Annotated in this window: 40 protein-coding genes; 10 read left to right on the top strand and 30 right to left on the bottom strand. The window is 47.2% G+C overall.

All coding sequences use genetic code 11. The annotated features are described in order from the left end of the window. Positions 1–353 precede the first annotated feature (353 nt). From J7K63_08460 to J7K63_08485, 6 genes are all read right to left on the bottom strand, one after another. Positions 354–944 (bottom strand): hypothetical protein, encoded by a 591-nt coding sequence (locus J7K63_08460; GenBank protein MCD6235050.1) that lies wholly within the window; start codon positions 942–944, stop codon positions 354–356. A gap of 8 nt (positions 945–952) precedes the next feature. Then, on the bottom strand, positions 953–10,279 hold the full coding sequence (locus J7K63_08465) for a hypothetical protein (GenBank protein MCD6235051.1): 9,327 nt from the start codon (positions 10,277–10,279) through the stop codon (positions 953–955). A 13-nt stretch (positions 10,280–10,292) separates the two neighbouring features. Next, positions 10,293–11,033, bottom strand: coding sequence for a hypothetical protein (locus tag J7K63_08470; protein ID MCD6235052.1), 741 nt, complete (start codon positions 11,031–11,033; stop codon positions 10,293–10,295). 134 nt (positions 11,034–11,167) lie between these two features. Then, positions 11,168–12,646 carry a hypothetical protein gene (locus J7K63_08475; protein MCD6235053.1) on the bottom strand — a complete coding sequence of 493 codons (1,479 nt, stop codon included), beginning with the start codon at positions 12,644–12,646 and terminating at the stop codon, positions 11,168–11,170. Between the two features lie 8 nt (positions 12,647–12,654). After that, entirely contained in the window at positions 12,655–13,230 is a 576-nt protein-coding gene (locus tag J7K63_08480; protein ID MCD6235054.1) for a hypothetical protein, read from the bottom strand. Next, positions 13,220–14,191, bottom strand: a complete 972-nt coding sequence (locus J7K63_08485) for an HD domain-containing protein (GenBank protein ID MCD6235055.1) — start codon at positions 14,189–14,191, stop codon at positions 13,220–13,222. The genes J7K63_08480 and J7K63_08485 overlap by 11 nt, the downstream gene beginning before the upstream one ends. A 240-nt stretch (positions 14,192–14,431) precedes the next feature. On the opposite strand from J7K63_08485, the gene rsxC reads away from it, so the two are divergent. The 9 genes from rsxC (at position 14,432) to J7K63_08530 (ending at position 20,663) form a co-directional block, all read left to right on the top strand. Then, positions 14,432–15,766, top strand: a complete 1,335-nt coding sequence (rsxC, locus tag J7K63_08490) for an electron transport complex subunit RsxC (protein MCD6235056.1) — start codon at positions 14,432–14,434, stop codon at positions 15,764–15,766. A gap of 14 nt (positions 15,767–15,780) precedes the next feature. After that, positions 15,781–16,860: an RnfABCDGE type electron transport complex subunit D gene (locus J7K63_08495; GenBank protein ID MCD6235057.1), complete on the top strand. Its 1,080-nt coding sequence runs from the start codon at positions 15,781–15,783 to the stop codon at positions 16,858–16,860. Then, positions 16,857–17,438 (top strand): FMN-binding protein, encoded by a 582-nt coding sequence (locus J7K63_08500; protein MCD6235058.1) that lies wholly within the window; start codon positions 16,857–16,859, stop codon positions 17,436–17,438. Before J7K63_08495 ends, J7K63_08500 begins: the two co-directional genes overlap by 4 nt. A 7-nt stretch (positions 17,439–17,445) precedes the next feature. Then, positions 17,446–18,054 (top strand): electron transport complex subunit E, encoded by a 609-nt coding sequence (locus J7K63_08505; protein MCD6235059.1) that lies wholly within the window; start codon positions 17,446–17,448, stop codon positions 18,052–18,054. Next, complete coding sequence (rsxA, locus tag J7K63_08510; GenBank protein ID MCD6235060.1) at positions 18,054–18,626, top strand: electron transport complex subunit RsxA; 573 nt, start codon at positions 18,054–18,056, stop codon at positions 18,624–18,626. The genes J7K63_08505 and rsxA overlap by 1 nt, the downstream gene beginning before the upstream one ends. Before the next feature lie 48 nt (positions 18,627–18,674). Next, the gene (locus J7K63_08515; GenBank protein ID MCD6235061.1) at positions 18,675–18,887 is read left to right on the top strand and encodes a hypothetical protein; all 213 of its coding nucleotides are present in this window, start codon (positions 18,675–18,677) and stop codon (positions 18,885–18,887) included. A 2-nt stretch (positions 18,888–18,889) separates the two neighbouring features. Further along, on the top strand, positions 18,890–19,711 hold the full coding sequence (locus tag J7K63_08520; GenBank protein MCD6235062.1) for an RnfABCDGE type electron transport complex subunit B: 822 nt from the start codon (positions 18,890–18,892) through the stop codon (positions 19,709–19,711). Further along, on the top strand, positions 19,711–20,157 hold the full coding sequence (locus tag J7K63_08525; GenBank protein MCD6235063.1) for a SoxR reducing system RseC family protein: 447 nt from the start codon (positions 19,711–19,713) through the stop codon (positions 20,155–20,157). The genes J7K63_08520 and J7K63_08525 overlap by 1 nt, the downstream gene beginning before the upstream one ends. 98 nt (positions 20,158–20,255) lie before the next feature. Continuing rightward, complete coding sequence (locus J7K63_08530; GenBank protein ID MCD6235064.1) at positions 20,256–20,663, top strand: transposase; 408 nt, start codon at positions 20,256–20,258, stop codon at positions 20,661–20,663. 109 nt (positions 20,664–20,772) lie between these two features. Here the strand turns inward: J7K63_08530 and J7K63_08535 are convergent, their stop codons facing one another. From J7K63_08535 to J7K63_08565, 7 genes are all read right to left on the bottom strand, one after another. Then, positions 20,773–21,804 carry a CDP-glycerol glycerophosphotransferase family protein gene (locus tag J7K63_08535; GenBank protein MCD6235065.1) on the bottom strand — a complete coding sequence of 344 codons (1,032 nt, stop codon included), beginning with the start codon at positions 21,802–21,804 and terminating at the stop codon, positions 20,773–20,775. Beyond that, positions 21,804–22,853, bottom strand: coding sequence for a hypothetical protein (locus J7K63_08540; protein ID MCD6235066.1), 1,050 nt, complete (start codon positions 22,851–22,853; stop codon positions 21,804–21,806). The genes J7K63_08535 and J7K63_08540 overlap by 1 nt, the downstream gene beginning before the upstream one ends. After that, complete coding sequence (locus J7K63_08545) at positions 22,837–23,883, bottom strand: glycosyltransferase family 9 protein (protein MCD6235067.1); 1,047 nt, start codon at positions 23,881–23,883, stop codon at positions 22,837–22,839. The genes J7K63_08540 and J7K63_08545 overlap by 17 nt, the downstream gene beginning before the upstream one ends. Next, positions 23,858–24,961 carry a glycosyltransferase family 4 protein gene (locus J7K63_08550; protein MCD6235068.1) on the bottom strand — a complete coding sequence of 368 codons (1,104 nt, stop codon included), beginning with the start codon at positions 24,959–24,961 and terminating at the stop codon, positions 23,858–23,860. The genes J7K63_08545 and J7K63_08550 overlap by 26 nt, the downstream gene beginning before the upstream one ends. After that, positions 24,958–25,686: a glycosyltransferase family 2 protein gene (locus tag J7K63_08555; protein MCD6235069.1), complete on the bottom strand. Its 729-nt coding sequence runs from the start codon at positions 25,684–25,686 to the stop codon at positions 24,958–24,960. Before J7K63_08555 ends, J7K63_08550 begins: the two co-directional genes overlap by 4 nt. Before the next feature lie 34 nt (positions 25,687–25,720). Beyond that, positions 25,721–26,656 (bottom strand): glycosyltransferase family 2 protein, encoded by a 936-nt coding sequence (locus J7K63_08560; GenBank protein MCD6235070.1) that lies wholly within the window; start codon positions 26,654–26,656, stop codon positions 25,721–25,723. A gap of 149 nt (positions 26,657–26,805) precedes the next feature. Beyond that, positions 26,806–27,939, bottom strand: a complete 1,134-nt coding sequence (locus tag J7K63_08565; protein ID MCD6235071.1) for an anhydro-N-acetylmuramic acid kinase — start codon at positions 27,937–27,939, stop codon at positions 26,806–26,808. 186 nt (positions 27,940–28,125) lie between these two features. On the opposite strand from J7K63_08565, the gene uvrA reads away from it, so the two are divergent. Continuing rightward, positions 28,126–30,942, top strand: coding sequence for an excinuclease ABC subunit UvrA (gene uvrA, locus J7K63_08570; protein MCD6235072.1), 2,817 nt, complete (start codon positions 28,126–28,128; stop codon positions 30,940–30,942). 104 nt (positions 30,943–31,046) lie between these two features. On the opposite strand, the gene J7K63_08575 is transcribed toward uvrA, so the two are convergent. The 17 genes from J7K63_08575 to J7K63_08655 form a co-directional block, all read right to left on the bottom strand. Then, complete coding sequence (locus J7K63_08575) at positions 31,047–31,583, bottom strand: spore maturation protein (GenBank protein MCD6235073.1); 537 nt, start codon at positions 31,581–31,583, stop codon at positions 31,047–31,049. A 12-nt stretch (positions 31,584–31,595) separates the two neighbouring features. Continuing rightward, a complete protein-coding gene (locus J7K63_08580; protein MCD6235074.1) occupies positions 31,596–32,294 on the bottom strand; it encodes a nucleoside recognition protein in 699 nt (232 codons plus the stop codon). A gap of 412 nt (positions 32,295–32,706) precedes the next feature. After that, a complete protein-coding gene (locus tag J7K63_08585) occupies positions 32,707–33,495 on the bottom strand; it encodes a dihydroorotate dehydrogenase electron transfer subunit (protein MCD6235075.1) in 789 nt (262 codons plus the stop codon). Continuing rightward, the gene (locus J7K63_08590) at positions 33,488–34,414 is read right to left on the bottom strand and encodes a dihydroorotate dehydrogenase (protein MCD6235076.1); all 927 of its coding nucleotides are present in this window, start codon (positions 34,412–34,414) and stop codon (positions 33,488–33,490) included. Before J7K63_08590 ends, J7K63_08585 begins: the two co-directional genes overlap by 8 nt. 8 nt (positions 34,415–34,422) lie before the next feature. Then, positions 34,423–34,893 carry an aspartate carbamoyltransferase regulatory subunit gene (locus tag J7K63_08595; GenBank protein MCD6235077.1) on the bottom strand — a complete coding sequence of 157 codons (471 nt, stop codon included), beginning with the start codon at positions 34,891–34,893 and terminating at the stop codon, positions 34,423–34,425. Further along, positions 34,890–35,810, bottom strand: coding sequence for an aspartate carbamoyltransferase (gene pyrB, locus J7K63_08600; protein MCD6235078.1), 921 nt, complete (start codon positions 35,808–35,810; stop codon positions 34,890–34,892). The genes J7K63_08595 and pyrB overlap by 4 nt, the downstream gene beginning before the upstream one ends. After that, positions 35,807–36,511, bottom strand: a complete 705-nt coding sequence (locus J7K63_08605; protein ID MCD6235079.1) for an orotidine 5'-phosphate decarboxylase — start codon at positions 36,509–36,511, stop codon at positions 35,807–35,809. The genes pyrB and J7K63_08605 overlap by 4 nt, the downstream gene beginning before the upstream one ends. Then, a complete protein-coding gene (gene pyrE / locus J7K63_08610) occupies positions 36,504–37,118 on the bottom strand; it encodes an orotate phosphoribosyltransferase (GenBank protein MCD6235080.1) in 615 nt (204 codons plus the stop codon). The genes J7K63_08605 and pyrE overlap by 8 nt, the downstream gene beginning before the upstream one ends. After that, entirely contained in the window at positions 37,102–38,379 is a 1,278-nt protein-coding gene (locus J7K63_08615; GenBank protein ID MCD6235081.1) for a dihydroorotase family protein, read from the bottom strand. Before J7K63_08615 ends, pyrE begins: the two co-directional genes overlap by 17 nt. A gap of 4 nt (positions 38,380–38,383) precedes the next feature. Continuing rightward, positions 38,384–39,820, bottom strand: a complete 1,437-nt coding sequence (purF, locus tag J7K63_08620) for an amidophosphoribosyltransferase (GenBank protein ID MCD6235082.1) — start codon at positions 39,818–39,820, stop codon at positions 38,384–38,386. After that, positions 39,821–40,420: a phosphoribosylglycinamide formyltransferase gene (purN, locus tag J7K63_08625; protein MCD6235083.1), complete on the bottom strand. Its 600-nt coding sequence runs from the start codon at positions 40,418–40,420 to the stop codon at positions 39,821–39,823. It abuts the gene before it with no gap. Beyond that, a complete protein-coding gene (gene purD, locus J7K63_08630) occupies positions 40,417–41,667 on the bottom strand; it encodes a phosphoribosylamine--glycine ligase (GenBank protein ID MCD6235084.1) in 1,251 nt (416 codons plus the stop codon). The genes purN and purD overlap by 4 nt, the downstream gene beginning before the upstream one ends. Then, positions 41,664–43,031 (bottom strand): adenylosuccinate lyase, encoded by a 1,368-nt coding sequence (purB, locus tag J7K63_08635; GenBank protein ID MCD6235085.1) that lies wholly within the window; start codon positions 43,029–43,031, stop codon positions 41,664–41,666. Before purB ends, purD begins: the two co-directional genes overlap by 4 nt. Then, positions 43,024–44,418: a phosphoribosylaminoimidazolesuccinocarboxamide synthase gene (locus J7K63_08640; protein MCD6235086.1), complete on the bottom strand. Its 1,395-nt coding sequence runs from the start codon at positions 44,416–44,418 to the stop codon at positions 43,024–43,026. Before J7K63_08640 ends, purB begins: the two co-directional genes overlap by 8 nt. 16 nt (positions 44,419–44,434) lie before the next feature. Further along, positions 44,435–46,051, bottom strand: a complete 1,617-nt coding sequence (purH, locus tag J7K63_08645; protein MCD6235087.1) for a bifunctional phosphoribosylaminoimidazolecarboxamide formyltransferase/IMP cyclohydrolase — start codon at positions 46,049–46,051, stop codon at positions 44,435–44,437. Between the two features lie 24 nt (positions 46,052–46,075). Then, entirely contained in the window at positions 46,076–46,897 is an 822-nt protein-coding gene (locus J7K63_08650; protein MCD6235088.1) for a phosphoribosylformylglycinamidine synthase subunit PurQ, read from the bottom strand. A gap of 7 nt (positions 46,898–46,904) precedes the next feature. Next, positions 46,905–48,153: phosphoribosylformylglycinamidine synthase (locus J7K63_08655; GenBank protein ID MCD6235089.1), on the bottom strand; the 1,249-nt coding region annotated here is incomplete at its 5' end.

The following is a 48,153-nucleotide window of genomic DNA, read 5'->3' on the forward strand; positions in this document are numbered from 1 at the left end:
GCCCGTATTCAATTAAGAGTTTCATTACATCCTCAATCATCGTACTTTTTTCCAGGCTCATTGTTTTTCCTTTCATTTGTGATTTACCTGAATTTGAAAAACTTTGAGCCTTTTTACAGAAAGAAAATTACACTGCCGAAGCCGGCTCTTATTTAAGATGGAACGGACATAATTGGTATAGTGAATGGATTCCCAATCCAGAAGGAAGAATAAACACCATCTGGGGATCGTCATCGGATAACGTATGGTTTGCGGGTGCATTAGTTCAGGCAGTGTTACCAATGTCCTGACACAATAAACCAACCATGAACATGCCTGTCGCAACCCCATAAATCTATAAACTTATAAACGTCTCAACGAAATAAAATGCTCAGCATTTCAATTTTATCCGCCAGGCTTCCAATGCCCTCCTGTGTGGTCAAATCCGGATTGAAAGCAGGTTCAAGGCGCTGAATGTATGTCAGGCTACGGTCAAAATGCCCCTGATTGAACGCCGCCGAAGCCAGGGTAACAAAAATCGTCTGATAGCTGATATTTCTGTTTCGGGAGAAAACCCATGAACTGTCCCTGGCTATTACTGCTTCACCCCGGGTCAGACACGAATCCCACTGTCCAAGAGCATGAAAGGCAAAGGTCATTCCGGCCAGTATCTCATCATATACCGTATCCAGTGTATCAGTGACATATAAACCGGTCCGGTAATACGAAATGCTTTGGGATACCGAATCCAATTTGCCAAGACTCCACCCTGCCCCGTTCCAGCCATCGGAATAACCAGGCTGGTCCTCCACAGATTTTATAAACCAGCGCCGGGCTTCTGCATAATTCCCGCTGACATAATAATCCCAGCCATATTCAGAAAGATCCTCACCTGTCACTTCATAGGCTTTACGGCAGGCTGTTAGTGAAGCCAGAACAGATAAGAGTATGATCCATTGTTTCATGTGTCCTCCTACCGTATCAGTGTCATTTTCAGGGTTTTCATATAACCGGCACTGCTGACAAAACGGGTAATATACACCCCGCTGGCAACCTGTTTTCCTGCATCCGTCTGTCCGTTCCAACGCCATTCATACCGGCCGATATCGAGTCTGTCATGAATCAGAGTGCTTATGAGCTGACCCCGAATATTATAAATATCACAGCGGATAATCTGATCAGGACCATCCTCAAAACCCACATCAAAAGTAAGGATGGTGGATGGATTGAAAGGATTGGGATAATTTCCGGTCAGCTCCGTTATTTCCGGCACAATGATGGTTTTCTCTCCCAGACGGTATTCCCCCATATCCCGGGTCCAGGCTTTTAGTCCATTGTTCCGGTATAAGGTGGGAATTTCCTGCCACACCTCTCCCTTTTTGACATAAATAGCCTGGTTTTCACGGCCTTCTTTCAGGGTAAGAAGAATCGGTTCATCAAATGTTTCCCCGGGAATACCCAAACGATAAAGCATCTGATCCGATGTCTCTGAATTAAACGTGGAATCCACCAGAAGAAGACTCATGTCACTCCCGGATGACCCTTTTTTTCCAAAGACGCTCAAATTCCCATCAGCACTCTGTCCGTTCCATGCTGATGAGGATTTTGTCATCACCACCGATATGTGCCGGATAATCTCAGCCGTACCGGCATAGCCGTAAGAGAGGACTCTGAGTTCATGAGTACCGGCTGTCGGCTGATGTAAACGGGCTGTGTAGGTATAAGGACTCAGAGCATTCAAGTTTACCGGCTCATCATCCACAAAAAACTCCACAGAATCAGCCATTCCCAGACTATCGTTGAGGATAAAATCAAAGTACTGATGAAAAACGGCATTCTGTACCACAGAGATGGAATATTTCCCTGTCGTCACCATTTCCACCATAAACCGGAGGATCACATCCTCTTCTCCCGGTATATTGGTTCGAATGAGCAGGGAATCGGATTGATATCCGTAATCCATCTGATCCGGATTCATTGTGGCTGAAATCGAATCCCGGACATTCCTGAGAATATTTCCGCCCATCTTTTCCAGTATTAACCAGTCCGGCTTATGAAGGCAATCCCATGTAAGGGGTTTGTATCCAACATTGTGGAAAATAAAGGTGGTATCATAATCCATTCCCAGAATATAGGTCATGTTCAGAGTATCGGGGTCGACATGCATTCCGGGAGGATCCAGAGAAAAAGTGAAGGTATCTGTAGAAGCTGTGGTAAATGCCTTATCAGATGCTGTTACAAACCAGGAGACATTTCCTTCCATAGCATGAGGAAAATTCAAAGATTGAACCGGCAGGGAAAAAATCGTATCAGAAGTTACAAACAGCGTATCCAGGGAATCTGTCCGGCAGGAAAACCGGTAGGTCAGTACCGGATTGTCCACATCCACAGCTTTGCCCCAGCGGAAACGTACCGTATCCGGCCATGCTTTTGTTAACCTTTGATTGTCAGGAGGGTACAAAATGTCAAATGGAGCCGGCGGGTCATTAACCGGAAGCAATGTCACCTGAAAAGCACTTGTATCCGATAAGGTTCGGTCCGACACAATCATTTGAATAGTTGCCACACCATACCAGTGTTCCTGAACCGGTATGATGATTTCATGATATCCCGTATCCAGACCGGTTGCAGCAGTAAAAGCGGGAATCGCCGTCGTATCACTGAGAACCCGGACTCGAAGAGGATCGGCTTCCACATCGGTCAGATGGACCCACACTGCCAATGTGCTGTCCTCGTACAAAGTTGTGTCGGGAATGGCAGCAATGAGGGGTTTGTCATTCGTGGGCGTAACTGTCAGTCTGAGGCTATCCTTCACGCTCTCCAGGCTGTCGTCCGTTGCGGTGATGTACATATCCACATCCCCGAAAAAATCCTTTGTGAGAAACAGAACCATTCGTGTTTGATACGATAACGGCAGGAATCCGCCGGTACGGGGTTTTTCTTTGGTAATTTCATCCGCTTCTTTAATTCCGGAGGATATAAAAGCCGTGCCTTTTTGACGGCTCAGGAGTCCTGAAACACCGTCTGTGCCTTTATCCCCCGATGCTGCCAGGAAATGGATTGAATCCACAGCATCGTCCCGGCTGAAAACCACGCTGAAACGGAGGCTGTCGGTCGCATCCATATCGTCGAAATAATTCTCAAGACGGTTTATCAGGGTATAATTTTGGGCATCTTCCGGAATGGTTTTATCCGGCAGGGGCAGAAGCACAAAAGGAGGATCATTCAGGGACAAAACCGTCAGGCTGAATGCCAGGGTATCCTCCAGCCCCGTATGGTCCCGGATAGCCAGGCGAACAACATGTGTCCCTACATCTTCATTATGAGTTTCCCACTGCAAAACGGCTGTTGTATCATTTTGCCGTGTCAATGTCATGTCTGATGGTCCCTCATCGATATACCAGTCAAGCTGTTCCGGTGCCAGGGTATGGCGGTTATTGTCGTCAGCACGGAGGGTCAGAAGCAATACCTGATCCTCAAAAATGCTGGTATCACCCTGAGTGCTGATAAAATCCGGGGCAGCCTGAATCAGGTATTGAAATTCATCCAGTCCCGGTGATTCCTGGACATTCCCGGCACTGTCCACGGCTGTTGTTTGGATTTCATACATTTCTTTATCATTCAGGGCCTGTGGCGGCAAAGTGGGATAATACCAGTTCCCTGTATTGGGGACACGTCCCTGAACCCAAATCTCACCGGATTGCCAGGCAGCTCCATTCCAGTAAAACCCGTCACTGTCACGCCGTATAACCAGCCGGACGCACTTTACACCGGCCCCGTCATCACTGCACGATCCCCGGAGTGTATCGTGAAGAACATAGTGTGTGTCGTACACATAATCACTCACAACAGGTGACGACATCGGGGTCATATAGTCAAACATAATACCATCGGATGTTGAAATATCCGAGACATTCCCGGCAGTGTCAATTGCTCTCACAGAAAAGAAATAGCTTTCACCGTGCTGATAACCGCCATCTATGGTAAAATCCAGTTTAAAAGTATCCAGACCGGCAGATTCCCAGGACTGGGGTAAGGAAAATGCATCACTCTCCACACGCATATCATACCGTTGAATACCGCTATGATTGTCTGAAAAATCTTTCCAGGAAAAGCCGAATGTTTGAAAGCGTGTATAATTAAGATCAAAATTCAGACTATCCATAACGGTTCCGGCTGACGGCGGAATCCTGTCCAGATAGACGGTTTCGGTGGCGCTTACACTGGTGGTTCTGTTCCCGGCAATATCCTCGAGGGTTGCCCTGATTTGAATCGTTTTCCCGTCACCCGTGTTGAAACCGCTCAGATCATTGTTGAGAATTTCATCCGTTATAGAGAATGTCTGGTCTGTAATATGGGGGATGGTCCGGATATTTCCCACAGTTTCCCAGGGATTGCCCCCCAGTTTCATCTCCAAAAAAGCCCGCCCGTTAATGAGAGAGGCATCTTCGGCAACAGGCACTATCACATCGATGGCGGTAGCCGATTGATTATAATAGCGGATATTTGGAGTCGATGCATGAATCACATCTTCACCGACAACAGTCACCTGACTGATGGTGAAGGATGCCGGCGGTGTATTATCCACGAGGAGGGATTGATTTCCCGAGAGGATGTGTACCGGATTCTCGGCCGGATCCGTCCCGGACAGGGTTACCACGGCATAACCGTCATTGTCACTTCCTGCCGGGATGGTTAATGCATAGGTAAAAAGGCTGTCCGACAAAGCGACCGGTGAAAGCAGTGCATTTAAAATATCATCATTGGTGCCTGTATAATTAATGGAAATGTGCGGATCTGATGCCATATTCTCAGAAAATTCAACCCGGATTGTCACGGCATCATTGGCTTTGACAAGGGTATCTGAATAAGTGATTACTGCTTCGGGAACCTCACGATCCAGAATGACATTGAGCACAGGACTCAGTATCCCGGCATTTCCTGCCAAATCGGTCAAACGGGCCGTAAAGGATTTAGGTCCGTCCGGGGGAATCATATCCCCGTTCAGGGTGAAAGCATAGGTTCCGGCACTTACATCCGTCACATCCAAAGTGTGTGTCAAAAGCAAGGATGCATTCACATAGAGGGTAAGCACATCGCCTGAGACTGCGGATAAGTCACTAAAATCCACTTCGAGGGTAAATGAATTACTTTCCTGCAGATTAATGTAGGAACCGGCTGAACAGACAGGAACCAGCGGTGCTGCAGGTTTATGGGCATCAATGGCGGGGCAGGCCGTGGCAGACGGCGGAGAATTGAAGGTATTACTCGTGTTGCCTGCCGAGTCAGCCAGGATCACCTGGAGCGGAACCTGCTCATTTTCTCCCCTGTCCGGATCCCCCTGAACCACTGTATAGACAGCCGTATATGAATTATTTCCATGATCGGTAAAACCGGTGGTAATCGTTTTTGTGTTTACCGTCAACGACGAAAGTACCAGGTTTGCTTCTTCTGCCCGGATAGTCACAGTAACCGAGTCTCCGATTTTCCGCCAGCCTGAAGAAGGTGAATAGGCTGCAGAAGTAATCACGGGACGGTTGGCATCCACAGAGGGTGTTAAAGATGGAGCCGGTGCGCTGGTATAGGCAGTATTCGTATTCCCGGCAGGATCTGAAAGGACAATGCTTACAGGAATCTGGTCATTCATGCCCCGGTCCTGATCCCCCTCCTCAACGGTATATGTCACGATGTATGTCCCGTCCAAATTGTCTGTAAATCCTGTGACGGATTTTCCATTGATTGTGATGGCACTTTCCAGCAGCCCGGTTTCACCGGCTGAAAGAATCAGGTTTAGAGTTTCTCCGATTGACAGAATACCGCTTTGAGGGCTGAACCGGACACTGGAAATTGCAGGACGGGTGGCATCTACAGCAGGACAATTGGCTGCATCGGGAGCCGTGTCGTAGATTTGGCTGACATTTCCCACAGCATCCCGCAACTGAACACTTAACGGGAGCCGGTCTCCTTCTTCAATATCTGTATCCCCTTCCACAACAGTATAGCTCACCGTATAAGTATTATCCAGGTTGTCGGTAAAGTTTGCGACTGCTTTTCCGTTCACTGTGATTGACTCTTCAAAAAGTCCCGTTTCTCCTGCATTAAACGTTAAAAGCACTACATCCCCGATTTTCCGCCAGCCTGAAGATGGAGAATAACTGACACTGTACACAACCGGCTTATTGGCATCAATGGCCGGAGATACGGTAGCCGAAGGAGATACGGTATATACTGAACTATAGTTTCCAGCAGCATCCGACAGTTGTATACTGACGGGAATGGTTTCATTTTCTGCAACATCCGTGTGTCCGGCAGCAATTGTGTAAAGCACGATATAACTTCCATCCCCCAGATCCGTAAAACCTGTAACTGAGTGATCATTGACCATTATGGAAACAGGCTGCAGGTTTGTTTCCGCTGTATTGATGGTCATGGAGATGGTCTCGCCGATTTTTCGCCATCCTGAAGCAGGCGAAAAGCTGACACCCGTAATCACCGGTTTATGGGCATCCACCGCCGGAGATACGGTTGCCGAAGGTGGATCTGAAAAAACGGCGCTTTCATTGCCGGCCGCATCTTTCATGGTTACACTCAGGGGAATCTCCTCATCTTCATCCACATCGGTATCCCCTTCGGAAATAGTATATACCACAGAATACCAGCCGGTCCCCAAATCTGTAAATCCGGTGACATTTTTCGAATTCACCCGGATGGTCCCGGCAGTGAGTCCCGTTTCATTGCCATTGATCAGCATCGTCACTGTTTCACCGATGGTATGATAGCCGGAAGTAGGATCAAAATTTACCTGAGTGATAACAGGCGCATTGGCGTCGATAGCCGGACAGGCACCGGCCAGGGGTGACACCGTATATGCCGCACTTTCGTTTCCTGCCTCATCCATGAGTGTCACGCTGACGGGAATCCTTTCACTTTCGGCAATGTCGGTGTGACCTGAAGCTACAGTATAAACCACAGTATATGAACCGTCACCCATATCAGTAAATCCACTGACACTTTCACCGTTTACCGTAATAGTCCCCTCATTCAATCCACTTTCGCCGGCATGGATGGTCATCGTTACGGTTTCTCCGATTTTCCGCCAGCCTGAAGACGGACTGAAGCTGACACCGGTCACCACGGGAGCCCCGGCATCAATGGCAGGTGTTGCCGTCGCCGGTGCTGCCAGGGTGTAGGCATCATTGGCATTGCCTGCGGCATCCTGTAACACAATATTGACAGGTATTTGGTCGGATTCACCAATATTATCATCACCTGCTGAAACGGTATATGTAACAGAATATGTCCCGTTTTCAAGATCGGTAAATGTTGATATTACATTTTTACCGTTCACGGTGAATGATGAAGCAGACAACCCGCTTTCACCCGCGTCCACGGTGAGGGTGAAATTGTCCCCGATTTTATGCCATCCGGATGAAGGATTATATGTCAGACTGCTGATAGATGGTTTATTGCCGTCAATGGCCGGACTCGCCGAGGCATCCGGGGATGTTGTATACGTTGAATTCTGATTCCCTGCAGCATCCGAAAGGATAAAACTGACCGGAATTTGTGAAGATCCGGTCACATCATTATCACCTTCTGAAACGGTATAAATTGCAGAATATGTTCCATCCAGATTGTCGGTAAATCCGGTAACTGCTTTCCCGTTGACCGTTCCGCTGATCTGTGTCAGCCCGGATTCACCGGCATTGAGTAAAATTGTGATACTTTCCCCGATTTTCCGCCAACCGGAGGCCGGAGAAAATGCCAGGTTGCTGATTACAGGCACATGGGCATCCACAGCCGGGCAGGATCCGGCGACAGGTGAAACCGTATAGGGAGAATTCTCATTTCCCGCATCATCCACAAGCGTCACGCTGACAGGAATCCTTTCTGCATCTCCAATATCCGTATCTCCGGAAGCCACCGTATACACCACACTGTAAGAACCATCTCCCAGATCGGTAAATCCTGTTACCGCTTTTCCATTTACAGTGATGGCTTTGTTATTCAGTCCTGTCTCCCCGGCTGAAATGGTGAGGGTTATGCTTTCCCCAATTTTACGCCAGCCTGTTGATGGGCTAAAACTCAAACCGGTAATTACCGGTTTGTTGGCATCAATGGCGGGGGACAGGCTGGCCGAAGGTGAAGTGGTATAGGCCGTATTCTGATTTCCGGCATCATCCTGTATTGTAATGGAAATAGGAATCTGCTGTGTAGGGCCCCGGTCCGTATGCCCGTCCACAATGGTATATTGCACAGTATATGATCCGTCATTGTTATCCTGAAGAGTTGAACTGACATCTACATTGTTCACGGAAATTGCGGTGGCACTGAGACCGGATTCACCGGTTTGAAATGTCATCAGTATCACATCACCAATGGGCAGAATACCACTGTTCGGGGAGAAAGATACTGCCGTAATGGCCGGTGAATTCCCATCAATACCGGGACACTGGGTAGAGGCAGGAGAACTTGTATAGGCATCGTTAATATTTCCCGCGGCATCCCGGAAAAGTACCCGGATCGGCACCGATTCATCTTCATCGATATCTTCATCGCCTTCAGAGATTGTATATTCGGCTGTATAGGTTCCATCACCGTTATCGGTCACCTGATCTGCAGCCTGTCCATTGATGGTAATCTCCTGAGTGATCAATCCACTCTCGCCAGCCTGAATGTTTAAACGAATTAAATCCCCCACTTTCAATAAACCGGTTCCCGGTGAAAAGGCAACGGATGAAACCACCGGTTTGCTGCCGTCAATAGCAGGACTGACATTTGCAGCCGGTGAAGTGGTAAATGCGGCGCTTACATTGCCTGCTATATCAGTAAGCTTTACACTTATTGGAATCTGCTGACTTTCCGTAATCGTTGCATGCCCCTCTACAACAGTATATGTTACCGTATATGTATTATCCAGATGGTCGGTAAAATTTGTCACGGCAGCACCATTAACGGTAATGGCATTTTCCGTAAGATCAGGCTCACCTGCGACAAGGGTCATGGTAAAACTGTCCCCGATTTTGTGCCACCCGGACGTAGGCGAAAAGACAACCGATGTGATAACGGGTTTATTGGCATCAATAGCCGGAGTAACATTGGGTAAGGGTGAAGAGGTAAAGGTATCGCTCAGGTTGCCGGCCTGGTCGGAGAGTTTCACTGAAATGGGAATTTGTTCATCCTCCGCCACATCATTATGACCCTCAATAATCGTATAAACCGCTGTATAGATTCCCCCTCCCTCATCGGTCATATTGGTCACATTCTGATTGTTCACCTGAATCTGGTTCCGGAGTAAATCGGTCTCTGTGGATGTTATCCGAAGGGTAATGGCATCTCCGATTTTATGATATCCGCTGGCAGGCACGAATGACACTCCGGTAATCACCGGTTTATTGGCATCGATGGCGGGGGACTGATCGGCAGAAGGCGATGTGGTATATGCCACATTGGTATTGCCTGCAGCATCTTCAAGCACGATGCTGATGGGTATTTGTTCATTTTCCCCAATATCAGAATCTCCCTCTTCAATGGTATATACAACGGCAGAAGCAGTCCCGGCGGTGACATTTTTCCCGTTGATCTGAACACTGTTGATAATAAGATCCGTATCATCACTGGCATTGATATTGAGGGTGATGCTTTCACCTACTTTCCGCCAGCCGGATGTCGGTGAAAAACTGACGCTGTTGATGAGGGGCGGGGTTTGGTCCCAGGTCATCACCACTTCATCGGAATTGGACATGCCGGCTGAATCGGTAACCGTCAACCGAAGTGTATAATCGCCTTCCTGGCTGGCCCAGACGGTGGTTGTCGCCTTTGTGGCATCCCCAAAAACGATGGAGCCGGGTCCGGAAACCTTACTCCAGGCATAAAATTCAATGCCGATATTATCCGTGGAAGAACTCCCGTCAATATCGGCTGTATTTGCCGCGGAAAAATCATCACCGGCAATTGCCTGAGGTCCTTCTGTATCCCCTTCCTGCGTCAGGATAAAAGAATTTCCTCCGGTAATGCTCAGCACGGAAGACCTGGCATCCGATGAGTAGGCATTTCGGGTAAAACGGATGGTAACAATGGCAGTTTCACTACCCGACGCGGGATAAATGGATTCTATCCAGGTATCAGCAGGGTTTTTGGTGACCGTCCATCCTTCATCGGCTGTGATGGTAAAGGTAGTGGATGTAGCGGTTTCACTGACTACTTTACTGCCGGGACTCACACTGATGCTACCATACGCGAATCCGGTAAACAGAATCAACAAAAAGAGAAGCCGGGAAATCCTTTTAAATTTATTCACAATCATCCCCTTATCAGAAGACCACAAATCCCATTCTGATTCCCAGCTCCAGCCAGTTTCCCCACCCGTTTCCCAGGATATCCGAAGTAAAAATCATCCGGGCACCTGCCTGAACCGGAAAACGTTTACCCTTTATAAGCCCGTAACTCTGTTCCAGGTAAAATCCCGGTGCATCTTTTACGATACCTGCCCCAACGCTGAAAAGGCCGGGATGAAAAGGCCGTTCAAGACTGAGAAAAGCCGCAACACCGGAATAGAGCCCCCCCCGGGGCAGGGAATTTTCAAACCGAAAGGTAGAAATATCTACACCGGCATGGATTTTTTTAAACAGAAGAATCGGCAGACGGGTACTCATACGAAAATCCACCGATGAATTCCAGGTCATAAGATCCACACTCACCAAAGTGGGTGAAACAACACCGACTGAAACAATAAAACTCCGTTTTTCTTCTGTCTGAGTCCCTATGTTTTGGGCGGGTGCGGAGGCTTTTGTCTTTTCAGAAAGTTCCGATGGTTCATCGACAACTTCTTCCGGAAAAAGAAAAAGGTCATCAACACTTTCCACTGTTTCCCCTTCTAAAAAGAGATCCAATTCGTCGACAGGTTCATCACCTGTCGTCAGGGTATCCTCCATTAAAAACGGATCTTCCTCCTCTATCCCAAAAAGGGCATCAAAATCATCCTGTGCAAACACCGTGGCGTAAAAAAACAAGAAACACGTAAAAATCCCGAAAAACAACATTGCTTTTTTCATGGCTCACAATCCATATATTGGTTTTGGGGAAACATCTGTTTAACCGGATACTCCTTAACAGATTAAATTTAACGCCCATTATCAGTAAAATCAAGATATTGAATATTTAAAACTTTTTATACTGATATTTTATATCAGCGATACCACAGCCATTCTACATTCAGAACGAACATCCGGTCGTTTGGCATCAGATTTCGTGCAGTATAGACCTCTTGTTGAAGGGCATTTTCAATACCGGCGGAAACAATCAACGTTTTCACACGTGCAGATATTTTCCCGTTAAGGGTCCAGTCGGAAACTGTGTCTTCGGAATATTGATCTCCCGGGACAAAGCCCGGCAGTTCAGGGATAAAATAGAGAGTTCCGGGATCATCATGCGCCTGCCAGAGCCCTTCAACACGAAAGGTCAAATCCAGATTTTTAAACAGGGTTGTGCCGGCCTGAATCCCCGGCATGATATTTACTCTTCCGGGATGATACCAGAGATATTCAAGTCCGTTAAAATCCCGGTAATTCCAGGACAGACCGGCCATGAATCTTCCTTTACCGATTTCCAGGCTTCCTTCACCCTGCATGAGGAGGGCAGGATCATCGTTCACGGCTTCTACACGGTTTGCAGAGGTATTATATTGAAGGGCATAGGTTTCGGCACGACGGTAGCTCCAATGGTGACTGGCACGGAGCCGTACAAACCGTCCAAAGGATTTGTCAAATGCAAACCGGGCTGTAACAAAATCGGCTTCTGTTTCTGCCCCGTACCGGGTTATCAATACAGCCGGATAGAACCGGGCTTCCAAAGCAATCTTTGCACTGAGACCCCATTGAGAGAAGGCAATCCAACCCTCATAGCAAAAACCCGATTCATTATTGGATGAAAGGGTAAAACCTGCTTCACCAAAAGGGTGATAAAGGGTGGGAACAAGATTGACCTGTGAAAAACGAAAGTGGTCATCTCCCGGCCAGGACTCATACCATTCCCCTTCCAGATTCACTGACCACCAGTCTTTAAACAAGATCAATCCACCTACCATTTCAGCATATTGGGTGTTGCCTGTAAGCAGTGAATCGCCCCGATTCGGTTTAAAACGTCCATACTGTCCGTCCAGATATGATTCAATGTCCACATTTCCGGCGGACTTTTTCATGTGCCAGTTCAGGTTATGAGTCCGGGCATCCCATTGAGTGAATTGATTGGAGAGAGGATTATACAGTTTCGGTTTCGTGTTGACCACACTGAGTTTCAATGTATGATCCGGGCTTTGACAGACCGCCAGAAAATCATTTTTCTTCAGTTGGCTGTATCCCTCATAAGTCAGCCATTGTCCGGACAGGATCCAGCGGTTATCTGAAGAAACGGGAGAAAAAAACACCCGAACATCAGAGAGTCCGAAATCACCGCTTTGCCAGATTGCTTGTGAAACAGTGGAATCAACATCCGGGACCTTTCCGGGATGTTGTGAACGAACCCAGTTGCCTGAAAGGCGGGTTATGCCGTCCAGATCATCCGGTAAAAAGGTAAATTCACCCCCGTATCTTTCAATACCAAGATCAAGACATTGTGCAGGTAAAAAAGAAACAGCAATCAGAATTATCAGGATAAATCTGCAAATCATAAAAAACCTCATGAATCCAGATAGTGAGTATATTTTTTGGTGACAATCTGAATTAAAATGGGCCCTAAAATGGCAAAGATCAGGGTATTTGAAAGAATATGTATTGCGTAAAAAGGAAGTCCGGAGAGGTAAGTCACCCATATTTGCGGACCGGTAAAGCCGGAAGCGAGAGGAAAGGCCAGGCTTGTCAGGCTGTCATACACAAATGTCAAAACCAGACCTGCTGCACCAAAAAGGAAAATCAGCATCTTTTTTTCGGTCCGGATATTCCGGACTACAGGCCGCAAACCAAATCCTGCGGAAGCGACGATGCCAAATCCCAGAAGTTGTGCCATTAACATGGGAGGATAGGCAAGTCCGCTTCCCATGGGGTTGGCAACGGAAAAAACAAGTTCTCCCAGAAGGGCAACAAATACACCCCGTATCCATCCCAGAAGGAGTCCGCTTAAAAATGCAATGAAAAGAATAAATTCCACGTTGGGCACGTACAAAAAGGCGTAAGCAAGTCCCCAGAACAAAGCCAAAAATACACCCGTCTCAACAAAGCGGCGGTTTCGTTCAAAATGCGCATAATTATTCGTCATGGTTCTCCTCTTTCAGAATGGGTATACGGAAATAATTCCGGTTGCTGGTCCAGATGCCCTCAGTGAGATCTTCCTCCCGGATTTGTTTCATCATATTCATACGGGCATCCAGTTCATCGATATAGTGAACAAGCAGAGCCTCATGGAAAGCCGGCTTTTTGGGGGCCTGGTATTCATATTCCCCCTGGTGGGCCAGGATAATATGTTCCAGCTTCAGGGCCGTCATTTCCGGGAAGCCCTCAATTTTCCGGATATAATCCCGTATCAGGCTGTATCCCTGGACCGTATGGCCGATGAAATTTCCTTCATCGGTATAGAAATTGTCCGGGAAGCCGTTCAATTCCTCAAGTTTGCCGATATCATGGAGAATAATGCCACTGATCAGAAGATCCCGGTTTACAGGATACACATCCGCGGTCGTTTCTGCAATGGTCACCATGGTATACACATGTTCCAGAAAGCCGCCCACATAGGCATGATGAAGCTTCAGGCTGGCAGGATGATTTTTTATCTTTTGTTCATGATCCTTGCAAATGGCCATAGTCAGTTCTTTCAGCCAGGAATCTTCCATCACGGATATGGCATTCAGAACCGATTCCCACATCAGTTCCCGGTCTTTTTGTGTGGCCGGAAAAAAGTGTTCCCATGAAATCCCCATCTCTTCCAGCTCCTGAGAGGTCAGCGGTTTAATGGAAACAACAATGAGTTGCAGGGTCCCCATGTATTCTTCACACTGTCCACGGACCCCCACGGGAAATCCGGTTTTCAAAATACCGGCGAGTTCCTGTCCTTGCTCCCACACCTTGGCATTGATCCGTCCCGTCCTATCTCCCAGGATTAAATCCAGGTAGGGTTTTCCGTCACGAGTGCGCCGGAGGGTTATTTCCCGTATCATCAGCACGGAAGCAACCGGACTGTTAGCCTTGAATGCTTCCACCTTTTTCAGCTCATTCCGTGTCATTGCAATCTCTCGTCTTTTTCCAATCCTCAATATACATAGTAACACAAACCTTTAAAGGATTAACAAATCCCTCTTAATAGCTTAATGATTATTTTTGTATCATTCAATAAATAAAGCTGTAAAGTATTTTAGATTTTTCAAAGTTTTTTTCTATATTTCAACCTGTAATGTCCGGTATACAGTTAGGAAATTGCAAACCGTACAACCTGACAGGTTGAATAAAGTGGGAGATCTTGAGCCTTGAAATTAAGAACATTTAAAAAAGGCATACACCCGGGAGAGTACAAGGAATTCAGTCATAACAAGAAAATTGAGCGAATGCCTCTTCCGGAGCAGGTTTATATTCCTTTGCAGCAACACATTGGTGCACCGTGTGAACCTCTTGTAAAAAAGGGGGATGCTGTAAAGACCGGGCAGATCATCGGCCGGAGCAGTGCGTATGTTTCAGCCCCGGTCCATGCCAGTATCACAGGAGTTGTAAAAGCCATCGATAAATTCCCCCATCCTCTTGGCATGCGGGTTGAAATGGTTCATATTGAGCGGACAGGTGAAGAAGATGACTGGGAATTGCTTTCCATACCAGAAAACTGGGAAAAAGCTCCCCGGGTGGAACTGATCAAACTGATCAATGATGCCGGCATTGTAGGGATGGGAGGCGCCGCATTTCCGACCCATGTAAAACTCAATCCTCCCAAGGACAAAAAAATCGATTCATTTATCCTGAATGGTGTGGAATGTGAGCCTTACCTGACATCGGATCACCGGCTGATGGTTGAATACACGGATCAGATACTGGCCGGCATGAACATCATGATGTCCCTCCTTGATGTGGAGAACGGGTATATCGGCATCGAAAACAACAAACCCGATGCCATTGAGATAATGAGCAAACGCGTGAAGGATCTTGGGTACAGTTTCCAGGTGGTGCCGCTGGAAGTCAAATATCCCCAGGGTGCGGAAAAAATGCTCATTGAATCGGTGTTGCACCGGAAAGTACCTGCCGGCGGACTCCCCATGGATGTGGGAGTTGTGGTAAACAACGTTGCCACCGCCAAAGCCGTTGCCGATGCCGTATTTGAGGGAAAACCCCTGGTGGAAAGGATTACAACGGTGACGGGAGACGGGATTGTCCACCCGAAAAACCTTCTTACCCGTATCGGAACCCCCTTCAATGACCTGGTGGAATTCTGCGGGGGTGTAAAAGATGAAACAACCATGGTTTTCATGGGCGGCCCCATGATGGGACAGGCACAATACGATTTATCGGTCCCCGTGATAAAAGCGGCGGGGGGAATTGTCTGCAACACATCGAAAATGATCAAAATGGTGGAACACTTCCCCTGCATCCGTTGCGGTGCCTGTGTGGACGCGTGTCCTATGTACCTGCTCCCCACCAAGCTGGCTAAATTGACCGAACATAAAAAATATGAAGAGGCGGATAAGCTGGGCATTCAGAACTGCATTGAATGTGGTTCCTGTGCCTTTTCGTGTCCCGCCCACATTCCCCTTGTCCAATGGCTTCGTGTGGGAAAAATGCGGGTCTCCGAATTAAAACGTAAACAAAAAGCATCATAAACATGAGTGAACGGATGGAAAAAAACGAGAAAACAACATCTGATCAGTCTGCCGTAACCCCGAAAAAACAGGCACCAAAGCCGAAAAAAGATCCACGGGACCGTTTATATAAACCCAAAGGGCGGCCTTTAACCATAGCATCTTCGCCCTATTCCCAGACAAAAGACAATGTCCCGAAAATCATGTGGTATGTGAGTCTGGCTCTGGCACCGGCAGTCATCGGCGCCGTGGTCTTTTTTGGATTGAAAGCTGTTTTTATGATCAGCACATCCATTTTAGCAGCCATGGCTACGGAACTGATCATCACCCGTATCCGCAGGCAACCGGATACTCTGGATGATGGGAGCGCCTTCCTGACAGGACTCCTGCTGGCTTTAACCCTGCCCCCCACCTTTCCGATTTCAGGGTGCATTTTGGGCTCGGTATTTGCTATTGCTATCGGTAAACAGATTTTTGGCGGACTCGGATGTAATATTTTTAATCCGGCTCTCTTGGGCCGTGCCTTTTTACAGGCCAGTTTCCCCGTTAAAATGACGACATGGGTTTTACCCCGGTATGCGGATATGAATGCCTATACCGGTGCTGTATCGCCGGATGCCATTACGGGGGCAACCCCTCTGGGGCTTTTGAAATACGAAAAGATCCTCACAAATATCAAACCCCTTCTCATAGGTAATGTCGGCGGTTCTCTTGGAGAAACATCCGCGTTGGCCCTTCTGGCGGGAGGAATTTTTCTGCTGATCCTCCGGAATGCGGACTGGCGGATTCCCGCAGGTTTTCTGGGAAGTGTGGCTATATTCGGCGGCATTTTCTGGATGGTGGATCCGACAACCTACCCCAGCCCCCTCTTCCACCTCCTTTCCGGAGGACTCCTGCTGGGTGCCTTTTTTATGGCCACCGATATGGTCACATCGCCCATCACTATTAAAGGAACCTGGATTTACAGCATCGGTGCCGGATTGATTTTGGTGATTATCCGTCTCTTTGGCGGCCTGCCGGAAGGCGTAATGTATTCCATTCTGCTTATGAATGGATTGACACCTTTGATTAACCGATTTACACGACCGAAATTTTTCGGGGAGGCTCGTGCATGAATACCTCATACAAAATGATACTTGTCCTGACCATCATATCAACATTGTCCGGCGGACTTCTCTCCTACTGGGATACCTATACCTCAAAAAAAATTGACGAGTACCGGCAACAGGAAATCCGGCAGGCTGTAAAGGAAGTTTTGCCGGAAACAGATGAAGAAAAAGTGAAAGAAGCCGGCGATTTTACATTTTATGTTGGATATAAAGACGGCGAAATAAAGGGCGTGGCCTTTGTAGCAGAAGGCGGTGGGTTTCAGGATATTATTTCTCTCATGGTAGGTGTAACTCCTGACTTCAGTGAATTTACCGGAATCACGGTCCTCAGCCAAAAAGAAACACCGGGACTTGGAACCAAAATCGCTAATGACCCCTCCCGTGAAGGTTGCGAAACCTGGTTCATCGACCAGTTCCGGGGTAAAAATACCGGCAATCTGACCTATGTGAAAAACCAAAAAGCAAACGGCGATTCGGAAATTGAAGCCATCACAGGAGCTACCATTTCCTCCAAGGCGGTCATTACCATTTTAAATGAAACCGTTCCCACCGCAAAATCGTCGTTTGAATCCATAAATCAGTAGGTGAACTATGGCAAAAAATGTATCACTGATTGAAGATTTTACCAAGGGTATCTGGAAAGAGAATCCCATTCTTATTGCCCTGTTGGGACTTTGTCCAACCCTTGCCGTAACCATTTCCGTCGAGAATGGGCTGGCTATGGGACTCGCAGCTTCATTTGTCCTGATTTGTTCCAGCACCCTCATTTCATTACTCAGGAACATGATTCCAAAACAGGTCCGGATCGCCAGTTTTATCGTGATCATTGCGACCTTTGTAACCATTGCGGATCGATATCTGGCAGCATTTTATCCGGAAATCAGTAAAAATCTGGGACCCTTTATTCCACTGATTATTGTGAATTGTATGATTCTGGGGCGCCAGGAAGCCTTTGCATCAAAAAACGGAGTAGGACGGTCTATCCTGGATGCCCTTGGAATGGGGATCGGATTTACTCTTGTTCTTTTGATACTCAGTGCTATCCGTGAACTTCTGGGCTCAGGAACTATCATGGGATATCAGGTCATGTGGGATTCTTTCAGCCCGTGGATGGTGATGATCCTGCCACCGGGGGCTTTCCTTACGCTGGGACTCATGATCGGCGCATCAAACTGGATTAATGACAGGAGGACACGCTGATGGAACTGCTGGTAATTTTTATCTCAGCTGCTATTGTTAATAATTTCGTTCTTAGCCAGTTTTTGGGGATTTGTCCCTTTGTAGGTGTATCAAAACGTGTGGATTCAGCCGTCAGCATGGGAATGGCGGTGACATTCGTCATGACGATTACAGCTGTAGTGACCTGGCTGATTTACCATCTTTTGCTGGTCCCCTACAATCTGGAAATTCTCCAGTACGTCTCCTTTATTCTGGTAATTGCTTCACTGGTCCAACTGGTGGAAATGTTTATCCGGAAAGTCAGTAAACCCCTCTATGATGCCCTGGGGATTTTTCTTCCCCTGATTACTACCAATTGTGCAATTCTGGGACTTGCACTCATTTCGGTTCTCAGGGAGTATAACTTCATGGAAAGCCTGGTATACGGAATCGGAGCCGGTGCAGGATTTACCCTGGCCCTGGTGATTATGGCAGGTATCCGTGAAGAGCTGGAACTGGCGGATATCCCCAAACATTTTCAGGGAGCGGGCATTACCATGATCATTGCCGGCAGTCTTGCCCTGGCCTTTATGGGATTTGCAGGTTTAATTTAGGAACGTCAACCCGGTGCGGTCGTTCAAGGGAAAAAGTGAGGAAATGACATGAACATCACAAGCATCATCACCACTATTGTCGTCATGATGGCAGTGGGACTCATATATTCTCTTGGCATGGTTATCATGAACAAAACCTTTTACCGTAAGAAAGGGAATTATCCCGATGCAGACTGCCTTTCGTCCGGCAGTGCCTGCAGTTCCTGCGGTATTACGGGGTGTTCGATCAATCCCGCCCGGACTGAAAAGACAGAGGAATAAATATGGATTTAAGTGCCATTCTGATTTCCATGGGTGGTATGGGCGGAATCGGCCTGGTGTTTGCCACCGGACTTGCCATTGCCAATAAAAAACTTCATGTGGAAGAAGACCCCCGTATTGAAAAAGTAAACGATGCCCTTCCCGGAGCCAATTGTGGCGGGTGCGGATTTGCCGGGTGTATGAACTTTGCCGAAAATGTTGTAAAAGGAAACGCACCCATCAACGGGTGTCCCGTCGGCGGTGTGGAAACTGCAAATAAGATCGCCCAAATCCTTGGAGTAAAAGTCGAAGCGGGAGAACCGCTGAAAGCCCGGGTCCTCTGTCAGGGCGGATTGAATGAGATGGCCGTTAAAGGCGAATATATGGGACTTGAATCCTGTGTGGCAGCTCATATCAGCGGGGGTGCCACGAAACTCTGTGAATGGGGTTGCCTGGGATTTGGTGATTGTGTGGATGCATGTCCCTTCGATGCCATGTATATGAGTGAAAACCGCCTTCCGGTGGTCATTGAAGATAAATGCGTGGGATGCGGTAAGTGTGCCGAAGCCTGTCCCAGAAACATTATTGAACTCCATCCTGTAAATCACCGGGTTTTTGTAAAATGCAAGAACCAGGATGCGGGTAAATATTCCCGACTTGTCTGTACACGGGCCTGTATCGGCTGCGGAATTTGTGTTCGGGAAGCCGGTGATGATATGATGTATCTGGATAACGGACTTGCCCATTTCAACTACGATAAATGGGGAGACCGCAACGAACTTCCTACTCAAAAATGTCCCAACCATGTGTTGGTAAGCCTGGATGAAGAAGGAACCGACTCCTGATGTCACTGACAGCTCAGACCAACGGGAAGGTGGAATCTCTCGAAGGCGATTTTGCCATCGTTTTGATGCAGCCCCAACGCTCCCCCTCCCGCTATTCCCTCCCCCTCTTTCCCGTTCTTCCCCTGAAAACACGCAATGAACCGGTCCATATCCCGGTCCCCAACGATCTGGACGCTAAACCGGGTGACCTGGTAGAACTTACCGAAACATCCTCCTTTCTGATTCAATTATCTGCCATTCAATACGGCATTCCCGGCTTAGGCTTTGTTACCGGACTTTTAATCGGATATTTTCTTCACCCGCAATCCCTCTCCATGCCACTGGAACTTTACCAATTTTTCCTTGGACTGGGCGGACTTGTACTGGGTGGTTTTATCGGCTATAAATGGGCAAAATCCCTGGCTTCCAAACCGGAAAAATTTTACCGGATGGAAAGGGTTTTGTAATTTTCATATATTATATTATTTGAATTATTTTTGAATTTTTTTATGATTTATTTATTTTTTTCTCTGAAATGTTATTTTTTGACTAATACATACGAATTGTGAATCATGGAAATATTTTCGGAAAAATTGTTAATAAAAAAATGACCTTAAATGAATATGGGGAAATTTCACAAAAGTGCCGGCATGATTTACCTATACATATAAATTATTGTTATTTAAGGGAATATGTTATTATGCCAGATCATATTCATGGAATAATTGAAATAAAACATTCAAAAGATGTTTTGGATTCTAAGATGTTAAATTTTAAAAAAATTCCAAGACATCAAGGATTACCAAATATTATCAGATCATTTAAATCTGCATCATCCAGGTTAATTCATCAAGCAGGTTTTGAAAATTTTCAATGGCAGAAATCATATTATGACATAATTATAAAATCGCATCACGAATTAATTCAATACGTTAAATATATAAATAACAATCCAATAAACTGGAAAAAGTAATTATACACAAATTACAGGGAACGAGGGAACGAGCATGCTCGTTCTATATTATATTTGAATTATTCGCAGGCCGCAGGCGGATTTGTATCGAGATGACCCTTGCTTATATTCATTGATTATGAATAATTTTCGCCGCCTGTTTTCCGGCCACCCCGAGATTGCAGAACATAAGATCACGCAGTTCCCGTCGGGAACAGACATAAGGATCTTCCGAATTTAAATATTTGCTGATTGTCTCTTTTAATGCATCAAATGAATCCACCCGGTAACCCGCCTTATCCAGCATGGCATCCAGGGAATCCGGCTTACGCTCTGCTTTGCCGGTCCGGAAGGTAATGATTCGTTTGTCCAGGGCAATAAATTCCCCAATAATTGAACTGGTATCACTGATGGTACAATCTGCAAGCATCATGACCGGCAGGAGATCATCAGCAGATGCCAGGAAAACATTGGAAGAACATTTGAGTATATGAAAGACATCCCGGGAAACCCAGGGATGAAGTGTTACACAAACCGTATAGTCGGATGTGAGTTCATCCAGGCGACGGTACCAGTGCCGGACGGCGGACATCCCCGATTTTTCCCATGTGGCACTGAAAAGAAGTATGGGCTTTTTCGTATCTTTCAATGTAGTTTTACGAAAGTGCCTGAGCCTCTCCTCTGACCAGCTTCCGTCAAAGGCAGGATCCAGTTTGGGATAACCTACTGCTATCACATTTTCAAGTCCTAATTTCCGGGCTTTTTCTTCTTCAGCCCGGGATGTGAGAAAAAAAAGGGTAAATGGCTGATAATTCCGGACTGAGGTAAATGTTTTAAAATGGTAGGGACCGTGTCGGAAGCCGAATTTCCGTATTGCAGGGACCGGAAATTTCCAGGCTCCGTGACGGGCCATGAGAACAGTTTCGGGAAAGACCGGCATTCGGGAAACGGCAATTCCCTTTTGCCGTAAATAGTCGGCAGTCCATTTGTTTTTTGCCACATAAACGCAGGGTTTATTGAGATAACGGACAACCGGTTCAAGAACGGTGTAATCCAAAGGCTCTGCACAATAAATCACACAGGGAATCAATCTGTTCCGGTATCGGGCCAGGGTCCAGAAAAATCGGTACGGTAAGGTGTAAACAAGTGATGATAACGGCATTATGATTCAACTCTTCGTTTTAGATACCTGTCCAAAGCATCCGCTATTTCCAGCTCGACAGCCTGCTTATCATCTTTGAAAGCCCATGAATCGCCTTCCCTTGTATAATATCCCCGGGACTTGGTAATGACATTGACCCCAAAATGGGATGCCTGAAATTCAATCAAATAAAAGGTCTCTTCGTTATGTATAATATCCATGGAAAGAAAGGGGGTATTGAAGCGTTCAACTGTTTTGGAGGCAAATTCCAGCAGGCCATCATCCGGTGTAAAATCAAAATCAAATTTCTTGGTCCCGCTGGCCCTGAAATCCCCTTTGCGGGTATGGCGGCGGGTCACAAAAAACTTTCCTTCCAGTGCCAGGACCCGGGTATCATAGGTCAATCCGGGAATGAATTCCTGCAGGATAAAATTCCGGTGCTGTGTGATATATTCCCGGTACTGGAGATAATCCTGATAATCATCATGAAGAGGATAATCGGGATATGACCGTTTTCTGAAATAGCGCCGGCGGAATAAATCCACCCGGGTCCAGAATCCCACCCGGGTGAGTTTTTGTACCTGCCTTTCCAAACTTTTTTGATCGGGAATCAGAAATACACCCTTCCCGTTTGAGCCCGAAACTGTTTTCAAAACAACAGGATAGGGAATGTCATAAGAATCAATATCCTGCAAACCGGAAAAATACCAGGCCTTCAAGCCGGTCATGCCCAATTCACGCTTATATAGTTCCTGGAAGCCCTTGTTTTCATGACATAAAAGCAAATCCAGGGAAGGGATCACGGTATTGGTTTTACTCAAGTGGAAGATAATATCCCGTATATACTGACGAACATTTTCTTTTTGACTGAAGGAATAGAGAATTGTCTTCCCCGAGAAAAGGATGTTCCGGTTATATAATTCCTGAAATGTATAACGCTGTATCGTATATCCCATGGATGAAAGGCGCGTTTCCAGCATAGAGATATCCATGCTGACCCATGCTTTTCGTGTTTGTCCATAAAAACCCTTATCTCCGGTCAGGAGAACCAGCTCAGGTTTTTGATTCATGTTTAAACCTTTCAAAAATCAGTTCTGCAATATCACCGGGATATTGTTCCATCATGCATTTAAAATGTCTGAGGGGACACCGGTCATGTCCATGTTTTCCGCAGGGACGGCAAGGCAGGTCAATTTCCAGAATTTTATCATATTCGCGGTAAGGATAACAGCCAAAAGCTTTCACCGTTGGACCGAAAAAGGCGTAAACCGGTGTTTTCACTGCATTCCCCATGTGCAGGGGGGCACTGTCATTGCACACCAGAAGATCCAGTTTATGAATAAGTGCTGCAGATTCCAGAAGATTCAGCTCACCGGCGGCATTCCAGGCCTTCAATCCGGCATTGTGGATGATCGATGCACAAAGTTCCCGTTCAGACGGACTTCCGAGAAACACAATTTCATACCCCTTATTTTCCAGGAGGATAAGCAATTCCGTCCAGTAAGAAGCCGGCCACTTCTTGGTTTCCCTGACCGAACCCGGGGCGAATCCAATTAAAATTTCCCTGTTCTTTTTTATTTTACCGACAATGTTGTCCGCTTTTTGTTTGTCCTTTGTGCCCAGATACAAGTGGGTCTCATCCGAATAGGTCTTATCGGTAAAGGGCTCAATCATGGTCAGATACCGTTTCCGGACATGCAGTCCTTTAGGAGGATGGATTTTCACGTTAATCAGTTTCTGCCTGTAAAAACCCACCCGGATATTTATCCGGCATAAAAGCATAAGCAGAGATGAAGTCAAGCTGCTCTGAATGGAAAAAGCAATATCATAGTTATTGGGGCGAAGTTCACGAATCTTATCCGTGAGTGATTCATATTTTCTCTGCTGCCCGGATTTATCCAGGGTATAAATCCGTCGGATTCTTGGATGTTTTGAAAAGAGTATCGCTGATTCCGGCCGGGTTAGAATATCCACTTCAGAATCGGGCCACCGGTCACACACCGCCTGTATCAAGGGGGTGGACATGATCACATCCCCGATAAAGGCAGTCTGAATGATCAGAATGTGTTCCGGATTAATATTTTTTAAAGATTTCTTCATATAACTTGATATGTTTTTGCACAGTAAATGAAATATCAAAGTTCCTGACAAACGCCAGGCTTTTTTCCCCGAACATCTTTCTTTTTTCATCATCCCGGAGAAGTGTAAGAATAGCATCGGAGAGAGCTTTCGGTTGTTGCCGGGGTACAATGAATCCGTTTTCCCCGTGACGGATAACTTCCGGAATACCGCCTGCATCCGTACCAATAACCGCCAACCCGGCAGTTTCCGCGTCCAGAATCGATGTCCCGAGTCCTTCCTTTTTGGATGCCATAACAAAAAGATCGCTGTTTTTCAGAAACCGGCCCACATCTGTCCTGAATCCGGTAAAAATGAAATGCTTTTCTAAACCCTTCTTTTCAGCGAGAGATTTAATCTCTTCAGCCTGTTTCCCCTCACCGACGGCTAAAAAAGTCACCTCAGAATATGTCATCAGAACAAGCCTTGCGGATTCAAGAAAAGTAGGATAATCTTTATGACCAGTCAAAGCAGCCACGGTGCATACAATCTTATGATGCGGCGGGATATTCCATTCCTCCCGAAAAGTCGGACTTTGATCAACAGAATCAAATTTGTGAATATCAATACCGGACGGGATAACAATCAGTTTGTCTTCAGAGATTCCGTGACTCTGCATGATCCGTTGGATTTCATGACTGATGCAGATGATCCGGTCCAGAAGAGCAGTCCTGTATTTCCATTGAGCCGGGGCATGAATTTTCAATGGAAAATCAACCCGCCGGGAAGCAATGACGGCCGCTTGTCTTTTAACCCGCAATTTGGTCATCAGGGCAATGCTCAAAGCATGGGCGTTATGAGCATGGAGTATACACCGTCCTGTCTTTCTGACAAATCGTCCCAACCGCAGGGCCGATACAATATCCGCTTCACAACACAGGGGAAGGGTTTGGACGGGAAGCCGGCGCTCCCGGCACCATGAAGCCATGACAGAATGCTCCGGGCAAACCATCAGGGAATCTATTCCCCTTTGAATGACTCCTTCATGGAGATATGCCACCTGTTGCTGTCCCCCACGCCAGCTTTTTGCCGTGTCGATATGAATGATCCGTCCCTTCATACCTTTTTACCCCGGCTGAGACGACTGATTTTCACATATTTCAGAAACACACCAAAAGCCGAAACCGATGCCAGGATCAACCCCTCCCAGCCATCCAAAAAACCAGCCTGCAGAAAGTACATTTTAAAAAATTTGAAATCGGCTTTTATAAAAGCAAGGAATAAAACGGATCGTTTCCCCTGACGGACTGCCGATTCAGCCGCCAGATCTGTATAGTGTGAAATTTTACGCAAATGGGTATTGATATCGGGATATGTATAGTGATAGAGAGGGGATTCGATTTTCCCGATACTGCCTGACGGGATCTGTACCGATTCATGAACCTGTTTATCGTTAAAATGGCCGCGTTCTTTGTGAAACAGGCGGAGAGTATCATCACGATTCCAACCGCTGTGGCGAATCAGCCGCCCCAGATAGTAAGACAGGCGGCGAATCCTGTAACCGTCGAAAACCGGATTCTCTATGACGGCAAGAATCTCTTCTTTCAGTTCAGGACTCACTTCTTCATCGGCATCAATGACCAAAACCCAATCATGAAGGGTTTGGGAAACGGCAAATTGTTTGGCAGGACCAAAACCCAACCATTCCCCTTCAAAAAGCCGACATCCATAGGCACGACAAATGTCCGGGGTTTTATCCGTACTGCCGCTGTCGTATACCACAATATCCCGTATCCAGCGAATCGATTCCAGGCATCGCCGGATATTTTTTTCCTCATTTTTCACAATGAGGGCAGCTGAAAGAGAGAACGGTGTTTTTTCAGACATCCCGCAAGAGAATATAGTTTTTAAATTGTCCCACCGGCCGGTTCAATGCCCGTTCAACCAAGGTGGTTAAGCGGTAACGGAGGGTTTCATGTTTATGTTTTTTTCTCAAAGGATTCGGTTTACCTGAGTACTGCAATTTATCTTTCCAGTCCATGGATTGAATTTTTTCTTTCATAACTTTCGGATGACTTCCCTTAAAACGCCCCAGGTGTTGCAGGGGACCATAGTCAAATTCCTTTGGCGCCTTGTCGTAATAATCCTTAGCCCGTCCCAGACCCCAATGTAATCCGGACAAAGCCCGGCTTTTTGATTGCATCAGATAAGGCGGGCGAACCCATCCGTAATGATAAATCCAGGCATTTACAGAAGCAACTTTGAGCTTCCGGGTTCCTTCCGGCTGGCGGGGATTGTCGTAATAGTCAAATGCACGAAAAGACTGGGCACTTTCGTAAGAGTGAATATCGGAACGATTCCGAATAATCCGGATTTCATGGGGATACCATCCGTGACTGATATGGTAATGATCATAATCTCCCCAGAAATGACGGTATTTAAATAAAAGTCCCTCCACTTCGGGATTATCAATGAGTTCTTCACAGCGGGCTTTAATGACCGGCAGGTCATTTTCATGCAGCACCTCGTCTGCCTGAAGGTATAATAGCCAGTCCCCGGTGCATTGCTTTTTGGCAATATCGGTCTGAATGGCATTGATGATGCCTTTTTTAAAATATTTTTCATCCCATTGGGTATCAATAATCTTTATTTTGGCATCCCCAATGGCCTCTATGGCTTCCCGGGTCCCGTCATCGGATTTTCCCACTGCCACAACGAATTCATCCACCAAGGGCAGGGCTGATTTAATGGATTCTACAATGGGATAATAGAGATTGATTCCATTCCGAACGAAGGAGAAACCGCTTATTTTCATCATCTTTCCTTATTTGTGCCGATAATTTAGAGAATATTCTGACGTATATTCAGGATAAATAATAAAATTTATCTCCTGTAAAATCAAGTCGGGTACTTCCGGTGTTTTATGAGAGATACCTTTAAACATGCATGATATTATATTTTTATTCACGAAGTGATTTTCCCAAGGATCACCGGTTTTCGGGCACCGGTTACTGAAGGGATATTTCCCGGAATCCGACGAATACAGGCAACGGCCAGAATGGCAAAGCCAAGGGCTTCCTTGGAATCCGGATCCACGCCGGCATCTTTGACGGATTTAACCTGAATTCCCTTAAGCTTTTCTTTCAGGTAGTTTATAATCAAGGGGTGCCGACTTCCTCCTCCCCCGGCCAGCAACTCAGACAGTGTATATGGATCCCGGTATTTTAAAACACTGTCCGCAATGGTTTCAGCGGTCAATGCCGCCAGGGTTGCAAGCTGGGACGGCCCATCCATGCTTTCCAGTTCCTCCCGGTGCTCATTCAGCCAGTCTGCACCGAATTCATCCCGTCCGGTGGATTTTGGCGGATTTTTCAGGATAAAGGGGTGTCTTTTCCATGTATTCAATATATCCTGGTGTATTTTTCCTTTCAGTGCTTTTTCACCATTGGTGTCATAAGGCCCTTCATAAAGTTGACGATATCGTTCATCCAGCAATCCCATGCCCGGTCCTGTATCAAACCCTAAAACCGGAAGATGAATCCGGGACGGAGGAATCAGACTGATATTAGCCACGCCACCGATATTTAAAAGGCAACGGCCCGTGTCTTTTTTTTGAAAAAGCCACAGATCCACAGCCGGAATCAACGGTGCCCCCGTCCCTCCGGCAGCAATATCCGCTGCCCTGAAATCAGAAACAACAGGAACATTCAGTGTATCGGCCAAAAAAGAGGGTTCACCTATCTGAAGCGTGGAATGCCCACTGATATGATGCAGGGTTTGTCCATGGGATCCGATTAAATCCACCGATGAAATGTGATGCCTTTTCAGACTTTCCGACACTTCACGGGCATAAAAACGTCCCAGATCATAATGCAAAGCACACATTTCCGGCACATGCCCCGTTAAATTCTCGCGAATTCTCTCTTTTAATTTTGAAGGAAAAGGAACTGAATCGCTATACAACACCTTATATTGGAGCCCTTTCTGTGTCAGATCAATATCCGCCACACAAATGTCCAATCCATCCATGGATGTCCCGGTCATAAGGCCAACAGTCCGGATCATTCCCTTTTTCCGCATCACTTTCTGTAGTTCCATGTTTATCCTTTCTTTGAGATGGGAATTTATCAAACAAAAAGATGCGGGTAAAGAGAGGATGCTGTTTCACAGATATGAAATAATGGACAGGAAAGAGAACCATCTGAAAATTGTGAAAGATTCACCATACGATAAAAAAGTTTTCGTAAATTTCAACTTGACCAAAAATCGGGGAATCTCATGGACATGGATACAATCCGCATTACGGGAGCACGGGAACATAATCTGAAAAACATTTCAGTTTCCATACCCCGGAATAAACTGGTGGTCGTGACGGGATTGTCTGGAAGCGGCAAATCGTCACTGGCTTTTGACACTTTGTATGCCGAAGGACAGCGTCGTTATGTGGAGTCTCTTTCATCCTATGCCCGTCAGTTTTTAGGACTGATGGAAAAGCCTGATGTGGATTATATTGAAGGATTATCTCCGGCAATTTCCATTGAGCAGAAGACAACCCACCGTAATCCCCGTTCCACGGTAGGAACGGTAACTGAAATTCATGATTATCTGCGGCTCCTTTTTGCCCGAATCGGCAAACCCCACTGTTATATTTGCGGAACACCCGTCACCAAAATGACAGTCCAGCAGATTGTGGATGCCGTCATGGAGATGGAAAGGGGGACAAAGGTTCAGATTCTGGCGCCGATGGTTCGTGAGCGAAAGGGTGAATTCCGGGATCTTTTTCGTGAAATGCGTCGTGAAGGATTTATACGTGCCCGGATTGACGGGAAAGTCACTCCTCTCGCCCACGATCTCTCATTGTCTAAAAACAATAAACACACCATTGAACTGGTTGTCGACCGGCTGGTCATTCAGGATGGCATATCTTCCCGCTTAACGGACAGCATCGAATTGGCACTGAAAATGGGCAAAGGCAATGTATTGATTGAAGAAAATGACGGTACGGAACACCGGTTCAGTGAACATTATGCCTGTCCACACCACCCGGAAGTCAGCTACGAAGAATTGTCCCCCCGCATGTTTTCATTTAACAATCCCATTGGTGCCTGTCCGGCCTGTTCAGGATTAGGCACCATGATGGAGATCTCCCCCAATCTGCTGGTCCCCAATAAAAAATTAAGCCTGATCGGCGGTGCCATTGTCCCCCTGGGTGAACAACCGCGGGGTAATTATTATTCCAGCATATTAAAGGGACTGACACAGGAGTACAATTTCAAATTCACAACCCCCTGGTACAAGTTATCCCCGACGGTGCAAAAGATTCTGCTTTATGGAACGGGAGACGAGAAAATCACCATATCTTATGAAAGCGAGCGGTGGTCCGGCGAATATAAGGGAGTCTGGGAAGGCGTTGTAAACAATCTGAAACGCCGATATCACCAAACCCAGAGTCCGGGTATCCGGGCCTGGATTGAAAAGTTCATGAGTGTGGAACCTTGTCGAGTCTGTGGTGGCAGCCGTCTGAAACGATCCAGTCTGAGCGTTTATATCGGTGGAAAAAACATCGACGATATCTCACAGATGTCCATACGAAACGGACTTGACTTTTTCAAAAATCTGTCCCTGAACACCACAGAGCAGCAAATAGCGGGACAGATACTCAATGAAATCTATCAGCGTTATGGATTTTTAGTCAATGTGGGACTGGGTTATCTGACCCTGAGCCGGAGTGCCGGGACCTTATCCGGCGGTGAAGCACAACGGATTCGATTGGCAACACAAATTGGATCCCAACTGACCGGCGTGCTGTACATTTTGGATGAGCCCAGCATCGGCCTGCATCAGAAAGACAACAGCAGGCTCCTGGATACTCTGAAAAAACTACGGGATCTTGGAAATTCCATTGTTGTCATCGAGCATGATCATGAAACCATGGAGGCGGCGGACTGGATTGTAGATATGGGGCCCGGAGCCGGTGTGCACGGAGGTGAAATCGTGGCCAGCGGATCCCTTGAGGATATTAAAAGCTGTGCTAAAAGTCTCACAGGCATGTATTTAAGCGGAAAAAAATGTATTCCCATCCCGGAAAAAAGAAATAAGGGAAACGGGAAAATGCTGACACTGCATGGTGCCAAAGGGAATAATCTCCGGTCAATTACGGTCTCTTTCCCTCTGGGACGAATGATTTGTGTAACAGGTGTCAGCGGATCGGGAAAAAGCACACTGGTCAATGAAACGCTTGTGCCCATTTTAAGCAGAAATCTCATGCATGCCAAAACAACGGCCCTTCCATATGAATCCATCACAGGTGTTGAATATCTTGATAAAATCATCAATATCAACCAATCTCCTATCGGGCGGACCCCCAGATCCAATCCGGCAACCTATACCGGTGTTTTTACTCATATCCGTCAACTTTTTGCATCTCTGCCGGATGCCAAACTGCGGGGGTATTCACCCGGACGCTTCAGTTTTAATGTAAAAGGCGGACGGTGTGAATCCTGCAACGGCGACGGCATTAAAAAAATTGAAATGCACTTTCTGCCCGATGTCTATGTCCGATGCGAAGAGTGCAAAGGAAAACGGTACAACCGGGAAACCCTGCAGATTAAATACCGGGGTAAAACCATTGCCGATGTCCTGGACATGACAGTGGAAGAAGCTTTGGAATTTTTCAAGAACCATCCCGCCATCAAGCGGAAACTGAAAACCCTTGCCGATGTAGGACTGGGGTATATCCATCTGGGTCAACAGGCCACAACCCTTTCCGGAGGTGAAGCCCAAAGAATCAAACTTTCCACCGAACTGAGCCGTATCGGGACCGGCAGAACGTTATATGTTTTGGATGAGCCGACAACCGGACTCCATTTTGCCGATGTGGAAATGCTGCTGAAGGTCCTTCATAAACTGGTCAAAAAAGGAAATACAGTCCTTATTATCGAACACAACCTGGATGTAATTAAAACAGTAGATTATATCATCGATCTGGGACCGGATGGCGGGGATCATGGCGGACAGGTACTGGTGGCCGGTGAGCCGGAAGAGGTGATTAAACATCCTGAATCTTATACGGCGAAATATTTGAGAAAAATTCTGAATTAGAGTTTTGAGTCTTGAGTTGGAGCGGACATTGTCCGCCCCATTTTTTTATGTTAAGGACCGGATTTTTGTGCGTCCATTGTGAAAAAAATAACCGATATCCATTCTTATCCAAAAATAATATTCGTCAACACAACACTTGATATAATACCTGCCAGATCGGCCGTGAGGGCAGCGGGGACGGCGTGACGTGAATTGGTAACAGACACGGAACCGAAATAGACCGCAAGCACGTAAAATGTCGTTTCAGTCGAGCCCATCATAATGGAAGCCATTCGTCCAATCGTTGAATCAGGGCCGTGGGTTTTCACCAACTCGGATAAGATACCCAACGCACCACTGCCGGAGAGTGGCCGCATAAATGCCAGTGGTAATACATCTCCGGGCATACCGATTAAATGGGTCAGGGGACTCATAATCCAGGAGAGAACCTGCATGGCACCGGAAGTCCGGAAAATGCTGATAGCAGTAAAAATGGCTACGAGATAAGGGATAATCCGCAAAGCCACATCAAATCCTTCTTTGGCACCGACGGTAAATACTTCGTACACTTTCAACCCTTTCCGATACCCGTATAAGGGAATCAAAACAATAATAAGCGGAATGGCCAGTACCGATATAACATTTAAGATTGCTTCAAACATCGATGATACTCCTTATACATTTTCCTGTAAAGTTTGATTTTGATTGTCAGAAAGTTGTTGCTCTGCCCCTGTATCCGGATAGCGGTAACGTGGAAGTTTTTCCAGTATTTTGGTCATAATAATGGCTACTGTCGTGGAAATACCTGTCGCCAGAATCACCGGCGCAATAATTTCCGAAGCATTGTTGGAATTAGCTGCTGCCCGTATGCCGATGATAGTTGCCGGAATCAGGGTGACACTCGATGTACTCATGGCCATCAGCATACACATGGCATTGGAAGCCGTGTCTTTAATCTTATTCAGCGTCTGCAATTCCTGCATAGCCTTAAGCCCTAACGGTGTGGCTGAATTGCCAAGACCGAGAACACTGGCTGCAATAGCCATAACAATGGCACCCATAGCCGGATGATCCGGAGGAACTTCCGGAAACAGACGAATCATCACTGGTTTGACAACCCTGGCAATAATTTTTATTAAACCGGATTTTTCCGCAATTTTCATCAATCCAAGCCATAAGGACATGATCCCTACCAGACCGATAGCGAGAGTGACTGCAAATTTTACGGAATCAAAAACACCGGAGGTCAAATTGGCAAGGGGTTCCATCGTCGGATTCCATATAATCGACCCGTTGGCAAAATCTATTAAACAATCTACTGATGCGATCGTTACACCTATAACTATCATGGCCAGCCAAATGACATTAATCAAGGTCAACCTCCTTCTGAAAACAGTTTAAGTTTAAGTTGATTGTAATTCGGCATAATATAAAAATAAATGCTCCGATTATCTTCCATTATTCTCCCCGAATCAGGGGTTATCCAAGTCTTTCTGCCGGAAAAATGTAGTGTTTTTGTAGTAGTGACATCCCGTCATTTTTTTTTTAAAATCTTTAAAGCAAAACAATTAAAGGCCTTATGCATCAATACCCAAAAACAAACAACTTCATTCGCTTATCTCCTTTTGATTTACACCGTGTTTTTCCTTTTAGTTAATCATTTTAGTCAAAGGAAGTTTTCCTTTCCAGATGGAAGCCCCGGAAACGGGGCTTTCTTCATACAGAAAAAAATATTCATAATTGTTTTGACAAATGTCCGGATGCTTTTTGTGATTCAGGATTCTTTCAGTGGGAGGTTCTCCGGCCCGTGGCATCCCGGTGGGGCATGCCCCATTCATTTACTTTCTCTGCTTCCAGCCGTGTTAATACGGGTCCTTCCTTACATAACCGGATTCCGGATCCATCCACAACACACTGACCACAAATACCGATCCCGCATTTCATATACCGTTCAAAACTGATTTCGTAATCAAGTCCGGCCTGTGTCGCAAGGTCCATCACTTTCACAAGCATGGCTTCAGGTCCTGAAGAATAAATAAAAGACAAGCGGCTTTCCAGAATTTTATCCTGCATGTAATCTGTTACCAGTCCTTTATATCCCAGTGATCCGTCATCGGTCACAAAGGTTGTGGGAGCCCACTCGGAAAAATCGTTTTGAAAAGGGATATCCTGTGCACACCGCCCCCCCAAAAGTACTTCAAAATGAAAGCCCAGTGTACGGAGCTGCCGTGCCAGATAACGCAGAGGAACAATTCCCATCCCGCCGCCAATCAGCAGGGCGTGTTGATGATGACTAAATCCTTTACCAAAAGGTCCCCGAAGACCCAGCAAATCACCGCGGCGGACATTCATCAATTTCCGGGTAAAAGGCCCTACCGCCTTAACGGTTATCTCCATAATCCCCTGAAAGACATCGGAAACAGAAAAAGGCTTCTCGTCCACACCGGGAAGCCATACGTTGAAAAAACGGCCGGATTGAATATCCGGCTCCGGTTGTTTGAAGTAAAAACTCTTCATGACAGGGGAGTGACTTATGATATTCAGCACCGGATATGTTTTCATCTGATCACTCATGCACTACTCCTCTGATCGACTTTAAATCTTTGATGTTTCTTTCCTCTATCCACGTATAAATCCCACGGTTTATCCGACTGAAAATTTCAATATCCCCGTAATAAACCGCCGATCCAATACTGACCATACTTGCACCGGCCATAATCATCTGCACCGCCTGATCAGCAGTTCTCACACCTCCTGTCCCTATAACAGGCAGGGCTGTATTTCCACAAATTTCATACACAGCTTTCAGGGCCAGGGGAAAAATGGCAGGACCTGAAACACCTCCCACTTTATTGGCCAGAACCGGCTTCATCACACCCGTATCAATCAGCATACCGGGACCCACTGTATTGATAGCCGTAATGGCATCCGCCCCATTTTCTTCACAGATTCTCGCCATTTTAATCAGAGATGGACAATGAATTGTCAGTTTTATACTCACAGGAATTTTACCTGCCGCTTTTTTCACAATCCGGGTAATTTTCTCAACATCCCTCTCGCTGGCAGCAAAGGGAGAACCAAATTCCGATGAGACATTCGGACACGAAACATTTACTTCAATAAGGTCCGGTTCAGATTCTACAGCCTGCCGGGTCACCTCGCCAAATTCTTCATGGGTCCTCCCGAAAACCGAGGCAAATATGCCGGACGTACCTGAATGATCCCGGAGTTTTCTGATTTCCTTCACCATCTCGTCTACACCGGGATTTGATAATCCCACGGCATTGAGCAGACCGCTGTCATAAGGTAAAACAGCAGGACACGGATGTCCTTTCCGGGGTACCAGTCCGAAGGATTTCGTCGTAACGGCTCCGGCACCCGCATCCAGAACACGCCTCATGGAATCGGCTGTGAGTCCTAAAACACCGGAGGCCAGAACAAGAGGAGAAGCGTATTCTTTACCGAGAAAAGTTGTTTTCAGTTGTATATCCATACCCTGTCTCAAATAATGGGAGATAATTCGTGGATGGAAAACTCCCGTTCACAATAAACACAAGTCACCAGATTATTCCTGGGATCCGTCAGGATAAACCGGGTTTTCAGTCCCGGCTCATTTTGGGTAATACACCCGGGATTCAGACACCTGAGGAGATTCACTATCTCTTTGGGCGGCTGAACGGAAACCTTTTCGACCACCTCGAAATTTCGAATCCGTTTAATGGTAACGCCGGGAGATACAAGAGAAATATGCTGTATGGTTCGTTCACACAGATCATCTTTTTTAATTTTCAGCATATCTTTGGCGCCCAGTTTGTTGCTTTGGTAGTTCATCCCAAAAGTAATAGGGACGTTTTTCAATGCCGGATCCCGTTCCAGTATTTCCAGGATATGAACTCCATCGCCGGCCGGAATATGATCAATCACAATTCCGCTACGGATTTTGGGAATCATCTGAATTTTTTTGTCACTCATATTTTCACCTCAAAGACATTTAAAAGAATGGCCTGCCGCATGATCAGTCCGTTTTTTACCTGACAAAAATATTCTGCGTGCGGTGTTTCATCCACATCCGGTGCAATTTCATTTACACGGGGCAGGGGATGAAGGACCTTGAGTTGTTCAGGGGCATTTTTCAGCATACCGGCGTTCAGGCAAAATGCATCTTTGACCTTTTCATATTCAATCTGATCCGGAAACCGTTCCCGCTGGATCCGGGTCATGTAAATAATATCCGCATAGGGGATGGCATCCTCCAGATTCTTCGTTTCCACAAATGTGACGGGAAAATCCGTTTTCACCCGTTTCAGATATTCGGGAAGCCGCAGGGATTCAGGCGATACAAGCATAAATTCATTGACCCGGAATTTGATCAGGGCCTGAAGCAGAGAGTGGACGGTCCGGGAGTATTTCAAATCCCCCACAAAAGCGATACGGAGTCCTTCAATTTTCTTGAAATTTTTAATAATCGTATAGAGATCCAGCAGGGTTTGTGTAGGATGCTGATTTGTACCGTCTCCGGCATTGATGACGGGCAGATAGCTGATTTGGGCGGCATGACGGGATGTGCCCTCCTTGGGATGGCGGATCACAATGACATCCGAGTAGCTTTCCACCGTATGAATCGTATCCGAAAAGGATTCCCCCTTTGAAACGGAGGTGGCGGCCTGTTCGGCAAAACCAATGACATTCCCTCCAAGCCGGTACATGGCTGCCTCAAAACTCAGGCGGGTCCGGGTGCTGGCTTCAAAAAAGAGGGAAGCCATAATTTTTCCCTGAAGAAGCTGAAACCTGTCTTTCAGAGAAATCGTTTCGACCCGGGCGGCAGTATCCAGGTAGACCTGAATATCCTCAGCCTTCAGATCATGCATGGATATAAGATCACGTTTCATGCGTCCCCCGATGTATTATTAATTTTTTTTGATACTTCATCCAGATAAAGGACCGGATTCTCTGCCTTCAACAGAGATCTGCCGATGATGAGGTAATGATTCCGGATAAAGGGAAAATCAGCCGGATTACCGCCCTGGCTTCCAAACCCCGGCGAATAAAAAGTGCAACCATCATCCAGCCCGGCTTCTTTGTAGATTCTTTCCGTTTCAAACGGCTTGGTAAGGGGTATCACAAAATCACGGACATTCTCTTCGAAAGCCAGTCTGTAGATATCTGCAGCTGCCGTGTCGCGAATGAATCCTCCCTCCGACTCCAGATAAGCCGGATGGGTCATAATACCGCCGACGATCACCTTTAACTCTTCCTCTTTCAAAGCCCCGGCCCAGGCTTTCAGAGTATCGGGGCCTGCCTGTGGAAAAATGATCACCTCGTCGATTCCGGAAGATTTCATAACATCGGCAAAGAGTTTGCCCGTTGCAGGAATATCCGTGGCCGCTTTTTGGTGATCATATATCAAGGGCTTGTTCGTATGCTTCCGGATCAGTTTACACACCCGGGGTAAACCGTATGTGAGTCCAAGTGAAAAACCCAGCTTATACCCATAAATGACAGGATGATCATCCACTGCCCGGATCAGGGTTTCCAGCTTATCCAGATCGGTCAAATCCAGTGCGGGAATGATTTTTATATTTTTATCCATTGCTTTCTCCATGATAAAAGGTGTTCAACACGTCCGCCATGGACGGATTCCTGGTTTTCATATACTCAATCAAATCGGGAAGATCAATCAGAGATTTCAAGGGCACGGGAAATTCAGTGATTTCTCCTTTCCTTCGCCGGTCTGCCGCCACCACAACGCCGGCGACTTTCACGCCAAATGTCCGTTCAATCAGTACCATGGCCTCCAGCTTGGTCCCTCCTGTTGTCATCACATCATCTACCATAATCACAGTACTCTCTTTTTCCGGTGTATGTCCCACAAACATCCCCTTTTCCCCATGAGTTTTCATCTCTTTCCGGTTGTAAAACATGGCCAGGCGCCGGTCAGGATGCTTCATCACCGTAGCCGTTGCCAGGGATATGCCTTTATATGGCGGTCCGTATATGTGGGACGCTTCAGGGAAACATTCGGAAATCATTTCGGCAAATGCCTTTCCCGTCAAGTCCAGGGCTTTCGCCGAAGCAATATTTCCAAGGTTTAAAAAAAACGGAGACTCCATCCCCGATTTCAACGTGAAGCTTCCGAATTTCAGAACACCTTCCTGTATCAGGCATTCAATAAACTGACATTTAGCCGGTGAAAGCACCAATAATCTCCTTTCCTTTATTGCGTGTCACAAAATCCTTATTTAAAAAAACCACCTTCCCCTGAATCAACACGGTATCAACGAGATACGTCAGGGGGATGCGTTCATAGGGGTTGTATCCCGCTTTGGTAATCACAGGCTCAGCTCTCTCTCCTTTTTTCAGGACGATCAGATCGGCAACAGAACCCCGACGGATACCATGATATCCGGCTATTCCATAACATGCGGCGGCGCCTGAAGAGATGAGCCGGGTTATCCGGGACCGGGACAGCAGGTTTTGTTCTGCCAGTTCCAATATGGCGGGGACGGCCCACTCTATGCCCGGAATGCCTGAGGGAGGATTATCACTCCTTTTTTCGGCAGGTGTATGAGGGGCATGATCCGTCCCGATAAAATCTACTATACCGTCCCGAATGCCCTGCCGTACAGCATCGCGGTCCGCCACATCCCGTAAAGGAGGATTCACCTGATACCTTGCACCGTATTGTTGCTCATCCTCCCGGGTAAACCACAGGTAATGAGGCGCCGTTTCACCCCAAACGTCAACACCTTTTGCCTTCATATCCGCCAGCCATTGGACATCTTCCAGGGTGGATGCATGGCAGATAACCACCCGGGGGCGTTCTTTTTCCGGTAGAAGCATGAGAACCCGCCGAATGGTTTCCAATGCCGTCCGGATTGCCTTTCTGGGGCGCCGGAGATGGTGTTGGGATGCACAGGTAAAACAGCTTTCATCTTCAGCATGGATCGTCACCCGCCGGGCTTTCCTAAAAATCGACAATAAGACGTCTTTCCGGTTCCAGGCGGAACGGGAGGATGATCTGGCCATAAATATTTTTGCTGAAGCAGCCCTTTCGGGAATGTCCCGCATGTCCGGCGTCGCCATGAAATGGAGTCCCCAGTTTACCAGGGATTTCTCTTTAAACAGACGCTCTTTTGCTTCAAAGGCTTCCGGCGTATCACAAGGAGGATCGGTATTCGGCATATCGAAAACAGTCGTCACACCTCCCTTGACAGCTGCCCGCGAACCGTTTTCAATGCCTTCCTTGGCAAGAAAACCCGGTTCACGAAAATGGACATGGGGATCGATCATTCCGGGCAGGATCAATCCTCCCGCGGCATCCAGCACATCCATCTCCGGACAAAGTTCAATCCGTCCGATTGTACGGATTTTTCCCTTATCAATCAGCAAATCTTCCCGCTCAATCCGGCCGTCGGGATGTAAGACTGATCCGTTTTTCAGCAGGAGTGTCTTCATCATTCCCTTAATTCCTGTCCGATCCGATTTTTTCCTGTTCGATGTGATCCAGGATTTCTTTTGTGATGCCCGTCGGGTAATGACCGGAAAAACACGCATCGCATATAGGCAAATCGTGGTAAAGTTCCTGCAAATCTTCCAGCTTTTGGTACACCACGGCATCCGCCCCGATCACCCGGGCGATTTCCTCGTTGTTATTGTAATGGGAAGCCACCATTTCTTTCCGGACGGACATATCAATGCCGTAAATACAGGGGAATTTGATCGGCGGCGAGGCCGAAACAAAGAAAACCTTCGCCGCGCCATATTCCCGTAACAGGTGAATGATATGACGTGATGTGGTCCCCCGGACGATGGAGTCATCCACCACTGCGACTTTCCGGCCTTTGATGATATCTTTGATGGGATTCAGCTTCTGTTTCACCACATTTTCCCGCTCTTTTTGAGTGGGCGTAATAAAACTCCGTCCCACAAAACGGTTCTTCGCCAAACCACGCCGATAGGGTACATGGACCTCTTCCGCCAGTCCGGATGCAAAAAAGTAGGCCGAATTGGGAACATCAATAATAATATCGGGATCGATACCTGATTCCTGAAAGGTTTTTGCCAGCTTTTTGCCCATTTTCACCCGCTCACTGGCCACCAGGCGTTTATGAAATACCGAATCCTCCCGGGCAAAATAAATATATTCAAATACGCAGAATGCCTGTTTTTCCTGTTTGAGAATTTTGGAATGGACATTCATCTCCTTATCAATAAAAACCGCTTCGCCCGGTTGTAAATCCCGCATCATTTCATATTCCAGAAAATCAAAAACAGTCGTTTCAGATGCAAAGGCATACACCACCCCCTGGTCTGTGAGTTTTCGTCCCATCACCAGCGGCCGGATACCGTAAGGATCCGTAAAGGCCAGAAGCCCTTTGTTGGCAATAATCGTCAGAGCAGAATAAGCCCCTTTGACCAAATCCTGGACTTCTGATACCACATCGAAGAGATCATTGACCTCTAAATGTTTCAGATCTTTCTTTTCAAGCTGGGCGGCAAATGTGTAAAGAATCAGGGCTACATCATTGGACGTATCGAGAAGGCGCATATTGTCCTCATAGAGCCGCCGTCTCAGCTCCTGAAAATTGATCACATTCCCATTGTGAACCATTGCCAGTCCGTAGGGGTAATTCACGGCAATAGGCTGGGCGTCCACCTCCAGAGTGGATCCCATGGTTGCATAACGCACGTGTCCCAAACCACATTTCCCCCGAAAGGCTTCCGGATCGAAATTCCTGAAAACCCGGCTAACGTGTCCCTGTCCCTTTTTCATCCGGAAACGACTGTTCAACGTCACGATACCGGCCGCATCCTGTCCGCGGTGCTGAATCACCGTCAATCCGTTAATCAGCTCTGCAGAAATATCCTCATGACCTGTAATTCCAATAATACCACACATTTATGATTGTATCTCCTGTATATGAATTTTTCCTGTCAGCACATCCCGGATTACTTCGCTGTAAAAAGCTCGCTCAACAGCAAGCCCTCGCTTTTCCACCTCTTCCAGAGTCTCTGCACCGCGCAGATCCACCGTTCTTTGGGCCAGTACGGGTCCGGTATCCACACCGTCATCGATAAGATGCACGGTGATTTTCGTCTCTTTGAGTCCTTTTTCAAAAGCCCATTCATACCCTCCGATGCCCTGAAACCGTGCCGTATCGGCAGGATGGATATTCAAAATCCGGTTTCGGTATCGATGGATAAAAAAAGGCGTCAAAATCCGCATAAAACCTGCCAGAATGATATAATCGGGTTTGTATGGTTCCAGGCTTTCAATCAGTTCCACTTCGAATTCCCGGCGTTTTTTCCCTTTTGAGGACACGCAGACTGCCGGTATGCCGGCTTTCCGGGCTGTTTCAAGTCCTGTTGCCGAGTCCTTGTTTGAAATCACAAGCACCACCTCACACAGTCCTTTCAGGATTCCTTCCCGACACTCCTTCAGGATTGCCGCCATGTTGGATCCCCTTCCGCTGATGAGAATCGCCAGCCGGGCCGTCATACATTCCCCTCCCGCCGACCGATGTCACGGCGCAAATATTTATCCTGAAAATGGATTTTATCCACTTCCGGATAGACCTTTTCAATGGCTTCCTGCAGATTTTTACCCCGTGCCACCACATTCAATACCCGGCCGCCGTTTGTGAGCAGCCTGCCTCCCTCCTGCCGGGTTCCCGCATGAAAAAGGAGGGTTCCGGCAGACAATGTGTCCAACCCGGTGATTTCATACCCTTTCTGATAAGTGCCGGGATATCCCCCCGAAGCCAGGACCACATCAATAAAAGTATCCCGGTAAAATTGAGGATGTACAGTATCCAGCCTGCCTGATAAAGCCCCATCGATCAGTTCGGCCAGGGAGGATTTTAATGCGGGCAAAATGACCTCCGTTTCAGGATCGCCAAAACGAACGTTGTATTCCAACACCTTCGGTCCTTCAGGTGTCATCATGATGCCAAAATAGATGACTCCCCTGTACTCGAAGCCTTCTTCGCGGATTCCCTGCATGGTGGGTTCTATGATATTCTTCCGGACTGCTTCAGCCATGGCCGGAGTATACCATGGGACGGGACAATAAGCTCCCATGCCGCCGGTATTGGGACCCTTATCCCCTTCGAAAGCCTGTTTGTGATCCTGAGAAGATAAGAACAGGCGGATGGTTTGACCATCAGTCATACCTATGACGGACATCTCCCGCCCGTTTAACCGTTCCTCCAGCAGATATGTGGCATTCTTTCCATATTTCTTTTTCAAAGCGGCTATAGCTTCCAGGGCATCTGATTCCGAGTTACACACCGTCACACCCTTTCCGGCTGCCAGTCCGTCATATTTCACTACAACCTGTCCCTTCAAAGACCGGATAAAATCCCGGGTTTCTTTTTCCGCTGAAGCATAAAGGCAGCGGGCAGTGGCCACTCCGTATTTTTTCATGAATTGTTTGGAATAAATCTTTGAAGCTTCCAGTTGTGCCGCCGCCCCGGACGGACCAAAAACACGGGTGAACGATCCCTGAAAAGCATCATGAATTCCCTGAGCCAGAGGATCTTCCGGACCAACAACCAGCCAATCAATTCTTTCGGATTCACAAAATGTCTTAAGGGCTCTAAAATCCATGGGATCAAGGAGACGATTGTTCGGAGTCCCCCCGTTTCCGGGTATTACGAAGATATTCTCCTCTCCCACATCGAGTCCCAGTTTCCAGGCCAAGGCGTGTTCCCGTCCGCCGGACCCGAGAATAGCGATTTTTGTCATGATTCTTCCCTAAGGTATTTCCGGACATCCGCCGTCATGGAAAGGGCCAGTTGTGGAGCCAGCCCGATATAGGTTTCCGGTCGTAAAGTTTTCAGTTCACGGATCAGTACAGGATCCACATTCAACGTATCCAGGGCCTGATGCAGAGATTCCAGGGTAATCAATTTCCCTCGTGTCAAATTTTTCATCATCCCGTAAGGATCCGGAACACCGGATTTTCTTAAAATCGTCTGTATGGGTTCAGCCAGAAGTTCGGGATGTTTTGAAACCTCATCCAGGACGTTCCGGACATTCACACGGATTTTCGAAAGCCCCTGTAAGGTTTCCGAGACCGCCAGAAAGGCATGTCCCAAAGCTACACCCATATTCCGTGCGACGGTGCTGTCCGACAAATCCCTTTGAAGCCGGGATGTTGTAAGATTCTCGGACAAGGCAGACAGAAGGGCGTTGGATATTTTCAGATTGCCTTCACTGTTTTCAAAATTAATGGGGTTTACCTTGTGGGGCATGGTTGAGGATCCCACCTCTCCTTCTTTAAGCGAAAGAAGGAGATACCCCTGCATCAGGTAAAGCCAGGTATCCTGATCCAGATCCCGGATAATCTGATTGATCCGGCGGGTGATATCGAAAAATTCAGCCCAGGTATCATGATCCTCAATCTGGGTTGTAAGAGGATTGATCTCCAGACCGTAACGTTCCATAAAGCGCCGGGAAAAGGCCGGCCAGTCTGCATTCGGACAGGCAGCTCTGAAAGCGGAATAATTCCCGGTCGCCCCGTTCAATTTGCCCCGGAAGGTAAGATTTTTCAGCTTTTTATACTGGGTAAACAGGCGGTTCAGAAAAACGGCTGTTTCTTTGCCGTAGGTCGTGGGTGATGCCATCTGTCCGTGGGTTCGTGCAGGGAAAACCGTATCTGCCCAGGTCTCCGATAGATCACAGAGTGTGAAAAGCAGATTTCTGAGCTGAGGTAACTGGCATGTATCCCGGTAGTTTTTCAGAAGAAAAGTCCAGGAGAGATTATTTACATCTTCCGATGTCAACCCAAAATGAATCCGGTTGGGTTGCCGGAGTCCTGCATTTTTTTGCAGAAAGATTTCACACGCTTTGACATCGTGATTGATCTCTTTTTCAATGGTTTTTACTTCTTTATATTCCTTTTCGCCGAAATCTGTTTCAATCTTCTCAAGCCGCCGAATCTCTTCCGGGGTGAGAAGTGAAAAACAACGCATCTCGTCCAAAGCCCGGATAAAGCGGATTTCCGTAATGACCCGCATTCGCATGAGGGCAAATTCGGAGAAATAGTCCCGGAGGACATCCAGCCTGTCTGCATACCGTCCGTCCAGGGGAGAAATGGCATTAAACATCCTGTTGCTCCTGTAATTGGGCATTCGCCTGATCCAATTTATCTTTGACCTTTTGAATTTTTTTCCGGAACCGGCTTTTCAGCGAGGGGATATTCAAACAAAGGACAGCTGCATCGGCAGCATTTTTCGGATCCACCACAGTCAGGGCCGGTGTATCGGAGGGCATCATGAGGGAAGAATTGATATTTACCAGAAAGTCTGTCTTGTCGCTAAAGGGAGGGCAATTAATAACCGGGACCGGAAGGTTGGCGGAAAGTGCGCCGCCAAGGCCGTTGGAACGCCCTGCCACGGCAATGATTGACACCGGTTCATGGCATTGGATGACATCCTCCATGATAACCGGAATTTTTTCCCCGTTTTTATGGGCCGACACCACACGCATTTTAACGGTAATGTCATAGTTTTTGATGCGCTCCGCCATTTTTTCCGCGTGGGGAACATCGGACGGGGATCCCATGACAATCAGCACACAGCCTTCTTTCAAAAACCCTGCATCCTTAAGATTTTTCAGAACCCTGTCTGCCGGGTCTGCATCAGGATAGTTCAGCGGGGCGCCTGTGATCCGTTCATACAACTCCAGGTACCGCCGGCTCGTTTCCGCCACGATCTCTTCCGGCAGTGTTTCAGGGTATTCTCCCCCCTGTTTATGCTCCATCAGATAATTCCGGACAAATTCCTTATCCAGTTGTTCAACGGATTCAGGATTGGATTCGTAAGCTTCTTTCAGCCAGAACCGGGAGGAATCGGGCGTATGAATTTCATCAATCAGGACCAACTCGCCTTCAATGAGACCAAATTCATATTTAGTATCCACCAGGATAATACCCCGCTCCAGAAGCATGGCACTCCCTTTTTCAAAAAGGCGGAGGGAAACAGAGCACATCTTTTCATAGATCTCCCGGGAAGTCCATCCTTCTTTCACAATTTCTTCGGCACTGATGGGGCGGTCCGAAGCTTCTTTTGTCGTGGGTGTGACAATAGGTTTCGGAAAGGGAGCATTTTGAGTCAGTCCGTCAGGGAGAGACACGCCGGAGAGAGTCCGTTCGCCTTTCTGATATTTCCGCCAGGCCGAGCCGGTCAGGTAGGCCCGGATAATCATTTCCAGCCGGATGGGTTTGGCTTCACGGACCAGACTGATGGCAGGATCCACTATTCTGACAAAGTGGTTGGGACAGATATCCCGGGTTTTGTCAAACCACCAGGCTGCCAGGGAATTGAGAACCGCTCCTTTTGCCGGGACCGGTGTTTTCAAGACCCTGTCGAAGCTGGATATTCGGTCTGTCGCCAGAATCAGGCGATGCCCGGCATCCGCTCTGAAACTTTCACGGACCTTCCCGCTGTGGAGTTTTTTTAATTGCGGGGAATCAAAACGGGGCAGACAATCCATGCGTATTCCTCCTGTATTAATGCTTAAAATGACGCATTCCGGTAAAAATGAGTGTTATATCCAGTTCATCCGCCTTCTCAATGACGGCCTTATCCCGGATAGATCCGCCGGGCTGTACGATGGTCCGTATCCCTTCGGCATGGCTCAACTCCACATTATCAGGGAAGGGGAAAAATGCATCGGAAAAGAGGACGGCCTTACCCATCTCCGTGCGGATATACTCCTCCAGTCCTTCAGGATTACCGGTATATTCGTGTTTCAGATTTTCCCGGCAACGTGCCAGGGTAAGAAGTGTGGAATTCACCCGGTTCGGCTGGCCGCATCCCATGCCCAGGAGCTGAAGATCACCATCTGCACATTTCCGGACAACACAAATGGCATTGGATTTCAACTGTCGAACGGCTGTGAGTCCAAAACGCATCAGATTTTCATCCACTTCAGCCTTTCTTCGGCTCACATAATCCACCTTATCCAGCAATTCACGATCTGCATCCTGATAAAGAAGGGCATTATAAATAAATTTCATATCATGCACAGGTTGAAGTCTGGCCGGATCAAAAACAACAATACGCAGATTTTTATGCTGTTTCAAATATTCCAGGGCATCGTCTTCAAAACCAGGAGCCGCCAGTATTTCCACAAATTTTCGCCGGCTCTTGTCGCTTGCATCAAGGTTCAGGAATTCGGCTGTTTCGAGTGTTACCCTTTTGTTGAAAGCAATCACGGATCCAAAGGCGGATACCGGATCTCCGTCCCAGGCTTTTTTAAAAATTTTTCGCTGATTTTTCCCCTCACTGAGTCCGCAGGGATTGGCATGTTTAATGATGGCACACCCTGTCCCTTTCAGATCCCGAACCGCTTCCAGGGCGCCGTAGAGGTCGAACATATTGTTGTATGAAACGGCTTTTCCATGAAGGACTTCCATATCGCACAGGGAATCAAGGGCATTCCGCAGGCGATAAAGGGTTCCTTTCTGGTGGCTGTTTTCCCCATAACGAAGGATCTGCGGATGATCAAAGGCAAAGCGCAAGGTCGGTTCTCCAGCCTGTTCGTCCATGGTTACGGCAATCAGGCTGTCGTAATCGGCCGTATGATTAAAGGCTTTCCGCATGAGTTTGAAACGGGTTTCCAAATCCGTATTTCCCCCGTTTTCCGTCATGTTTTCCATCACCATCCCGTAATCTCCGGGATCCACAACAGTTGTAACCCATTTGTAATTTTTTGCGGCGGCCCGAATCATGGCAGGTCCTCCGATATCAATATTTTCAATGAGCCGGGACAGATCCGCGCCCTCATTTTTAACCCTTTCAAATGGATAAAGATTGCAAACAACCATATCGATAGGGAGAATTCCCAACTTTTCTGCTTCTTCCCGGTCCTTTTCACGGTCAAAAAGAAGAGCTGATTCAATCTGAAAAGAGATGGTTTTCATCCGGCCGCCGAAAGCTTCAGGATTTCCTGTAACCGACTGAATATCCGTCACCGAAACACCGGCCTCTTTCAACACACGACGTGTCCCGCCGGTGGAAATAATTTCACAACCCGCTTCCTGAAGATACTTGCCCAACTCCGCCAACCCGGTTTTGTCCGACACGCTGATTAAAACACGTTTAATTGGTCCGTAGCCTTTCATAGAAATTCTTCTTCCTCCTTTTCATTATCCCAACGCCTTTACGATATTCACGAAAATTTGCAATCCTTCTCCCTTTTCATCTTTTAGATGGCCTGTTTTATTTCGACGGTTCCAATCGGGATGGTTATAGGCAGTGAGATAGGCTTCCGGATGTGGCATGAGTCCGAAAACCTGTCCCGACGGATCACAGAGTCCGGCACAATTCAATTCAGACCCGTTGGGATTGAAGGGATATCGGTCTGTAATATGTTCTTCTCTGTCTATATAAGCCAGTACGTTCAACTTTCGGTCCACCACCGCCTGACGGATATCATCATTTTTAAATATCAATTTGCCTTCACCGTGCCGGACCGGCAGGTCCATAACATCAATTCCATGTAAAAAAGGTGTGGGATGATCCGCCAGAACTTTGCAGGAAATCCAACGGTCCTCAAATTTTCCCGAGTCATTAAATGTCAGGGTGGCTTCCTGTTCCCGGTTCCCACCGGTATTGGGCAGGAGTCCCATTTTCACCAGGGCCTGAAAACCATTGCACACACCGATAATATATTTCCCATCCTGCAGAAAACGTTGAATTTCCTCCATAAAGGGAGTGCCGGAAGCAATGGGGCGGACCTTCAACTGGTTAGCCAGGACTTTTGCAGAGCCCAAATCATCCCCAAAAGAAAACCCACCGGGGAGGTTCAGCAAATCATAATCATGAATTGACACATCCCCGTTAAAAATCCGGCTCAGGTGGACAATATCCGCATGGGCACCTGCAAGACGGCAGGCCGCGGCCATTTCCTCCTCACAATTAATTCCCGAGCCGGTTATCACAAGAGCCCGGATTTTTCCGTTCTTCATATTTATTTCAGAACACAAGACCATTTCTCCATCTTTCAAGCATTTCATCTTTAGATACTTCGAGGATTTTTTCTCCTTTGAAGGATACTATCAGAACCGGTTCTTCCGTCACAGCTCCCAGGAAACGGGCATAGGTACCCATGAGACTTTCAAAGGTTGTTTGATTTTTCATCGGGACGGAGACCAGAAAGCGGGAGTGGGATTCGGAAAAGAGTTCGGGAATGAGGGGCAGATCGCCATATCCTACATCCACGGCACCGCCATAAAGCCCTCCGATGACACATTCTGCCAGAGCAACAGCCAATCCCCCGTCCGATAAATCATGGGAAGACGCCAAAAATCCTTCCCTGTGGGCCATGGCCATCAGCCGGTAGAGATTCAGGGCATGAGATTTCCGGACCTTGGGCACATGAGCCCCAAGATAACCCAGAAGACGATAAAATTCCGAGCCGCCCAATTCATCCCATGTTTTTCCCACCAGGTAGATCGCATCCCCGGGACGCTTAAATTCGCTGGTTGTAACAGTCCGGATATCATCGATTTTCGCCGCCATGGAATAGAGAACCGTGGGTGGGACGGAAATTTTCACATTCCCTTTACGGAAATCATTTTTCATGCTGTCTTTGCCGGAAGTCATGGGGATATTGAAAGTGGTGGCCATATCGAACAGAGCCTGATTCATGCGGACAAGCTGGGCCAGTTTATATTTTCCATCGGGATTCGTTTCGGGGTCATAGACCGAATCGGGGACACAGAAATTATCGTTTACAGACCAGAAGGGACTGTTCACATCTTTCGGATCCGGCAAACGACCGCCGATGGAAATAATCTGCCGGACAGCTTCATCAAAGGCGCCGGCTGATGCTTCATAGGCATCGATATCCCCGAATTTTGGCATAATCCCGTTAGACACGGCAATACCTTCCCAGGAATCGAAACCAAGGCGTATCACTCCGGCATCCTGAGGGGCATTTCCCGTTACGCCCATGAGAGGTTTGACCACTGTCCGTCCCTTAACCTCATGATCATAGCGGCGGATAATACTTTCCCGGGAGCAGATATTCAGACTCCCCAAAAGGGAAAGAAGGGTTTCTTTGATATCCGGTTGTTCATTCAGTTCCGGTTCATGAACCAAGGGTTTTTGCCATACTGCCTCAAGCTGTTTCCGGGGCACGCCATTATGGAGAAAATCCAGATCCAAAAGGGCCGCGATTTGGTCCTTATAAAAAAGTTTTAGATTGCCCGAATTGGTAAAC

The organism is Candidatus Neomarinimicrobiota bacterium, assembly GCA_021157965.1.
In the GTDB taxonomy this organism is placed as follows: Bacteria; Fidelibacterota; Fidelibacteria; order Fidelibacterales; family Fidelibacteraceae; genus Fidelibacter.

What these genes read in the sequence shown, in the direction of transcription:
- purB (MCD6235085.1), bottom strand. Translation starts at nt 43,031, where the DNA reads ATGTTTAATGCCATTTCTCCCCTGGACGGACGGTATGCAGACAGGCTG.
- J7K63_08575 (MCD6235073.1), bottom strand. Translation starts at nt 31,583, where the DNA reads ATGTTTGAAGCAATCTTAAATGTTATATCGGTACTGGCCATTCCGCTT.
- purD (MCD6235084.1), bottom strand. Translation starts at nt 41,667, where the DNA reads ATGACAAAAATCGCTATTCTCGGGTCCGGCGGACGGGAACACGCCTTG.
- J7K63_08525 (MCD6235063.1), top strand. Translation starts at nt 19,711, where the DNA reads ATGTCACTGACAGCTCAGACCAACGGGAAGGTGGAATCTCTCGAAGGC.
- J7K63_08540 (MCD6235066.1), bottom strand. Translation starts at nt 22,853, where the DNA reads ATGAATCAAAAACCTGAGCTGGTTCTCCTGACCGGAGATAAGGGTTTT.
- J7K63_08650 (MCD6235088.1), bottom strand. Translation starts at nt 46,897, where the DNA reads ATGAAGAACGGAAAAATCCGGGCTCTTGTGATAACCGGCTCGGGAATT.
- purH (MCD6235087.1), bottom strand. Translation starts at nt 46,051, where the DNA reads ATGAAAGGCTACGGACCAATTAAACGTGTTTTAATCAGCGTGTCGGAC.
- J7K63_08615 (MCD6235081.1), bottom strand. Translation starts at nt 38,379, where the DNA reads ATGATGAAGACACTCCTGCTGAAAAACGGATCAGTCTTACATCCCGAC.
- J7K63_08585 (MCD6235075.1), bottom strand. Translation starts at nt 33,495, where the DNA reads ATGAGTGATCAGATGAAAACATATCCGGTGCTGAATATCATAAGTCAC.
- J7K63_08545 (MCD6235067.1), bottom strand. Translation starts at nt 23,883, where the DNA reads ATGAAGAAATCTTTAAAAAATATTAATCCGGAACACATTCTGATCATT.
- J7K63_08640 (MCD6235086.1), bottom strand. Translation starts at nt 44,418, where the DNA reads ATGGATTGTCTGCCCCGTTTTGATTCCCCGCAATTAAAAAAACTCCAC.
- purF (MCD6235082.1), bottom strand. Translation starts at nt 39,820, where the DNA reads ATGTGTGGTATTATTGGAATTACAGGTCATGAGGATATTTCTGCAGAG.
- J7K63_08515 (MCD6235061.1), top strand. Translation starts at nt 18,675, where the DNA reads ATGAACATCACAAGCATCATCACCACTATTGTCGTCATGATGGCAGTG.
- J7K63_08505 (MCD6235059.1), top strand. Translation starts at nt 17,446, where the DNA reads ATGGCAAAAAATGTATCACTGATTGAAGATTTTACCAAGGGTATCTGG.
- J7K63_08485 (MCD6235055.1), bottom strand. Translation starts at nt 14,191, where the DNA reads ATGACACGGAATGAGCTGAAAAAGGTGGAAGCATTCAAGGCTAACAGT.
- J7K63_08520 (MCD6235062.1), top strand. Translation starts at nt 18,890, where the DNA reads ATGGATTTAAGTGCCATTCTGATTTCCATGGGTGGTATGGGCGGAATC.
- J7K63_08595 (MCD6235077.1), bottom strand. Translation starts at nt 34,893, where the DNA reads ATGAGTGACAAAAAAATTCAGATGATTCCCAAAATCCGTAGCGGAATT.
- J7K63_08475 (MCD6235053.1), bottom strand. Translation starts at nt 12,646, where the DNA reads ATGATTTGCAGATTTATCCTGATAATTCTGATTGCTGTTTCTTTTTTA.
- J7K63_08460 (MCD6235050.1), bottom strand. Translation starts at nt 944, where the DNA reads ATGAAACAATGGATCATACTCTTATCTGTTCTGGCTTCACTAACAGCC.
- J7K63_08605 (MCD6235079.1), bottom strand. Translation starts at nt 36,511, where the DNA reads ATGGATAAAAATATAAAAATCATTCCCGCACTGGATTTGACCGATCTG.
- rsxA (MCD6235060.1), top strand. Translation starts at nt 18,054, where the DNA reads ATGGAACTGCTGGTAATTTTTATCTCAGCTGCTATTGTTAATAATTTC.
- J7K63_08565 (MCD6235071.1), bottom strand. Translation starts at nt 27,939, where the DNA reads ATGGAACTACAGAAAGTGATGCGGAAAAAGGGAATGATCCGGACTGTT.
- J7K63_08550 (MCD6235068.1), bottom strand. Translation starts at nt 24,961, where the DNA reads ATGAAGGGACGGATCATTCATATCGACACGGCAAAAAGCTGGCGTGGG.
- J7K63_08495 (MCD6235057.1), top strand. Translation starts at nt 15,781, where the DNA reads ATGGAAAAAAACGAGAAAACAACATCTGATCAGTCTGCCGTAACCCCG.
- pyrB (MCD6235078.1), bottom strand. Translation starts at nt 35,810, where the DNA reads ATGAAACGTGATCTTATATCCATGCATGATCTGAAGGCTGAGGATATT.
- J7K63_08470 (MCD6235052.1), bottom strand. Translation starts at nt 11,033, where the DNA reads ATGAAAAAAGCAATGTTGTTTTTCGGGATTTTTACGTGTTTCTTGTTT.
- purN (MCD6235083.1), bottom strand. Translation starts at nt 40,420, where the DNA reads ATGACGGCCCGGCTGGCGATTCTCATCAGCGGAAGGGGATCCAACATG.
- J7K63_08560 (MCD6235070.1), bottom strand. Translation starts at nt 26,656, where the DNA reads ATGAAAATAAGCGGTTTCTCCTTCGTTCGGAATGGAATCAATCTCTAT.
- uvrA (MCD6235072.1), top strand. Translation starts at nt 28,126, where the DNA reads ATGGATACAATCCGCATTACGGGAGCACGGGAACATAATCTGAAAAAC.
- J7K63_08500 (MCD6235058.1), top strand. Translation starts at nt 16,857, where the DNA reads ATGAATACCTCATACAAAATGATACTTGTCCTGACCATCATATCAACA.
- J7K63_08535 (MCD6235065.1), bottom strand. Translation starts at nt 21,804, where the DNA reads ATGCCGTTATCATCACTTGTTTACACCTTACCGTACCGATTTTTCTGG.
- J7K63_08480 (MCD6235054.1), bottom strand. Translation starts at nt 13,230, where the DNA reads ATGACGAATAATTATGCGCATTTTGAACGAAACCGCCGCTTTGTTGAG.
- J7K63_08590 (MCD6235076.1), bottom strand. Translation starts at nt 34,414, where the DNA reads ATGGATATACAACTGAAAACAACTTTTCTCGGTAAAGAATACGCTTCT.